The sequence below is a fragment of the Parasphingorhabdus sp. genome (assembly GCF_048269915.1).
In the GTDB taxonomy this organism is placed as follows: Bacteria; Pseudomonadota; Alphaproteobacteria; order Sphingomonadales; family Sphingomonadaceae; genus Parasphingorhabdus.
Genome location: NZ_JBLWTY010000002.1, coordinates 57,672 through 113,475 on the forward strand (window position 1 = coordinate 57,672; position 55,804 = coordinate 113,475).

Here is a 55,804-nt window from a genome sequence, read left to right on the forward strand (position 1 = left end):
ATCGTCGCGCTATTTGCCGCAAACCCGGGTGTCGGCACGATCGGCTACAAGGGCGGAATGCTGGACCGGCCCTATCTGTCCCGGGCGCAGCAGTTGCTGGCGCAGGTCGAAGGCGAATGAGCACAGGCATCACGCCCGAGCAGCTTGACCTGACGGGTCTGCTGAAGCCCGGCGATGCCATCGTCATGGGGCAGGCCTGTGGTGAACCGACCACGCTGCTGGAGGCGCTGATCGAGCAGGGCCGCCATATTGACGGGCTCAAACTGTTTATCGCGACCAGTTTTTCAGGCCTTTTCAACGCCGATACCGTCGACAGTTTCGCGCTTTCCAGCATGGGCGCGATCGGTGCGCTCAGGGCCATGACCAAAATCGGCAAGCTGCAGGTCATTCCGGTTCACGTCAGTCAGGTCGCGCCCCTGATTGCCGCCGGAATCATCCCCTGCGACGTCGCTATGGTCCAGCTGAGTCCGGCCGATGAAAAGGGCCATCACAGTTGTGGCCTGATCAGCGACTATGTTGGCGCAGCCGTGGACAAGGCGCGGCTGGTTGTTGCCGAGATCAATGCGCAGGTGCCGTTCACGCCCGGCGAAATGGTAGCGCGGTCGGACATTGACGTATCTGTTCAGGTGGACCGCTGTCCGGTCGAAGTACGACCAGCGACAATCAGCGAACTGGACGAGAAAATTGCCCGCCATTGCGCCGAATATATTGGCGACGGGTCCGTCATCCAGACCGGCGTTGGTGCCGTGCCGGATGCCATTTTGCGGCTCCTCCACGACCGCCGGGATATCGGTGTACACTCCGGGATGCTCGGCGATGGCCTGGTTGATCTTGCCGAAGCCGGGGTGTTGACCAACGCGCGCAAGGAAATTGACCAGGGTATTTCCATCAACGGTGCCCTGATCGGTACAAAGCGCCTCTACGATTGGGCGGACAGAAATCCTGCGATCCGTATGTGTGCCACCAGCTACACCCATGATGCCGCCGTTCTGGCCCAGCTTTCGCGGCTGGTGACAATCAATTCAGCGATCGAGGTCGATCTGACCGGGCAGGTCAATGCCGAGCAGAGTGGTGCGGCTTATCTTGGCGGTACCGGCGGGCAGGTCGATTTTGTCCGCGCCGGTGCCCGCTCGCCGGGTGGAGCGGCTATCACTGCGCTTTCGGCTACTGCCAAAGGCGGAACGCTGAGCAAGATCGTGAGCAATCTGTCGGGGCCGGTGACCACGGCGCGGACCGAGGTTGACGTGATTGTCACCGAATATGGGGCGGCCGAACTGAAAGGACAGCCTCTCGCGGAACGCGCCCGGCGGCTGGTCGCCATTGCCCATCCCGATTTTCGGGAAGAACTGGACCGCGTGGCCCACGAAATACACGCAAGGGGATATTGAATGACCGATGCAGTTCTGTTTGATGCACGAGAAGACGGCATCGCGATCATCACGATCAATCGACCGGAGCAGCGCAACTGTCTCAGCCGCGAAGTCCGGGAAGGTCTCTTTACCGCCTGGGAACGGTTCGAAAATGATGATGCAATGCGCATTGCCATATTGACCGGTAGCGGAGAAAAAGCCTTTTGCGCCGGCGGCGACCTGAAGGAGATGGTCGACAAGGGGCTGCAAATTCCGCCGCGTGACATGTTTCCCGTCCCCTATGACAATCTCCAACTGTCGAAGCCGACCATTGCTGCGGTCAACGGTGTTGCCTTTGCCGGCGGCTGGATGATTGCCCAGGCCTGTGATCTTTGCGTGGCCAGCAGTTCGGCCAAATTTGCGATCACCGAAGTGAAGGTCGGACGTGGATCACCCTGGGCGGCACCGCTGATCAGCATGATCCCGCAGCGGATCATGATGGAGATTATCCTGACAGGAAAACCGGTGTCTGCGCAGCGTGCTTATGAGATAGGGCTGGTCAATCGCATTGCCGAACCGGATACATTGATGGCAGCGGCGCTGGAACTGGCGAAGGAGGTGCTCGAAGGCGCGCCGCTCTCGGTAAAGGCCGGGCGCGAGACCGTGATGCTGGCGACCGAAATGGGCCGCAGCGCAGCACTGCAGGCGGCGCGGGCGGCGCATGAACTGACTTATACCAGCCATGATGCGCAGGAAGGACCGCGCGCTTTTTCGGAAAAACGCAAGCCGGAATGGAAAGGCGAATAGGCGCTTTTATTCGCCGGGAATGCTCGGCTCGCGCTTGTTGGTCAGCGGGCGGATGTAGGAAATGTCCGCCCTCGAACGTTCGCTTTTCCCGTTGAGATCGATCCCCGGCAGATCGTCAAAGGGAATAGGCATGGCATCGGGTGCGACCGACCATTCAATGGCGTTGGTGCGCAATGCGATTTTCCATTGATTGTCGCGGCGCTCCAGCCGGTCAACATAGCGGCCACCGGCAAGCCAGACCGTCTCGTCCTTGTTGCGCGCAACGAACATATAATAGGTTTCGCTGTGCGCCGTATCGCCGTCTATCTCGCATGTGTGGTTGAGCAGATTGTGCTGGGTGAGGATTTGCATGTCCTCGTGCATGGCGAAAGACCAGTCGCACAGGGCTGGCGGCGCGCCGACAAACGGGCCGGCCGCGATGGCGGCATCCTCGTGAAAGGCGGACAGGAATATCTCCCGGTCCAGCCGATCGATGCCGCGGCTGAAACGGGTCAGGCAGTCCAATATGTCCTGCCGGTCCAACAGCGTCTGGAGGCGTTGTTCGTCCATTCTCATTCCTCCCCCTTGAAGGCCCATTCAAAGCTCTTGCCGAGATGGTCGGCCATGCCGCTGGGGTAGGGCGGGAAGGTCCATTGTTCGGACGGGTCGCGGATCGCGTCAATGTCTGCGGCGACCTGCTCGATCGACCAGCTGGGATGGAACACGCCCTTGCTTTCGGTGGTAAAGGCGCGGGCCATCCGGCCGGCGGCAGCGATAAGATGCTCGCCGGACAGCGGGCAGCTTTCATGGGATAGCCATGCGACCATCGGGGCCACCAGTTCCGGCTCCATCGGCGGATAAGCGCTGGTATCGAGACCATCGGCCATGCGGGTGACGGCCGCTGGAACGATCGTGTTCGACCGGATGCCATGTTCGCCGCCTTCCAGCGCGATAACATTATTGAGCCCCATCAATCCGGCCTTGGACATGCCGTAATTGACCGTGGTCTGGCTGCCATAAAGGCCGCTGCAGGATGTGGTCAGCACCACCCGGCCATATTGGCGTTTGATCATATGCGGCATTGCCGCCTTTGCAAGATAGAAGCCGCCCTTGAAATGCACGTCGGTAACGGCGTTGAAATCGTCGATGCTCAGTTCGGCAATGGTCCCATAACGGACATTGCCGGCATTATGGATCAGGATATCGATACGGCCCCAGCTGTCGATCGCGCACTGGATGATTGCCTGTGCGCCTTCCGGCGTGGCGACGCTTTCCGTGCAGGCAATGGCTTCCCCGCCCGCTGCCACAATCTCGTCGACGACATCCTGTGCTGGATTGGCGATGATTTCATCGCCTCTCGCCGCGCTGCCGTTGTCATTGACGACCACTTTTGCTCCGCGCGAAGCCAGCAGCAAGGCATAGGACCGGCCCAGTCCCCGACCCGCTCCGGTTATTACGGCGACTCTGTCGTCATAACGCAATTCACTCATCTCTCTCTCCTTAAACCGGTTGCCAGATCGGCGAACCGCGTGTGGCGCGCAGGCTGGGGATGGTCCGGCCGTCGACATCCGTGATGCCATAGTCCTGTGCCAGTTCGGCCGTGATAAACGTGCCGCCGCTCCGCTTCATGATCTCCGGGTCGCTCGCCATCGCGGCAATCACTCTGCCCGGAAATTCCGGGCTGCAGGCCTCTTCCGGACGGGTTGCGGCGCGTCCTTCCAGCCCCGGAATATTGGCCAGATTGCGGATCGCGCGCTCGGTGAGGGTCAGGCCTTGCCAAAGCGATACCGAGGAAACGCCATGGGGTTTCAATTCCACCGCCATATCCCGGGCCATGCGATCGACGGCGGACTTGCAGGTGCCGAAAATCGTACCATAAGTATAGGTGACACCGACATAGCCGGAAATCGCCACGATCAAACCCGAACCCTGCGGTACCATGATCTTGGCGGCGTGCCAGGCAGCGACAAAGTTGGACCGGACACCGACATCGACCATCTGCCAGTTCGACAGCGGTTTTTCCCAGAATCCGCCGGGATCGGTCAGGTCATCGGGCAGGGCAAAGGCATTGTTGACGAGGATGTCGAGGCGGCCGTGATCGGCTTTCACCCGGTCAAACAGGGCTGCGACCTGCCCGTCGTCGCTGTGATCGACCGCAACGGCAATCCCTTTGCCCCCGCGCGCGGTGCATTCCGCGGCGGTCTGGCCTACCGTGCCGGGCAAGTCGTGATCACCATCATGGACGGTCCGGCCGGTAACATAGACACTGGCCCCTTCGGCGGCGAGCGCAATGGCAATGCCTTTGCCAATACCACGGCTTGCGCCGGTCACTATCGCGACCTTGCCTTCCAGAACGCCCATCTCGATCCCTCCGCATTTTCCGCAATCAGGCTAGGCCCTGCGTCCAGACTATTGCAAGGTTGCATTCTCTTATCCGACATACTTTCGCCGGGGCGATTATCTTGTGCCTGCTGCTTGTGAAGCAAAGCCCTTTGCCGCACATTGTCATCGGACGAATGAAGCGTCCGGCAGCAACGTGACATAGGTGTTTGATAATGGACCAGACGAGCGAAAAAATTGACAATGCTGACCAGCTGGAAAAGCCGGTCGTCATTCCTGCCGATGCCTATATTTCACCCGAATATGCCGCAGCGGAGCAGGAGCGCCTGTTCCGGAAAACCTGGTTGCAGGCAGGTCGCATGGAGGATCTGCAGGAGGTTGGCGACTTCATCACCTATGAAATCGGGCCGGATTCGGTAATCATCGTCAAGTCGGGCGAAACTGAACTCTCCGCCTATCATAATGTCTGTCCCCATCGCGGCCGGCGTCTTGTCGATACCCCGGCAGGGCAGCGCAATGCCCGCGGCACACGCAAGAATTTCATCTGCGGCTATCACGGCTGGACCTTCGGGCTAGACGGAGAGAATAGCTATATCGAGCATGAAGACGACTGGCAGGGATCACTCTGCGAGGGTCGCGCCGATCTCGGCAAGGTCAGCGTCGACACATGGGGTGGCTGGATCTGGATCAATCTCGATCCGGAATGTAGCTCCCTGGCCGACTATCTCGGCGTGGTGCCGGGGATGCTCGATCCCTACGGATTGCAAAATATGCGTCCCCGCTGGCGCAAATGGGTCGTCTTCGAATGCAACTGGAAGGTTGCCATGGAGGCCTTTGCCGAAACCTATCATGTTTCGACCACGCATCCGGAATTCAACGCTTTTGGCCAGTTTCGCGGCTGGGCGCGCAATCATGGGCTCCACACCAATATCGGCTATGAGGCACCAAAAGGGCTGGAGGAGGATTCGGGGAAATTGCGCCTTGGTAGCGGTGAAGATCCGCGTGTCTCGACCGCCGAGATGCAGAATTTCACTTGGGACAATGCCAATACCAATACCACCGAAACGCTGGTGGGAGTCGCCAACCGGCTGAAAGATGAATTGCCCGAGGGCACACCCGCCGCAGAGGTTTCTGCCTACTGGATCAAGACGGCTCGCGAGGAAGATGCGGCGCGCGGCGTGGCCTGGGCTAATGTAACCCCCGAACATACCGCCAAGGCTGGCACCGCCTGGCAGATATTTCCCAATTTCCAGATCGGCCACGCGGTCAACAACATGCTTTGCTACAATGCGCGGCCCTATGAGGGCGATCCGGACAAATGCTATTTCGAGGCAGCGGTATATGAATTATACCCCGAAGGCGAAGCGCCGGAAACGGAATGGGAATATACCGAACCGGACGACTGGCCGCCTGTTCTGCAGCAGGATTTCAACAATATGGCCGCAGTGCAGCAAGGCATGAAAAATGTCGGCTTCCGGGGCGCGCAGCCCAATCCCTATATGGAACGCTCCATTGCCAGTCTGCACTTCAATCTCTCGCGCTATGTCGGCATCGGCGCACCGCGTTCACACGAGTAGATGCCGTCACTGGCAGGCGTGGTTTGTTCCTGGCCTGATCGGCACCCGGGCTAATTGGTCCAGGGCTCTTCGCCTTCCAGCTTGGTGCGCAACATCATCCGGCCGCATTCCGGATCATAGGCTTCCGCCCGGTGCATGGTCCCGGTATTGTCCCAGATCACCAGATCGCCGACTTCCCATTCGTGGCTGTAGGTGAATTCGGGACCGGTCGCCCATTCGCGCAGCCCGTGAATGATCTCCGCGCTCTTCTGGTGATCGACGCCGATGACATGGTGGCTCGTGCAGCCGAGGACCAGGGATTTGCGGCCGGACGCATGTTCCCAGACCAGCGGCAATTCCTTTTCGCCAATGGCCTGCATGCCTTTCAGCATCGCTAGGGCGGGCTCGGGACTATAATAGAATAAAGAGGCCCATGGGGCGTGCATGACGTGGAGATCGTCAATCTCCGCCTTTGTCTCGTCCGGCAGCGCGTCATAAGCGCTATAGGTGTTGGAAAAGCCGGTATTGCCAGTACCCTTGGGCGACGGAACCTTGCAGCTCAGCAGCGAGGCGAGAATTGGAACCTCGTTGCGGGTGCCGTCAATATGCCAATAGAGCGAGCCCTTCAGATATTCGGCAGATTGCGGGTTTTCTTTCACATCAAGGGTGATTTTGGTCACCCCTTCATCATCGCCCTCGGGTGCGAAAGTGCCCAGCGTTTTGGTGAAGGCGACCTGCTCTTCGGGGGTGAAGTTGATCTGCGGAAACACCAGCACACCGCGCGCCTCTAACAGTTCACGGATTTCTCCGGCAATGGCGCCGGAAAGCAATTCCTCTTTCGTATTGAGAATTCGGCTGCCGATTGCAGGTTTGATCTCTTCCTGGTTCAGTTGGGTTGTCGTGGTCATGCTCAATTCTCCCATGCTTCTACACCCGGCAATATCGTGCGATGCATCATTCGTCCGGAAGCCGGATCATAAGGGGTCGCACGGTGCAGGGACGTTCGGTTATTCCAGATTACGGTATCGCCGACCGTCCACTTATGTGTGTAATTATAGGGCTCGCGCGTCGAAAATTCGCGGAGTCCGTGAAGAATGCGATAGCTTTCCTTGGGATCCACATCCTTCACATAATGCGCGGTATTGCCCAGCACCATCGACTTGCGGCCCGATTTGCTGGTGCAGACGAGCGGCAGCTCGGCCTCGCCCTTGGACTGCCAGTCTTCGAGCTGCTCCATGCTCGGTTCCGGTGTATGATAAAATTGCGAGCGCCACAGTGAATGGACCACGCGGAGGTCGGCAATTTTTTCCTTGGTCGCATCATCCAGGTCTTCATAGGAGGTCGCCGTATTGGCAAAGTCGGTATCACCACCTTCCGGCGACAGCACCTTGGCGGTCAGCATCGATGCACGAATCGGCACTTCATTCATGGTCCCGTCAATGTGCCAGTACAGGGAGCCCTTGAGATATTCGGCGACCTTGTCGTTGACCGTATCATCGAGTGATACCTTGAACACTTCCTCGCCGCGAATTTCCTTCGCAACGCCGCCAAGCAGACCGGTAAACTTGAGCTGTTCTTCATCCGTGAAATGGATTTCCGGGAAAATCAGCACGCCACGATGCTCGAGCAGGGCATTGATTTCATCAGACAGTTCGCCGGACAGCAATTCTTCCTTGGAATTGAGAATGCGGCTGCCAATTTTGGGCTTGATTTCCTCGCTTCTGAGCCGGTTTTTTTCCACTGCTGACATCGTTGGTCCAATCCTGTTGAATCAAAAACCTGATTAAGGGTTCAGGCAGAACCCATGTAGCGTCCGCCATTCACACTGATCGTCTGTCCAGTGATATAGCCGGCGTCATCAGAAGCCAGATAGGCACAGGCCGCTGCCATTTCCTGTACAGTGCCCGGACGTTTCATCGGCAGGGTCTGCGAATAGGCTTCGACATCGACCGGCGAAGCCCGCAACATGGGCGTGTCGATGAATCCTGGCGGCACCATGTTGAAGGTTACCCCGCTGGCAGCGAATTCCAGTGCAAGCGCTTTGGTCAGGCCCAGCAGGCCGCCCTTCGATGCTACATAATGGCCTTGAGCGAAAGAGCCCGTTTGAGTCGAGGATGAGGTAATGTTGATGACCCGCCCCCAGCCGGCTTCCAGCATTTCCGGCAGCATTTCGCGAGTGCAGAAATGCGGTCCTTTCAGATTGATGCGGATCACCCGGTCCCACAATTCCTCGTCGATATCGAGATAGGGAGTGAATGGTGCAATCCCGGCATTGTTGACCAATATATTGATGGGGCCAAATGCTGCTCTGGTTTTGTCGGCCGCTGCCTTGATCTCCGCTTCTACCGAGCAATCAGCGGTTACTGCCAGCGCCTCGCCGCCAGCCTCGGTAATCAGTTTGACGGTTTCCTCAGCGGCATCGCCATTCAAATCCCAGACGCCAACCGCAGCGCCTTCTTTTGCAAAACGCTCGGCAATACCGCGACCGATTCCCGACCCGGCGCCGGTGACGACCGCTGTTTTTCCGCTGAGTGACATGACCTGAGTTCCTTCTGTACAATTTCCTGTCCGGTCGATCGCCGGATTGCGGACATTTTCATGGCCTAATCCCGACATCCCGACGGGTCCAGTCCAACGCTCCACCACAGTCACGCTATCGCTCGGGCGATTGTCGATTGCCAGGGCGTTTCATTGCGCCAGAATAGGCTATCAGGCCCCGAGAGAAAAACTGGGAAGGTGACGAAAGTGAAGAGACGCCAGGCGGGACGCTGGTCCATCCGTTCGGACGAGACGTTGACGCGGGAAGCCTATCGCGACGGCCTGTGGATCAAAACCACGATCGCCGATTCGCTTGCGACTGCTGCCCGCGAGACACCGGAACGGATACTTCTCGTCGATGGCGATATTTCGCTCACCGCTGCACAGCTGTTTGCCCAGTCCCGCTCCCTTGCCGCGGCGATGCAAAGCCGAACGGCTCCGGGCAGCGTGATATCCTTCATGCTTCCCAACTGGCACGAGGCCGCAGTGATCTATTATGCCGCGACCATGGCGGGCATGGTCGCCAATCCGATCCTGCCTTCGCTGCGCGATCATGATCTCCGCTTCATTCTGGCTGACGCGGATACCCGGATGATTTTTATCCCGGAACAATTCCGTGGCTATGGTTATGCTGATATGTTGCGCCGGGTGGTCGCGGAAATGGATGCGCCTCCCGCGGTCGTGGTCGTGCGCGGATCGGCTGGCGAACTGATGGAATATGACGGTCTGCTCGGCGAAAAGGAAAGAGCCAGTTTGCCCGATGTCTCGCCCGACGACGTCCGGATGGTAATGTACACATCGGGCACAACGGGACGTCCCAAGGGCGTTCTCCACACCCATAATACGCTGCATGCCCTGCTGCGGCAGATTGGCGAGCACTGGCTGGTGGAGCCGGGCGACTCTTTTCTGGTCCCGTCACCGATCAGCCATATTGGCGGCTCCATCTACGCGTTCGAGGCACCGCTTCTGCTCGGGTCGCGGGCAGTGTTGATGGACAAATGGGACGCCACCGAAGCGGTGCCGGTCATGCTGGCGGAGCGGATCACCCATATGGCCGGTGCCACGCCCTTTCTCCAGCAATTGCTGGCTGCCGCGCGCGCCGCCGATACCCGGTTGCCCGATCTCAAGGTCTTTATCTGCGGCGGTGCATCCGTCCCGTCGTCGCTGATAAGCGAAGCCTGCAACTATTTCGAAAACGCGCGTGTGTCGCGAGTCTATGGTTCGACCGAAGTGCCGGTGACGACCGTCGGGTCGCTCGCCGTGCGCGGCATGGCCGAGGCGGCTGATACCGATGGCAGGCCGGGAATAGCCAAGGTCATATTGGGCGAAGGCAATGAAATTCGGGCCCATGGCCCGCAGATGATGGTCGGCTATCTGCACGTCGAAGATGAAGCGGCGGCTTTCGACGAACAGGGCTTTTATCGGACCGGTGATCAGGGCGAGTTCACCGAAACCGGCCATCTGGTGGTGACCGGCCGAATCAAGGACCTGATCATCCGCAACGGGGAGAATATCGCGCCCAAGGAGGTCGAGGACCTGTTGCTGGGCCACCCTGATATTTCAGAGATCGCGATTGTTGGTGTCGCCGATGCGCGGACCGGTGAAAAAGCATGCGCGGTTATCGTGCCGCGCGACGAACAGCAACCGACCGTGTCAGACCTGGCCAATTTTCTGTCCGGCTTCGGTGTCGCAAAATTCAAATATCCGGAGCAGGTGGAACTGCGCAAAGCCTTGCCGAAAAATGAAGCGGGCAAGGTGCTGAAACATCTGTTGCGCGACGAATTGTCGTCCGCCTGAACCCAGCATCGCCAGCGCGCTTTTCTCGTTAAGGGCTTTTTGATCGAGCCAGATAAGTTTAGCGCTAACCAAAGCAATTTTAGTCCCGAGAGGTTGTACCAATGGCAGATGCAGATTCAGCAGGCTTGCACCCGATTCCCTTCGCAGTGACCGATCCCGAACGGATTCCGGCAAAACGCTATTATGACGAGGATTTCTACAAGCTCGAAAATGAAAAACTCTGGCCGCATGTCTGGCAGATGGCAGCGCGGCTCGAGCAGCTCGAGAATATTGGCGACTGGGTCGAATATTCGAACCTCGGCAAGTCGGTCATCGTGGTGCGCGCGAAGGAGGGCATCAAGGCCTATCACAATGCCTGCCGCCACCGCGGTGTCCCCATTGCTGCACCCGGCGGAGCGGGCAATTGCAAGTCGGCCGGTTTCATCTGTCCCTTCCACGGCTGGCGCTGGAATCTCGAGGGCGAGAATACTTTCGTTTACGGCAAGCATTTCTTCAGCGAGGAACAGCTGGAGCAGGGCGATCTGGCGCTGCGCTCGTGCCGCGTGGAAACCGCAATCGGCTGCGCCTTCATCAATTTCGACGATGATGCGCCGTCGCTCCGGGACAGTATCGGCCCGCTGCTCGAAAAGCTCGAAATGCGGGGCATGGACAAACAGCGCGCCGAATGGTGGTATGCCACGAAACTGCCCGCCAACTGGAAGACCGCGATGGAGGCCTTCATGGAAGGCTATCATGTGATGCGCACGCATCCGCAGCTCCAGCGGATGCTGCCGCAACTGTACAACACGCTATACGGCATGGATACCGGCGGGATTGGATTGCCGATCAACCCCAATCTTTCGGTGCGCGAAAATGTTCATGCCCAGTATGAGCATATGAAATTGCTCAACGAGGGCATGGCCGGCATGCTCCACCAGAAAGAAGTGGATATCGCCGGGCAGCTGCTGGAAGTCGAATTGCCGGAAGATCCGGCTGTCGCCATTCCGATGTGGTACGGCATCGTGCAGCATCAGGTGGTCGAGCAGCTGCGCGCGCGCGGCGAGGATATTCCTGATCTCAACGCGGTTGCCCAATCGCATCCGGTGCAGGCCGTCGAGTTCATCTTCCCCCATTATTTCGTGCTGCCGACCATGAGCAGCGCTTCGGCTTACCGGATTCGTCCGCTGGGGCCGGAGGAATGCCTGTTCGAGCTCTGGTCGCTGACCAATTTTGCCGAAAGCGACAATCACCAGACGGTGACCGAGCCCACCATATTGCCCTATGACAGCGAGGAATTCCCGACCATCCCGAAGCAGGATTATTCGAACATTCCGATCCAGCAGCAGGGACTGCACGCGGAAGGATTTGATTTCATGCGGCTCGGCCAGGGCATTGAAGGGATGATCAGCAATTACAACCGGATCATCGATGGCCATTTGCGTGGTACGGACCCTGACAAGCTAGCCGAAGCAACGCGGACTTTGGCGCATAATTTCGACGGCCAGATCATGGAATATGATCTCTGATGTCGGGGCAGACAGCAAAGGTAGCCATCATCACCGGTGCGGGCAGCGGCATTGGTCTGGCCACAGCAAAAATGCTGCATGATGCCGGCATGGCGATTGTCGGGGTCGGGCGCGACGAAGGCAAGCTGGCGACACTGGCCCGGGAGCTCGGTGGCATCGAACGGCTGCTAACGCTTTCGGTCGATGTGACGGCAGACGACGGGCCTTCCCGGATCGTACAAGCCGCGCTGGATCGTTTCGGACGGATCGATTTTCTGATCAACAACGCCGGCCTTGGCAGCCCGACACCGCTTCATGAAACGGATGATGAGAAGCTGGACCTGTTTCTCGACGTCATGTTGCGCGCGCCGTTTCGTCTGTGCCGGGAAGCGATCGGTCACATGCAGCCGGGCTCCGGAATCGTGAATGTCACATCGACCTATGCAATGATTGGCGGCAGACGCGGCGGTCCCTATTCTGCAGCCAAGGGGGGGCTGAAGTCGCTCACCGAACATATGGCAGTGGAATATGGCCCGCAGGGCATTCGCTCAAACTGTGTCGCACCGGGTGTGACGATGACCGAAATGGTTCGCCATCGCTTCGAGGATGAAGCCTTCAAGCGCGTCAATGTCGAGACCACACCCTATCCCCGGCTTGCCGAGGCAGCGGATATTGCCAGTTCTATAGCCTTTCTATGCTCACCGGGCGGCGAGATGATCAATGGTCAGTCGATCGTCGTCGATGGCGGCTGGACCCGGACAAAATATCTGAGCCCGCGCGCGATGACATCGGTCTGGAGTGATCCGGAATAGGAACGGCAGCTTCGCTAGGCGGCGCCTGGCGTATATTGGGGAGCGCATTACATGAGCAGAATTCTTGGTCCGGCCATTCATCAGGCCTATGTCTATCCGGATTTCGACGCCGCATTGAAGCGATTTCAGGCTGGCGGGATCGGCCCCTTTTTCGTCATGGAAAGCGCCGGCAATGCAGGCATCTATCGGGGTGAAGAGCATCCGCTCAGCATGTCGGTGGCTTTTTTCTATTCGGGTGACAGCTGTTTCGAGCTTATCTCTCCCCATGGTGAGCAGCAATCGGCCTACGGCGAATTTCTGGACCGCAATCCGATGGGGGGACTGCACCATATTGCTTATGTATCGGAAGATTTCGATCAGACGCTGGCGACGATGGAAGCAGAGGGCAAGCCCCTGCAAATTGTGCAGGAATTCCGCAATCCGGCAACCGGTGAAACCATCGAAATTTATTGCGAGCCGGTCGGCGTGGACAATCCGATATTGTTCCAGTTTGTCAGACCCGGCATGTTCGATTCCTGGTTTGATGCGATGCACGCGGCGGCGGCCGATTGGGATGGCACCGATCCGATCCGCGATGCCCGGCCGCTGCTGGCCGCTGCCATGGCAGGCAAGCCGGCCTAGCAGAAATATGATCCGGATCTAATCCAGATGCTTGCGAAAATGTTTCACGGTCGCCGCATAAGCATCCCGGGATTCGGGCAAGGCCGGATTATACTGATAGCAATGGCCCATCGCTTCACCGACGATCAATGTTGATTCCACATCGGCCTTCAACAACTGGCTATTGGTATAGATTGCCGGGCTCATGTCCATTGCCCGGGTTCCGGTGGTGATCAGCGTGGGCGGGAACATCTTGATCACATCGGCATGAAGCGCCGGAGACAGGACCGGGTCATCAAGGTCGGAACCGTCGAAATAGCCGCGCGTCATGTCGATCTCCAGGGTTCCGTCTTCCGCGGGACCGGGGAAACTGCCATCGGTTTTGGCGGTGACATAAGCGGAATCACCGGACTGGAAGCGCACGCCGCCAGCCCCGAAAATACCCGCAGCCCCCATTTGCGGCAGTCCGTTGGCCGGAAGCCAGGCCGCGAGTTGCGCGGTCAATGCGCCGCCGGCTGAACAGCCGAATACGCCGATATGCTCGGCTTTGTAGCTGTTGAGCAATTGGCGGTACACAGCAGCCGCATCCTCGACTCCTGCGGGATGCCGGTTCTCCGGCGCCATCCGGTAATCGACGCTTACGATTTTATATTTGCCGAGCGAAGCAATCGGCAGGGATTCAACCAGTGAGCAACTGTCCCAGCACACGGTGAATGCCCCGCCATGAAGGTTGACAAGGATGCGCTCCGGATCAAAATCGCCGTCTTTGGGCGTGATGATCCGCACTCGGATGCCGGCTATCGTGCCGTCTTTGATGTCGACCGGGTAAAGCGCCTTCATTTGTGCCACGCGGGGGCTCATCATCCGGTCAAGCTGGGCGCGACGGCTGTTGATATCCGGGGTTTCATTGGAGGTCATTTCCCCAACCGGAATCCGTCCCCGCATCGCTTGGGCCTGGCGCGCTTCCTGACTGCTGAGCGCCGAAGGGGGGAGACGGAAGGCCGGGACATTGACGGTGCCATCCCCGTCGAACGTCGGTCCGTCGTGGTCAGTGGGTTGGGCCAGAGCCGTGGAAGCCAGAATCGTTGTGAGCATGAATAGCGTGATTTTTGTGCTTCGCACTTTGGTTCTCCCGGATGGCGTTCCATGATCATAGTGGCCGCGAGCGGTGTTTCGGAAGCGGCTGGGCCATTATATCGCCGGGGCGGATTGCAAAAGGCGGGTAAACATGATCGGTTGCCCGGATGAAAAAACTTACTGTTCTCAAGGCCGCTGTCCTGGGCAGCATCACGACCTTGCCCGCCCAGGCAAGCGAACAGGAAATGGTCCCGCCACCGTCCGAAGCGGTGCAGTCAGGCACGATTGAGAGCGATGGAACGGTGATGGTCCAGCCATTCGCCTTGCCACCATCGGATTATCTCAGCGAAGCGGCAAAGGCCGCCCTGCCGCGCAAGGCGATTGATGCCGAGGCGCCGTTGAAAGCCGCGCTGGCTGCTGGCAAGGCGAGTCAAATGCGGGCGCTGATCCCGCAATATATGAAGCCCCGGATCGATGAATTGAAAAGCCTATATGGGGTGAAGACCGAGGTGGGTTCAATCGCCGGGATCGATTCAGTCACTTTTGAACCCGAAAGCGGTATCCCCGAAGCAAATCGGGACAAGATCCTGCTCAACCTGCCGGGCGGCGGTTTTGTCATGGGCCATGCCGGAGGCACGGGGTCGCTGGAATCGATTCCGCTGGCGAAGCTCGCCGGCATCAAAATTGTCAGCATTACCTATCGTCAGGCGCCCGAGTACAGTTTTCCGGCAGCAAGCGAAGATGTCGCGGTCGTATATCGCGAGCTGCTGAAAACCTATCGGCCGGAGAATATCGGCATATTCGGTTGCTCGGCCGGCGGCATGCTGGCAGCGCAATCCATGGCCTGGTTTTTACAGGAGAACCTGCCACTGCCGAAGGCAATCGGTATTTTTTGTGCCAGCGCCGATGCGCGCTGGGCCGGTGACAGCAGGCATTTCGGGCGGCCATTTGCCGGATTGCCTCCGGAAAATTCCGAACGGCGGTATATTGCCCGATCGGATATGATTTCGCCGCTCGCTTCTCCGATATTATCGAGCGAAATATTGGCGCGCTTTCCGCCGACATTATTCCTTACCGGCACCCGCGCTTTCGAGATGAGCGCCGCAACCAACAGCCACAAGGAATTGGTCAAGGCTGGGGTCGACGCGCGTCTTCACATCTGGGACGGTCTCGGCCATGCCTTTTTCTACGATCCGAAACTGCCGGAATCGCGAGAGGCTTTCGATGTGATGGCCGATTTCTTTGGCGACCGGTTGGGCCTGGTCCGCTGACGGGTTCTATGTAGCCGGTTCCGCTGCCTTTTCATTTTTGCTGCGGCGCGTCGTGATGCGTTCGAAATCGGCATCGAATTTGGGGCGGACGGTGCCGCAAATATGGTCCCAGATGGTAGTGTATCCACCAAAGTTATACCGGAAATAGCGGTGGTGATGATCGTGGAAGGTCGCGGTGATAAACCATTTGGTTGCCCAGTTCTTGTTCCACCAGCGCGGAAAGAATTCATAGCCCGTATGAACATATATGCCCATGATGATGTTGGTCGGAGTGATCAGCATCATGGTCTGCTCATGGACCGTGATCGCAGCCAGGAACAAGGGAACAAAGCCGCCGTTGATAAGCGACTCGATTGGACTGACAGACAAGGTGGTCAACGGATTTGGCGAGGTGGAATAATGGTGAATCTTGTGGATATATTTATACATGGGTTCCTTGTGCATCCAGCGATGCAACCAGTAGAACCAGGTGTCGAAGGCAAAGAAATAGAGCGCATATTCCAGCGCCATCATCCACCATGTGATCGGACCGGAACGCGTTTCGATAAAGCCGCTGCTGACCAGGTAAGTCGTTAGTCCGCCCAGCACGAACCCTGAAACGATCAGATTCAGTACCGCAAAGAAACCTTCGTTCCGGAATGTTTTCCATTTGAAGCCTTTGGGCTGGATCTTGCGCACCGTGAAAAAACCTTGCCAGATGGCAACACCGAATCCGGTGACCAGGAACAACGCCAGCCACAGCGAAACACTGTTGTTTCCGCCCGTAAGATCGACAAAATTATACCAGATTTCCATGAGATTATAGCCCTTTGATCAGCAAGTTGATGATCGGTTTCGTGATCGTGAACTGGTAGTTCCATCTGCCAGGGAAACAGATTTTCTACCCAACGACCTATTATCACCAGAAGGCGATAATGTTAGGCTCTGGTCGAAAATTCGCCCCGGCGTTGTATGGGGCGAGCATGTTGATGGGCAAGATCGTCTGCTATTACTAGATCACCGGTCGGCTGGGCGCCCGGTTGAGAGGAATAGCCATGACCGAAACCAATTTTCTTCCCGAGGAAAGGGGGCTGCGGCGCAATCTCGCAGCGGCTTATCGCCTGATTGCCCTGTTCGGCTGGGACGACCATGTCGCAACGCATCTTTCTGCACGGTTGCCGGACGGTAGCTATTTGCTCAATCCCTTTGGGTTGATGTTCGAGGAAATTACGGCATCCAGTCTGATCCGGGTGGATATGGAAGGCAATGTAATTTCGCCGCCGGATGTTTCGCTCAATGTCGCTGGCTATACCGTGCATAGCGGGGTGCTTGGCGCCCGCGATGACATCCATTGCGCGATCCATCTGCACACCCATGACGGCGTGGCGGTCTCGGCCTTGGAAGAAGGGTTTCTGCCACTCAGCCAGACCGCACTGCTGATTCATTCCGACATTGCCTATCATGAATTCGAAGGGGTGGTGGCGCAAAAGGATGAGCGCGAACGGCTCGGACGCGATCTGGGCGCCAAAAATTTGATGATCCTGCGCAACCACGGGACGCTCGCGGTCGGCGAGACCATCGCCGATGCCTTCTACCGGATCTATACACTGGAATGGTGCTGCACGACGCAAATGCGGGCCCTGGCCAGCGGTCATGCTCTGCGGCTGCCGGATATCGAGGCTGCCAAACAGGTCGGAAGCGCCATGGACTGGACAAGTCCACAGCGCTTCTCGCTCAGAGTTTTCTGGCCTGCCATGCTGCGTAAAGCCGAACGCTGCTGCCCCGGCTTTGACGACTAGCTGGCGGTAGCTGTCAGCCCTTGCTGGGGAGCTCTGCGACTGCGGTTCCCAGGGCGCTCAATTCGCCGCGATGGGTTTCTGCCCGCTGCTGGATTTCGACATATTTCTTGCCGTTTTCTTCAAATTTGCGGATCACATTACCGCTGATGAAGATAACGTCGCCGTCGGGATTGTGTCGCCGGATCTGGCACTTGTGCTTGTGCAGAAAGCCATCGTCGCCGATCCAGTTGGTGACATGGTGCGTCAGCCAGCTGTTGCGCTCCGGTCCATAGTCATAGGCACCCGGTGTACCGACTTCGCGGGCGAAATCATCGTCCCAGTGGACCCGCTCGGGCACGTCGCGGACGCCGAACTTGTTCGGAATGCCCAGGCCCGGATGGGCATCAAGCAGTTGGAAATGCAGCTTGTTGGTACGGATATAGAGCCCGCCCCAGCCTTGCGCATAACCAATGAAACCGGTGACCGTCATCGGACCTTTCATCATCCGCGGCAATTCGTCGTCCTCGCTGACATCTTCCCAATAGCGCGGCGTAGCGCCCCGGATTTCCTCATTGCGGTACAGGTCGAACCATTCCTGCATCTGCTCGTCGGTAAGCTGTTCGACCTTGCCCTTGACGTCGGTATATTTGGTGCCGCGTTCGCGCGCTTCGTCGCGGTCGGTCCGGAACACATAGCTGTCGCATTCGGCAACCATTTCACCATGCTGGTTGTAGAAATCCACATGATAGATTTGCTGGTAGGCGCGACCGGCAAAGCGGGTCTGATGCTCGATCAGGTCTTTCAGATGGGCTTCCGTGGTGATCGTGTCGTTGCGGAACACCGGCTTGTGCCAGGTCCAGTCGGCACCGGCCCACATGGCGTGTACGCCGGGCAGTCCGCCACAATAGCCCGAAACGATACGGTCGGTCGAAAAAAGAAAGCTGGGGAGGGCGACAATCTTGCCATATTTGGTTTTTGCCGCATATTCCGGATCGCACCACAAGGGGTTGTCGTCGCCGATACCATGGGCATAGTGACGGATGCCGTCGCGCGTGGCTTCATGGTTCCACGGTTCCACCGTATTCTCGATCTTCACGCCGATACGCTTGCGCAGATCGGCAAGCCCTTCTTCGGTAATCTTCGGAAAACGCTGTTCCGGTTCGGGTTGGGTAGCCATTATTCTTCTCCTAACATATTAATGGACGGCTGCGGCTTCGCGGTCGCGCAAGACTTTGCGGTTGACCTTGCCTGCCGGGGTTTTGGGAAGTTCATCGACAAATTCGATGATGCGGGGAAATTCATGTTGCGCCAGACGTTCGCGCGTGAAGCTCTGCAATTCTTTGACGAAGTCATCCGAGCTTTCGCGCGGAGAGATGACAAAGGCTTTGACGATCAGGCCGCGCTTTTCATCGGGCGCGCCGATGACGGCACATTCGTTGACGTCCGGATGCTTGAGCATGCTGTTTTCGATCTCGACCGCGCTCATCGTCCAGCCGGCTGAGATGATGACATCATCGGCCCGTCCGCAATGATAGAAATAGCCGTCTTCGTCGATTTTGGCGCGATCTTTGGTGGAGAGCCAGCCATCGCGTTTCTTGAGCATCAGCTCGCCGATTTCGCCAGGATCGGTTGGCGTCCCGTCACTGCGCTGCACTTCCAGACGCAGCCCGGGCACCGGCTTGCCCAGCGAACCCGGCTTGACCGCAAAATCATCCGCGCCCGGATAGTTGACCAGAACGACTCCGATTTCGGTCGTGCCATACATGGAACAGGCGGGAACGTGGAAGGTCTCGTCAATCCATCCCAGAGTCGCGTCATCGATTGGTTCGCCGGTGTAGGACAGTTTCCGGATCGCGAAAGCATAGTCTTTTGACTGCCCGCTGTTCATCATCATCCGGTAATGGGTGGCGGCGGCCGACATATTGGTAATGCCGAAATCCTGCATCGCTTTCATCAGGCGCACAGCATCAAACTTGCCCCGCCCCATCGTGCCGGTGGTGACGCCAAGGGCCAGGGGAGCGAGAGTGCCGTGCCAAAGCCCGTGCCCCCAGGCTGGACTGGACGGGCAAAAAAATTCGTCACCGGGCCGAATTCCGCTGCCGTAAAGTGCCGCGAACATCAGCGTCGCCACGGCCTTGTGCGTATGCTTGACCGCTTCCGGCAGCTCGCGCGTGGTGCCGCTGGTATATTGGAAGCAGGCCAGGTCGTCTGCGGAGGTCTGCGGCTCGTAGGATGCATCAAATTGCTCGATTTCCGCGAGCAGGCCGTCGTCACCGACGATGACGCGCAGGCCGTCAATGTCGCTGGCCATCGGGAATTTTTCATCATTGGTGATGAGCAGGCTGGGATTGCAGTCGCCGATCCGCAGGCGCAGCGCATCCGGCCCGAACAAAGTGAATAATGGCACCGAGATCGCACCCTGCAGCATCGCACCGAACATGCAGATATAAAAGGGCAGGGAAGGCTCCAGCATGAAGGCGATCCGGTCGCCCTTTTCTATGCCATTGGCGTCCAGCCAATGGGCGAACCGGGCGGCACCGGACGCAATGACATCGAAGCTGAGAAGCTCGTCCGTACCGTCACCATGGGCAATACGCACGGCGGGACGTCCCGAGCCATCGGCATGACGCATGATACATTCATGGGCGATGTTGAACCGGTCCCGGGTCCCGTCAAAAAGCTCCCACAGCGCTGCGGAGGACGCAAGGCGCTGGGCATCTTCGAATCGGATATGGTCGGTTAGTTTCGACATGAGGGGCAGATGCCACGATTTTTCTTGCATTGCAAATATAGAATGCTATTCAATATATCGAATGAAAAATGATCTCGCAGATAATGTAAAAGCCAGCAAGGCGCCCGCAATTGCACGCGCAACGGCAATTTTGCGCTTGCTGGGGAAAAGTAACGCACCTTTGAGCCTGCAGGCGATCGCGAGCGGACTCGGGCTTGTTCCCAGTACCTGCCTCTATGTCTTGCGGGCGCTGGTGGCAGAAGAGCTGGTGGCGTTTGATCCCGCGACCAAGCGCTACAGTCTCGACGCCGGAATATTGACCCTGGCGCGGCAATTTCTGCACCGCGACCAGTTTCATCAGCTGGCCCAGGAACCGCTTGATGCGCTGGCCGCCGAATATGATGTGACCACCCTGGGTGTACAAATCGTCGGACTGGATCATATCGTCGCGCTGGCTGTATCTGAGGGCGAAGGGAATTTTCGCCTCAGCACCAGAGTGGGCAGCCGCTTTCCCGCCCTGATCAGCGCGACGGGGCGCTGCATTGCGGCCTTTGGCAATCATTCATCGGCCCAGCTGGAACGAAGGTTTTCGAAGTTGCGCTGGGATCATCCTCCCAGTTTCGAAGTCTGGATGGAACAGGTCGAGCAGACTCGCGAGGCTGGCTTTGCGGTCGACGAAGGCCATTATATGGCCGGCGTCGTGGTAATCGCTGCACCGGTATTTGCAGCGACCCCGGTGCCAAGCCACGCATTGGTCGCTATCGGAACGGAAAGCGCCATTCGCGGTGCCGGAATGGTTCGACTGGGAAAAGCGCTGAAGCGCGAAGCGGCCAATCTCTCCGCGATGCTGGGTTGAAGGCGGATAGACCGCTCGGGATCGGAACTGAGGAGATGGACATGGATGAATTTACGGTGGCAGCGGTCGGAGTGGGCCAGTTGCACGCCCGCTTTGTCGACGCGGTATTCCGTCAGGATATCGATGAATTTGCGCAATGTTTCGCCAGCAATGGTGTCTGGAAAATCGCCGGCATGCAATTGTCCGGGCGCGAGACAATCCATGAAGCGGCGACGCGGCTCCTGGGCCTGTGCGAGAAAATTCAGCTGATTGCGCAAACGCCGATACTCGAGGTCGAGGGATCAACCGCACAGGGGCGCCAGCAGATCATCGAATTTGCCAAAATGCCGGACGGTACATCGGCGATGACCTTTGGTGTCTATCATGACCGCTATGTGCTGGAGGACGGACGCTGGCGCTTTGCCAAACGCCACTGGTCGTTCAAATATCGCGGACCAGCCGACTTGTCGGCGGCCTTTGTCGACACGCCGGACTATGGTGCATTTCCTGATGGCCCGTCAGAAGACGAAACGACCTATGTCCGCACCAGCTAGGATTTTTTCGCAATCCAATTGATTCTCGCGGGAGCAGGATATGAAATTATCGAATAAACTTGTTTTGATCACCGGCGCGGGCAGTGGCATTGGCCGGGAGATGGCCTTGCAACTGGTACGCAGCGGTAGCCGGGTCATCGGTGTCGATATCCGGGGCGAGGCACTGGAGGAAACACGGGCGCTGCTCGACAGCGGCGTTGCGGAGAATTTCATTCCGCATGCGCTCGATGTAACCGACCGCGACGCCGTGAAGGCACTGCCCGAACTGTTGATTGCCAAATATGGCGAATTGGATTGCCTGATAAATTGTGCAGGCATGATCCAGCCCTTCGTGCGGTTCGCGGAGCTGGATGAAGCGGCGATGGAACGGGTATTCAACGTCAACTGGTTTGGCACATTGTACATGACCCGCGCATTCCTGCCGCATTTGCTTGCGCGCCCCGAAGCGCAGCTGGTCAATTTCGGCAGCATGAGCTCGATTGCACCGCTGCCCGGACAGGCCATTTATGGCGCATCCAAAGCAGCGGTGAAGTTGCTGACGGAATCGCTCTATGCCGAGAATATGGGTAGTCACCTGCACGTGACGCTGATTTTGCCCGGTGCTGTTTCAACCGATATCAGCAAAAATTCCGGTCTCAAACTGGCCGGTGGATCGTCCGGGAACAAGCGCCCGACGGATGTCGCGACGGCTGAGGATGCGGCCCGGACGATAATCGAGGGAATTGAATCCAATGCCTACCGGGTGCTGGTCGACAAGATGGTGATCGACGTCGATGCGCTCTACCGCCAGGATCCTCGGCAAGCGACGGAAACGATTGCCAGCCGGTTCAGCGGTCTTCTGGACGGATAGCCAGCAGAACCCGGTATACAAGTCCGCCGATTAATATTGCGCCTGGATTGTCGGCGTCACGGCCAACACGCTGCCTTCGGCATCGCCGGAAATATATATTGTGCCATCCGCTCCGCAAGCAAGGCCGGTAAACGCATCCATCGGACCGGACAAAGTGCCGACCGCGCCGACCCGGTTCGGGATCATGCCTTTCGGAGCCTTCAGCGGCAGATCTGTTGCCAATATCGTGCGGAGCCCCTTTTCCAGATCGAATGCGACCAGTTCCTTGGTACCGCAATCGGCGATGTAGAGAATCTTTTGGTGGACCGCGATACCCTGCGGTTCGCCCAGCCCGTCGATGACGGTCTCGCTGCCACTGTCGGTCACCCGCGAGATGCGGCCCGCTGCGGATTCCGCGACCAGGCAGGCTCCGGCGTCATCATGCGCGACGCCCATCGGTCGGCTCAAGCCGGTTGCCAGTTTCCGGGTCTCACCATTCTCGACAGCCAGCAACCGGCCCCCGTCGATCTCTGCAACATGGATCACTCCATCCGAACGACAGGCGATACCGCAGGGATTGTTCAATCCCTCGCACAGGAAATCGCTTTCGCCATCCGCTGTTCGCCAGCGCGCGACATGGCCGTTGGAAGTGGTCACGATCCAGTTGCCGTCTTTTCCCTGACACACGCCCCGTACCCAGCCGGGAAAGCCGGGCGTAAACAGAAAGCCGAGCAATTCGAGCTGGCCTTGCGGGGCGAGCAGATAGGTAAAGCCGCCATCGGCAACAAACAGCGAGCCATCTGCGCCCATCGCCAGGCCCGTGGGCCATTGCAGCCCGCGTTCAACCAAAGGCCTTGTCTTGCCGCCGCCGAGTATCTCGGTGACTTCGCCGGGAATGGAAGAGACGAACAGCCGTTCGCCGACGAATGTGCAATTGTCGAGTCCGGGACCAAGCTGCGCGAGCAACGTGCCGGAACCATTTTGCGGATCGATGCGGAGCACCTGGCCGCTCGCCACCTGGGTGGATATGATATAGCCCTTGCTGTCGAACTTGACCGAATCCGGTACGCCCAGATCGCCAGCCACTACCTCCGGTTCGCCGCCCTCGAGCGGAACCCGCCAGATTTCATTGGTGCCCATGATCGGCATATAGAGCAATCCGTCGGGGCCGATCGAAAAGGCATTGGGCATCGGCACGCCTTCCAGGATCATCCGCGCTTCGCCGCTGCTGCGGTCGATCTCCATCACCCGGCCGTCCGGACGGCATTCGCCGGCGATCAGCCGGCCCTGATGATAGGTGACCGGATTGGCCACTGGCATGTCGCCTTTCAGAATATGGTGACTGCCATCGGGAGCGAGGACCGTCAGCCGGCCTTCGGTAATCTCGGTGATATAGATATTGCCATCTTCGTCGAAAGCCAGGTCATCCGGTGCAATTACCGGTCCGTCCCGTCCGCTGATGGTATCGATCCGACCGCTGTCGGGATCGATCGCGCTGATTTGGCTTCCCGCCACCTGGGCGACATAAATCCGGCCATCAGCCCCGGTGCGCAGCCCGTTGGCACCCATCAGCCGGCTGGGCGGTGTCAGTCGCTTGACCGTCCATCCCGCGTCGGTCGCGATCGGTGAAGGGCCCTCATATCGTCCGGAATTGGCTGTCATAGGGACTGCATCCTTGTTGGTTCTGTCCCGGGCCATTCCCGGTAGTGTTCAGCCGACAATTGCCTTGGTTTCGAGATATTCGGCAAAGCCGTGTTCACCCCATTCGCGGCCATTACCGCTGCGCTTGTAACCACCGAAGGGCGCGTTGAAATCGAAGCCGCCATTCACGTAAATGGCTCCCGCCCGGATCTTGCGCGCGATTTCGTGGCATTTGTCCTGATCATTGCCATCGACATAGCCGGCCAGCCCGAAATCGGTGTCGTTGGCGATGGCCACCGCGTCTTCGAGATCATTATATCCGATCATCACCAGCACCGGCCCGAATATTTCCTCGCGCGCGACGACCTTGTCGTTGGTGGTCGCGAAAACGGTTGGTTTGACATAATAGCCCTTGTCGAGCCCCTCGGGGAGACCCGGGCCGCCGGCAACCAGTTCGGCGCCTTCATCGATCCCTTGTTTGATATAGGCCTGAACAGTATCGAACTGGTCCTCTGACACCACCGGTCCCATCGCGGCATTCCCTGCGGGATTGCCAACCGTGACCGCTTCCGCCGCTTGCGCTGCTGCGGCCTTGGCTTCTGCCATGCGGGCCTGCGGGACGATCAGCCGCGAGCCCGCGCTACAGGTCTGTCCCGAATTCACCATCATGCCGCTGGTCGCCGCAGCAACCCGTTCGGTCAGGCCGTCGTCGTCGAGCAGGATATAGGGGCTTTTCCCGCCCAGTTCGAGACAGACACGCTTGACGGTATCTGCCGCATCTTTGCTGATCTGGACGCCGACGCTTTCCGATCCGGTGAAGCTGATCATGTCGACGTCGGGATGCGTGGACAGCGCGCTGCCGATTACCGACCCTTTGCCCTGGACCATGTTGAACACGCCCTTGGGGACACCGGCGGCATCCAGGATTTCGGCAAGAATCTGCGCGCTATAGGCCGCAAGCTGTGGCGGTTTCAGCACGACCGTGCAACCCGCTGCCAGCGCCGGGAAGACCTTCACCGTCACCTGGTTGATCGGCCAGTTCCACGGCGTGATCAGACCGCAAACGCCAATAGGCTCCTTGACGATCAACGTGTCGCCTTGCCGTTCCTCGAAGACAAATTTTTCCAGCACGGCAATCGCGGTATCCAGATGCCCGGTGCCCAGAAATGTGTGAAAACCGGAAGCCAGGGATGCCGGCGCGCCCATTTCCTCGGTAATGGCCTCGGCCAGTTCGGGGAGACGCTTTTCATATTCGGACTTGATGGCTTTCAGCAGCGCGAGCCGCTCTTCGCGTGACGTCTGCGAATAGCTGGCAAAGGCGGCGCGCGCCGCCTTGACTGCCTTGTCGACATCCGCCTCGGACCCCAGCGCGATTTTGCCGGAAATTTCCTCGGTCGCCGGATTGACCAGATCGACCGTGCCGGAACCAATGGGGTCGACCCATTGGCCATCAATGTAGAATTTCAGATATTCGCGCATATTCTCTCCCTCGCGTCGATCATGCCTGCGGCGTTATTGCGTACCTTCGGCATACCATGTGCGGAACTTGTCATATTTCGGCATCTCTTCCGAATTGGCCTTCGGATCGATCGGCACGTGGATTACGGCAGGGCCGCCGCGGGCATAGGCGCGTTTGATGGCAGGACCGATCTCGTCGGCTGTTTCGACATATTCGCCATAGGCACCAAGTCCCTCGGCAATCTTGTCAAAGCGGACCTTGTCGCTCCAGTGGGTGCCGGTTTCTGCGGTGCCCTGACCGAAAGTGCGCTTGTAGACGCCGACTTCGAGACCCCATTGGAAATCGACCGCGACGACGCAGACCAGCGGCAAATTCCGGCGGACCGCAATTTCCAGTTCGGCAATATGGAACAGGAAGGAGGAGTCGGATGTTACCAGCATTCCCGGTCGCGTCTTGCCGGTTTCCGCGATGTCGGCCAGCATGGCGCCGGTCGCATAAGGCAGGCCGGTGCCAATATGGCCGTAATTCTGGTTCCAGATCACGTCATTCGGCTTGCACTGGTTGTAGGTCCAGCCGAACACCACAGAGGCACCTCCGTCGCGGATCATGATGCCGCCTTCCGGGAAGGCCTTGGTTGCCTCGACGATGAAGCGCGCCGTGTGCACCTGGCTATTGCCGGTGCCATCGCTCTTGGTCAGGGCTTCCTGACCCAGTTCATCGAGTTCGGCCTGACCATCTTTCATGAATTTTTCGAGGCCGGCTGCGGGAGGGAGCCCGTCACCCAGCGCGCGGCTCAATTGTGGCACCACCGCGCGCAAATCGCCGACGAGGGGAACGTCAATCGGTCGATTGACCCCGATTGCGGTCGGGTCCTGCTGGACATAAATCCATTTGCGATTGGCTTCGCCCTCGTGCCAGTGCCGCCAGCGCCCGAAATGCACCGGCTCGCCCAGCTCGGTCCCCAGCGCGACAACTACATCACAGGCTTCGACCGCCTCGATCGACGCATCGGAAAACACATATTGGAACGTGCGGTCTTCGAGGCCCTTGATATAGCTCGTGCCACCGGAGGTCTGGATCACCGGGCAATTCATCTTCAGCGCCAGTTCCCTGACCGCGTCGCCCGATTTGGTCGTATGCACCGCATGGCCGACCAGCAGGATCGGGTTTTTCGCAGCCTTGATCAGCTCCGCGGCTTCGGCAAGACGGTCGCCGTCGGCCCCCTGATTGGTCAGCCGGTAGCGATGGGGCGGCAAGACTTCGGGCACGTCGAGCTCTTCCAGAATGACATTGCTGGGATATTCCACATAGGTCGGCCCCGGGGTTCCCGACATGGCGATGCGAATGGCTTCGCGGATCACTTCGTCGGTCTGGTCGGCATATTCGATGGCGCCGGAATATTTGACCGAATCCTCGATCATCGGTTCCTGCTGGACAAACTGGATCCGGCCGCGCCGAACGCGCCGCTCGGTCACCCGCGCGCGTTGGCCGCCGAGGAAGATTACCGGTGAATTCTCGACTTTGCAGCACTGGATGGCGGGCATCATGTTGGCGAGGCCGGGGCCCAGCGTACCGAAGCACAAAGCCGGTTTGCCGGTGATCCGGCTGGCCGCCTCGGCCATGAAGCCGGCAGCCGCTTCGTGGTGTGGCGAGACCACGGTCCAGCCGCGCGATTCCGCTTCCAGGCAAAGATGCACGAAATTGGGATCGGGAATACCGAACAGCGTCTTGATGCCTTCCGCTTCAAACAGATCGAGTATCCGCTTGTAGACGGGCGTTCCGCCTGCCTTGACCGTCAGTTCCGAAGTTGCGGTTACCGGTTTGGGATCGTCATAGCTCATATCATTTTCCTCACTTCGCCACGCCCCATGAAATTCGCCAGATTGCGATGCAGGTTGATGACTTTCTGTTCTTGATGTGGATTGGGCAGGGGGCCTCTGAACCCGCTGGATTTCATGCCCTTCTGGACAAATTCCATATTGGCAAAATCCTGGGCCAATACGGAGCCCCAGTTTTCGGCGATGGGATCGGCATAGACCCATTCGGTTTCGGGTTCTTCTCCCTCGGGGAAACGCTCCAGTGCGTAGCTTTCAAACACGCATTTATTCGGATCATCGCCGTAGGGCCGCACGCGATAGCATAAGGCAAAGGTTACCCCGTGCAGGATGTTCTGATTGGGCCACAAGCCCCAGGCGAGGCCGGCCTCGGCCATGATTTCCGGTGGGATTTCCGGCCAGATCACGCCGCGCGCCGCATCGTCCTTCTTGGCGGAAGCCATCCAGTGCGCGATGACATCCGCTGGCGGGGTATCCTCGGGCAGCTCGTCAACCAGCCGGCTCGCCGCCTTGACCAACGTCTCGGTGGAGGCGGAAAAATTGACCGTCTCGTAATTTTCCTTGATCAGTTCATAGGTAGAAACGCGCGGGTCCAGACCCTTGCCGGCGCGGGTCGTGCCCGAACTTTCGGCCATTTTCAGGTCCTCGTCACGCGTGTCATAACTGCTGACCGAATGCAGGCCATATTGTTTGGAAAGCGCGTAATAATTGCCATAGGCGAGCAGCTGCGTGTGAGTTCCGGCGACATGATAAGGCTCCAGAAAAGCCTCAATCGCGGTCTTCCAGTTGCAGTCGTAAATCGCCCATTGCCGCCACTTGTACCGCATTTTGGACAGTTCGAAATGATCGAGAATCTCGCCGGCCCGTCCCATCCATTCGCGCAACGGGATACAGTCGGGATCCATGTTGATGTAAATATAGCCGCCCCAGCAATCGACCTTCACTTCGCTAAGGCAGGTCATCTCGGGGGTAAGCTTGTTATCCCAGTCCTGCGGATCCAGAATGAAGATATTGTTGCCGTCGGTGTCGTAGGTCCAGCCATGGAAGCCGCAGATGAAATTCTTGCGATTGCTGCCGCGCACATCGTGGACCTTGCCGGGCAGCATGTCGGGTACACTCACCAGCTGGCGGCCACGATGCGGGCAGACATTGTGAAAGGCCTTCAGCGAGCCATCATCCTTGCGCAGGACAATGATCGACTCTTCGGCGACATTATAGGTCATCCAGTCACCGGGATTGGGCAGGTCGGTTTCCCGCTCGACCATCTGCCAGATTTTCGGCCACAGCTTGGACTTTTCTTCTTCCAGATAGTCCCGCGACAGGAACGCCTCGGTCGGGTAGGTCACCAGCTCTTCCCGATCCATCACGTCGGGGCCAATGTTCTGCGGATTGGTCGGGTTAGATTTGGTCATTGAACTTGTCCTCCCGCATCATTCCGTTTCCTGTTTTCCACGGATATCAAGACCTGCCAGATGGCCCTCGTCGCGCCATGCCTTCAGCGTCTGCATGAAGTCGTTCCAGCCAGCGCCCCATTGACGGAACAGGCCCCATTCATGGCTGTTCGCACCCTCGTTGCTGAAATAGCTCGGCGGGCAGATATTCAGGAACTCGCTATTGTCGATCTGGGTGGCCTTGAAATGATCAGTATAGGCATCCATCGATTCCTGGCTCGGCTCGAGAGCCGTTACGCCGCGTTTCAAGCCTTCGGCTATGATATAGGCGATATGCTCGCCCTGGCGGCCGAATTGTTCGGTGACCGAGGCGTTCAGGCCGCCCTGAATATATCCGATATAAAACTGGTTGGGGAAGCCATGGGTCATGGTTCCGTGGAGAGTTTGCGGCCCATCGCGCCAATGATCATAGAGCGACAGCCCGTCGCGCCCCTCGATCTTGTCGATGCCCCACCGCCGCTCCAGCGCGCTGGTCACTTCGAAGCCGCTGGCAAATATGATGCAATCCGCTTCATATTCCTTGCCATTCGCGATGAAGCCTTTTTCTGTTAGTTGCTGCAGCCCGCGTGTTTCCGACACATCGATCAGCTCGACATTATCCTGATTGAATGCGGGGTAGAAGACATCGCTGGAAAGCGGCCTTTTGCACATGAAATTATAATAGGGTTTGAGCTTTTCGGCGAGCTCGGGGTTTTCGATCAGCTCGTCTACCCGGCGGCGCATCCGTTCCATCACGCGATAGTCCATTACGTCCCGCCGGGCGAGCATTTCCTCCATGCTTAGCTCCGGCCAGCCCTCCGCATCCAGTTCTTCCTTCAGATTGCGGCTGATTTCGGTCCAGAAATCACACACGAGATCGGTATCGCCCGGTCCATAGGATTCCATCGCACCGCGATGGAAGTTGGCCATCCGTTCTGTCTGCCATCCGGGCTGCAGCGATGCCAGCCATTCCTCATTTGTCGGCGGATTGGGCCGCGCATCCACGGTCGACGGGGTGCGTTGTACAACATAAAGCTGCTCGCAATATTGGGCGAGGAACGGCACCGCCTGAACGGCCGTAGCACCTGTTCCGACAAGCGCGACCTTCTTGTCCTTCAGCTTGTCCAGTACCGGATTGCTGTAGCTGCCGCCGGTATAGTCATAATCCCAGCGCGCGGTGTGGAACAGCTTGCCCTTGAATTTTTCCATACCCTCGATCGAGGGCAATTTGGGCATGTTCAGGACGCCGTTTGCCATGACCACAAAGCGCGCCTTGATATCATCGCCGCGATTGGTGCCGACATGCCAGCGCTGGATGGCTTCATCCCAGGTTAGAGAAGTGATCTGGGTGTGGAAGAGTGCCTTGTCGGCAAAGTCGTATTTTTCCGCAATCTTCCGCGTATAGCCCTGAATTTCTTCGCCATCCGCGAATCTCTTTGACGGCATGAAACCGGTTTCTTCGAGCAACGGAAGATAGCAGTAGGATTCATTGTCACACTGAATGCCGGGATAGCGGTTCCAGTACCACACGCCGCCAAAGTCGCCGGCCGTATCAATATTGCAAAAATCGGAGACACCCTGTTGAGTCAGATAATAGGAGGCCAGAACCCCGCCCCAGCCTGCGCCCAGAACGACGACATCAATCTCGTCGTTGATCGGTTCGCGCGGTTTCATTTCGATATTGGGGTCAATTGAATAATCGGCCACCGCTCCGCCTTGCGGCCGGACATATTGTTTTTGCCCGTCCCGGAACAGACGCTTTTCCCGCTCAGCCTTGTATCTTTCCCGTAAGGCCGGAATATCTAGATCTTCGGCAGGCGGGACATTACTTTTTTTACAGGACATTCACTTCCCCGAGACTCTGGTTACAGCTTTGTCATAATCGAGAGGTCGGCTGTTTCCACCCGGAATGACACCGACCCGGCGCCTTATCGCCCCAGCGGTGCGAAAGGAGATGCAAAGCATGCTATTCCCGTCGGGCGACCGATGGAATGACAGAGGTCGCATCACTGCAAAGGAATGAGCATGAACAATCTTGAAGGCAAGATTGCCTTGGTAACAGGAGCAAGCCGCGGAATGGGGCGCGGTATCGCACTCGCGCTGGCCGAACAGGGCGCAACGGTTTACGTCACTGGCCGAACGGTTACCGAGGGCAAGCATTTGCTGCCCGGTACGATCGCCGCAACGGCGCAGGAATGCGACATGCGTGGCGGTCGGGGTATTGCGGTGCAGGTTGACCATTCCAACGATGAAGAGATTGCCGGACTTTTTGCGCGAATTGCCGAGGAGCAAGGGCGCCTCGATATTCTGGTCAACAACGCCATCATGATTCCCGACGAACTCACCCAGCCAGGTGGTTTTTGGCAGAAACCCATTTCCAACTGGTCGATGCTCGATATCGGGCTTCGCGCCGCTTTCGTTGCATCCTGGCACGCGGCCCAGATCATGGTCCCCCAGCGCTCCGGACTGATTGTCGGCATTTCCGGTTATGTCGGGGTGACCTACACCTACAGCGCGCTGTTCGGGACCTGCAAAACGGCGCTCGACCGGATGGCGCGGGATATGGCTGTTGAGCTAAAGCCCAGCGGCGTCGCCTCCCTTTCCCTGTGGCAGGGTTTCACTTATACGGAACGTGCCACAGAAAATCTCAAATCTGTTCCCGGCATGGCGTCCCAGCTGAATAGCGCAGTAGGCAGTTCGGTTGAATTCCCCGGACGTGTCATCGCCAGTCTTGCCGCCGACGAGCGGATCATGGAGAAAAGCGGTGGTACGTTCATTGCACCCGAACTGGCTGCCGAATATGGCCTGACCGATATTGACGGGCGGATCATCCCCACGCTGCGCGAAGAGCGCGGGGCACCGATTTGGCATCCGGTCTAGGGCCGGATCTCGGCAAAAAAGCCATGGCTCCAGTCGCCATGGGCGCGACCGGAAAAACGGGAATCGCTAAACTGCTGGCCCATCACGCCTTTTGACCAGTCGATCGAGTCTCCCCAGTCCTGATACCAGTCGTAAAGCATCTTGCGCGATGCGATGCGCCACTCATTGTCACGCTTTGCGAAAATATCGAGATAGCGGCCACCGATGACGGTGTCGCGTTCGCCTTCTCCCATGTCCAGGCGGTGATAGGAAATGACTTGCGTTTCCGCCTTGGCGCCATCGCCATCCAGCGCGATATGACTTTGCGCGACAACATGTTGGGTGTTGGTAATTGCCTCTGCGCCCGGGACAACCCATGCGAGATATTCGTCAAAACTGCCTTGAAACACGCCATAATCTACGACAGCATCTGGCCAGAAAGCGGACCGGATGAGATCGGCATCGCGCCGGTCCTCTCCCCGTGCGAGCCGTGCAATGCAGCGGCGAATATATTCGTGATCAAGAAGGTCTTCGAGCGCTTGTTCCATAATTTTCTCTGCCTCTGGATTTTGACACCATTAGTAGGCCGGAAATAGGCCGCTGCAATAGCCGGCACCGAACATCGCCACCGGGATGCAGGGACTGAGCCGGCAGAAAAAGGGCTGGCTTCGCGGGAGCGATAAGCAAAGTTGGCGGATAGATTGCTCCGGTGAGCGTGATATGGCGGAAACTTCAAAACATACAGGGGAACGACTGGCGTCGTTCTGCTTCCACGGAGCGCAGGAGATATAAATGGGTATGATCGCAACACAGGACTTGCTGAACCGGGCAAGCGCCGAGACAGGGCTTGATGACTATGGTGACCTTCCGTTTCGCGATGCCCTCGATCGCCTGGTGAATTCTGCCGATAGTGAAGCGAAATTGAGCGAAGGTGGCAGAGAGCGGTTTGCGGGTTCGATTATCGGCTATCTGGTCAATCGCCTGAAGATCGTGGATTACCTTAAAAAACACCCTGATCTTCTTGATAAGCCTATTGAAAAACCGATGTTTGTTTTCGGATTGCCACGCACGGGCACGACCCTAACCATCAACATGCTGGCCTCCGATCCTGCTCGTCGGCACTATATGCGATGGGAAGCGCTCAACTCCGTGCCACCGTCGAAACCGGGCGGATATAAGGATGACGAACGCTATCTCGCGGAGCAACAGCGAATCGATATGTCGCAAAAATATATGCCGCATCTCTCCGCCATTCATCACGAGGATGCGGACAGCCCTTCCGAAGACCAGTTCGCAATGGCCATGTCATTCTGTTCGCAGCTGTTCGATTCCGTTCTCGACGTTCCAGCCTATCATAAGTGGTTCCTGCACGAAGCGGACTATGAGCCGGCTTTCCGTTTCCAGAAAATGCAGCTCCAGGTCATGCAAGCCGAAAATGGGGGTCGCTGGACCCTTAAAAATCCGTGGCACCCGCTCTATCTCGATGCCTTGACGACCGTCTATCCGGACGCTCAGCTGGTCATGACGCATCGCGACCCGCTGCAGGTCGTCGGTTCGGCCTGTTCACTGGTGAATGCTGTCCGGCCGATCTACAGCGATGCAGTCGATCGCCGCCGGATCGCGGACGCACTGATGGAAACCTTCGATCTTATGATCGAACGGCAGCGGGCTTACCGGGCCCGGCACGGAGAAGATGCGATTTTCGATATCGACTATGCCGAACAGGTTAGCGACCCTGTCGGGATGATGCGAAAAATATATGACCATTTCGACGAACCCTTCACGCCGGAAGCGGAAGCCGCAATGCGGGCCTGTATCGCGGAAAATCCAAAGGGCAAGCACGGCAAGCATAAATATACACTGGAAGAATTTGGTGTCAGCGAAGACGAGGTGCGCGAACGCTATAAGGATTATCGGGAACTTTATGGGTTCGCCTGATCAAGGCCGCCGAATCAGATGGAAAGGACCGATTCCGTGCCTTTGAGAGTCAGGCGGTGCATTATCCGCCCGGCATTGGCTGCATAGGGGTAGGACCGGTGGAGCAGGCCCGGATTATTGAACATCACAAGATCACCCTCTGACCATTTGTGGCGATAGGTGAAGCGTTGCTGCGTTGACCATTCGAGCAGTTCGGAAAGCAGCGCTTCCCCCTCTTCGCGCGGCATGCCGACAATGCGGTCTGCCGTCGAACCGATCATCATGGATGTTCGGCCATCGCGCTGGCGCCAGACCAGCGGGTGCACTTTGTCGGGGAAAATTGCATCCCAGCGGGCAAAATCATCATCACTGGGCGTTTCATGGATTTTCTTGCCGACAGCGGCCAGGCAGTGGACGACTTTCAGTTTGGCGAGCTGCGCTTTACGGTCTTCCGGCAGGGCTTCCCATGCAGCAAACAGATCCGCAAACCCGGTGTCACCACCCGAGCTGGGCTGTTGTTCACATTTGAGCATCGTGCTCTTGCCGGGCATGTCATAGACCGTACCGTCCATGTGCCACCAGTCATTGCCCTGGACCAGTTCGAGCTGGGTCTGGTCATCCTTGTCGAGCGCGATGCGGTAAACGCCGCTATCACTCGCTTTCGAATTGTCGGCAGTCACCCCCGGATCATGCTGCTCGCCCAACGCGCTGCATAATTGGACGAAAAGCGCGTCGCTCAGCTTGATCTTGGGAAAGACCAGGACATTATATCGGTTCAACCCGTCGAGGATTTGTTCCGGCACGCCCGGCGCGACAATTTTCTCCGGCGCAACATGCACATAGCCGCCGATCAAGGGGGTTATGGGTTCGAACGTGACGTCCACCATGACACTCTCCATCGGCGACCAATAAGACGCAACCTCATTCGGGCCGTTTGAACAGCTCGATCTCGGCCGTGGCCGTCGCCATCACCGCGCCCAGTTGATTCTGCATGCGGCAATCGACGGCAACCATGTGGCGACCGTCTTCGTCGACATATTTGTCGAGGATATTGCCGGTCATGATCGTGATATCGCCGGTCAGCGCGGGGCTGCGATAATTGCACTTGCTGTGCCGGACCATGCCCCATTCGCTGGCCCAGCCGGCGAAATAATCGGTGATCCACGCTCCCATGGACGCGCCATAGCCATAGCCCCGCGGCATGCCGATATAACGTGCCCAGCGGGGGAAGAGATGCCCGCGCGAGGGGCCGATATAGGCGCCGTCGGTATTTTCCGGATTAATCGCCTCCTCGGTCGGATCCTGCTCCGGTCCGGCCATTGGACCGACAAAACCGAGTTCCGCCATGTTGAGATCGGTGCGGCGGTGCATGCTGCCCCATTGGGTGAACGTATAGCTGCGCCATTCGGTGGTGAAGCTGACGATCGAATGGATGCCGAAGACGCGCTCGGGCAGGGCGGTGCCTTTTTTGACATCGTCCCAGTATCGCGGGCTGTGGCCCAGGTCGTGGAGCATCTTGATCCACTCGAACTTGCGGTGTTCCAGCTGCTCCAGTTCGTCATCGGTCCAGACCGGTTCTTCATGGCCTTCGGTCGTGCCGGACTGGCTCGCTTCGCCGGCTTCCTGGCCGTAACGGATGGAGGTGGAACGCTGCTTGGCGACGAGATCACCATGCTGGTTATAGTAAAAATTGTCGCCGCGCTGGAAACAGGTTGGGCCGGCGAAGCTCGTTTCCTTGATCGTATAGTCAAACGGAATGCGTTCGTTCCAGATCCGGTCTCCGCCTTTGACTACCGGGCCGTAGAACCACCATTCGTCGCCACCGAACAGCATGTGGGAATTGGGAATCTTGCCGATGCAGGACGGGGCGGAGCCATGCCCGTCATCCATGGTTACGGGGAAGCTCTGCGGCGCGATCAGTTCGCCGTGACGGCTCTGCATGGCATAGTTGGTGTCATAGTGAAGCCGGTTCGGATAGTGCATCGCCTGCACCCAGCGACGGATGTCGCAATTGGCAAAAGGTTCCACCATCCGGGCGGGCTGCATGGATTTGCCCATATAATTATCGAGATCAGAGCAATCGAGCTTGGGAGTTGACACCGTTTTTGTCTCCTTGTTTATGTTCAGCCGCACTGCGGACCATTTGACAGGCTGAATGCGCGACATTGGCAGAGAGGCCAAGTCACCGAGCGTTTTAGTCGCATCATATCGCTGCAGCGACGTATTGCGGCAAATGCCACGCAATATTGGATTAACTTTCGCGCGGGCGATAGATGAAAAGGCACAGTTGCAAGCACGGTAGCGCGCGTCCATGCAGATACTGTCGGCAGGGGAATTGGATAAATGGCAAATAACATCAGGCGCAGGGCCCGTGACCCCGAAGCGACGCGAGCCGATATTCTCGAAGCCGCCCTGACCTTGCTGTCCAAGGACGGGCCGGATGCGGTAAGCCTGTCGGCCGTGGCGGCGCTTGCCGGAGTCAACCGGGGTACCGCCTACCAGCATTTTGAAACGCGTGAAAAGCTCGTCGCCGCGACGCTCGAGCTGGTTTCCGAGCGGATGTTCCTGACAGTTTTCGGTGATCCCGAACTGCTCGGCGAACGCGATGTCGAAAAGGTCGACATGGTCGAGACCACAGACCGTCTTGCCGTTTTTGCTATGGAAAATCCCGATCTCTGTCGCATCTGGCTGTTGCAACTTCTGTCCCTTCCCGATCCGTCCAAGGATCCGTTCTGGCGTGAATATGCCGGTTCCATCGCCCGCTTCGCACAGACCGATATGGCGAAGCCGGGTATCGATGTTGACGTATTCTCGGTGATCACGCTGGCTGGAAATTTTCTATGGCCGGTGTGGGCACGGTCGCATTCGCATGACGACAAGGAACGTACCGCGCTGGCGCATCGCTTCGCCCGGGAAATGCTGCGGCTTTCGCTATATGGCACGCTCGTTGAAGACCGGAACCAGACCGTTGTGGAACGGCTGGCGGACGAGGATTTCGGGCAATCGCCAAAGTCACTGAAACTAGTAAATGATGAATCAGAAAAAGGAACAAATTCATAATGTTCAACGCAATTGTTATTGACAAAAATGATGATGGTCAATCGGTCGAACTGACTCAGGTTGATGAAGCAAGCCTGCCCGAAGGCGATGTGCTGATCGACGTCGCTTATTCGACGCTGAACTTCAAGGACGGGCTGGCGATCACCGGCAGTTCACCGGTGGTACGCAGCTTTCCCATGATCCCCGGCATCGACCTTGCCGGTACGGTGCGGGAATCTTCCCACGTCGACTATAAGGCAGGTGACAAGGTCGTGCTCAATGGCTGGGGCGTGGGCGAAGCCCATTGGGGCGGACTGGCGCAGGTTGCCCGGCTCAAGGGTGACTGGCTGGTTGGCCTCCCCAAGGCGTTCGATGAAAAACAGGCGATGGCCATTGGCACAGCCGGATATACCGCAGCATTGTGCGTCGATGCGCTTGTCGATCACGGCGTGACACCGGATCAGGGCGAAGTCCTGGTTACCGGTGCCACGGGTGGAGTCGGTTCGGTTGCGATCGCGCTGCTCAAGGCGGCGGGTTTCACCGTTGCTGCGCTCACCGGCAAGCCCGATGAAGCGGACTATCTCAAGGGCCTCGGTGCCGACCGGATCATTGATCGTGCGGAAATGGGCGAGAAAGGCAAGCCGTTGCAGCGGGAAACCTGGGCCGGTGTGGTCGATACGGCGGGCAGTTTCACGCTTGCCAATGCTTGCGCGCAAACGAAATATGGCGGGGCGGTCGCGGCCTGTGGCCTGGCGCAGGGCTTTGACCTGCCGGCAACGGTGATGCCGTTCATCCTGCGCGGCGTTTCGCTGCTCGGCGTGGACAGCGTGATGGCGCCCAAGGCCAAGCGGCTGAAGGCGTGGGATCGCCTCGCACGGGATCTCGATACCGCTGCGCTGGAATCCATCGGTCAGGACATTTCACTGTCGGAAGCCGTTGATACTGCGAAAAAATTCATGTCGGGTGAAGTGCGCGGGCGCTACATCGTCGATGTGAACGCCTGACCCGCGGGCGATTATCCATGTCGGCAAACGCTCTCTCCATCGTCGCAGGCCCTCCTCTTGCAGAAGAGGAAGGCCTCGGCGAGCTGACGCTTTCGGGCTGGTTTTTGCATGTTACCGCACAATTTGCCGAGCGTGAGGCCCTGGTGTTCTATGACGAGGGAAAGCGCGTCAGCTGGACCTATGCGGATATGCGCCAGCGGGCCTTCGAGGTAGCGCGTGCGCTGATAGCAGCAGGAGTCGGCAAGGGCACGCGTGTCGGCATATTGATGACCAATCGTCCCGAATTTCTGGCCGCTACATTCGGAACGGCGCTGGCGGGCGGCGTGGCGACGACGATCTCGACCTTTTCGACGCAGAACGAGCTGGAGCATCTGGTGAATCTGTCCTGCTGCTCGGTGCTGCTGCTCGAACGCCAGATACTCAAGAAGGATTTTTCCGCCCTGATCGAAGCGATCGCGCCGGAGATCAGCAACTGCTCTCCCGGCCAGATCGTCTCCGGGACATTTCCTTTCCTTACCCATGTTGCTGCCATCGGCGAAGCTGGCGGTGCGATCGAGACATGGGATGATTTTCTCGCTCGCGGACAAAATGTTGGTGACGACCGCGTTCTTGCCAGGGCCGAGCGAAACCGGCCTTCCGATCCCGGGGTCCTGTTTTTCTCGTCCGGTTCGACCGCCATGCCGAAAGGCGTGTTGTCTGCGCATCGCGGGGTAACCCTGCAATTATGGCGTTTTCCGAAATATTACGGCGTCGAGCGCACGCCTCGGGTCTGGTCGGCCAACGGATTTTTCTGGTCGGGCAATTTCGCCATGGCCTTTGGCGGCGGGTTGACAAGGGGCGGCGTACTGGTGCTGCAGTCGACCTTCCAGCCCGAGCAGGCACTGGCGCTGATGGAGACAGAAAAGGTGAACCAGGTTCATGCCTGGCCGCACCAGTGGGAGCAGCTTGTCGCGGCCCCGAACTGGCCCACTGTGGATCTGTCGGCAATGTATTATGTGGATCGCACCTCGCCGCTGGCCGAGCACCCGACGATCACTACCGACTGGCGCGAACCTTATGCCACTTATGGCAACACCGAGACCTTCACCTTCAGCTCGACCTTCCCCTCGAACACGCCGGAAGAGGTGATCGGGGGGTCCCATGGCAAGCCCTGTCCGGGCAATATATTCAAGATCGTGGCACCGCTGACGGGCGAAACGGTACCGATGGGCGAGCGTGGCGAAATCTGCGTCAAGGGGCCGACGATGATGCTCGGCTATATCGGCATCCCGCTCGACGAGACACTTGATGACGAAGGTTATTTGCGCACCGGTGACGGCGGCTGGTTCGACGACCAGGGGCGGCTGCACTGGGAAGGGCGGCTCAACGATATTATCAAGACGGGTGGGGCCAACGTATCCCCGCTCGAGATTGATGCGGTGCTGAAGAAAAATTCCGGCATCAAGGCGGTGCAGACGGTAGGCATTCCGCACGATACGCTCGGCGAGATCGTTGTCACCTGCATTGTGCCCCATGAAGGTGCGAAACTGGACCAGAGCGCGGTTCAGTCTTTCGCCAAGGAAAAACTGGCCAGCTACAAGGTGCCGCGTCGGGTGCTCTTTTTCGCCGAAGAGGATCTGCAACTCACCGGCAGTGCCAAGATCAAGGCAGCAGATGTGAAGAAACTGGCTGCCGAGCGTTTAGCAGGAGAAATATGATGAGTCAGGACGCTTTGGCGATCGCCAATCTGAAGGCGCGCTATTGTCTGGCGGCTGATACCTCGACCAGCGACGAAACGGGCGCGCGGGAGATGTTCGCCGATTTGTTTACGGAAGATTTTGTCGGCGACTATGGCTTCAGCATGCTCGAAGGGCCGAAAGCCATTGCCGACTTCATGGTCACGGCGATTGGCGGCGGCAGCGAGTGGATGATCCACGCGCTCGGTTCGCCAATAATTGAAATCGATGGAGACAGCGCAACAGGAGACTGGACCATCCAGGTAGAATCGCGTCGGCGCGAAGGCGCGGGGCTGATGACCGTGGTGGGGCGTTACTCGGATATTTTCAGGCGAACGGACAAGGGTTGGCGGATAGCGGGCATCAAATTCACTCGCTTTGAATGACGGTCGCATACGACCAGACATACTTGAAATCCGCCGCTTCCCTGAAGCTGCCGTCGCCGACTGGCAAACGAACCAGATAGCAATTGAGGGTGATATTCCGGAAGGTTTGATCCCTTTTCAAGGTTGGGAGAGAAATGCATGAACAAGAGATTTTCCGGTAAAACAGTCGTTGTCACGGGCGGAGCCGCCGGGCTGGGCCGCGCCCATGCGCTCACTTTCGCAGCTGAGGGCGCGCATCTGGTCCTCCTTGACATCAACGAAGCCGGTCTGGCGGAAACCAAAGCGCTGATCGATGATCTGGGATCAACGGCATCAACCCACCGGGTTGATATGTCGGACGAACAGCAGATCATCGACTTTGGCAAGACAATACTCGCCGTTCATGACAGTATCGACGTGCTGATCAACAATGCCGGGCTGCACATGGGCGAAATCGCCCGCGGCTTCAGCGGAATGGGGCTGGCGAAATGGCAACATTTCTTCACCGTAAACAGCTTCGCTCCGCTGCTGCTCGCCGAGGCGATCCAGCCGGCGCTGGCAAAGGCCAAAGGAATCATCATCAACAAATCCTCGATGGCCAGCTATAATCCCGCAACTGCCTATGGGATTACCAAGGCGACACTCAACATCTTCACCCATGCCATGGCGACCCAGTTTGCCGCCGACGAGATCCGTTGTGTGGCGATCGCCCCCGGCCTGATGGCGACGGAAGCCGCGCAGCAGGGCGTGGATCCGGAAAATTGGGAGAAACTGAAGGCGATGCAGTTCGTCAAGCGTCAGGGCACGGCAGAGGATATCGCCAATCTCGCGATATTCCTGGCATCGGACGAAGGCAGCTTCATCAACAATCAGGTGCTCCTGTGCGATGGCGGCAACATGATGCGCGGCTGGCGGGGATGATCCTCATGCGCAATCCGATTGGCCGCTTCGCTGTTTCCCTGATGCTGGCCGGTCTGGTTGCATGCACCCCGGTTTCGGAAAATGTTCAATCTGCCAGCGGCGAGAATATCGAACAGCCGCCTGTGCTGCGCATCGCCATTATCGGGGACCGGACAGGGGGACACCGACCGGACGTTTTTGAAGACGCCCTGCACAAGATTCACAATATGCAGCCCGATCTGGTTCTGTCGGTCGGCGATCTCGTCGAAGGTTATATCAAAGACGAGAAAGAACTGGCCCGCCAGTGGAATGAAGTGGAGGCGGAGCTGCAAAAATTCGGCTCCCGTTTTCATGCAGTGCCGGGAAATCACGACTATTCCAACGCGGTCATGGCCCGTATCTGGCGCGAACGGCGCGGGCCGGCTTATTGGAGTCTGGTGAAAGATGATGTCCTGATTCTCGGTCTTTCGACTGAAGATCCGCCGATCCCGCTGCCGCAAAGCGCGATGGAAGGGCATGTCCGGTTGCAGCAGGCGATGGCACGCGATCCGGTCGGAACGCAGAAGCGCATTCTCGAGGCGACGCGGGGCACGGAAAAAGGGGCAAAGCCCGGCGAGGTTTCGATCAGCTCCGAGCAGGTCAGCTATTTTCGCAAAGTCTTGGCCGACAACGCTTCACCGCGCTGGACATTCATTCTCATGCACAAACCTGCATGGGCCTATGAAAGCGCCGAATTCCAGGAACTGGAGGCGTTGCTGGCTGATCGGCCCTATACCGTCATTGCCGGTCATGAACATTATTATGACTATGCCGCCCGGAACGGACGCGACTATCTTACGCTCGGAACGACAGGCGGTGTCTGGCTCAAGGACGGGCCCGGCAAGGTTGACCATTTCTTATGGGTCGCGGTCGGGGAGGGCGAGCCGACGTTTTCCAATATCGAGATTGACGGGATTTTCGACAGGAAAGGGGGCTAGGCTGAACGGAAATCCGGCTCCGGAGCGATCAGTTCATCGCTGAAGGCGGTTTTTCGCTGTCCCATTCCGGGCGACGTTCGGCGATGGTGCCGACCGCCTTGCTCCACCAGTTCGGATTATTGGCGAGCAGCTTGATATCGAAAGCATTGGATGAACGATATTCAAGCAGTTCCACGCCCTGCTCACCGGGTGTATAGACATAGGGCACTTCGGCGCCCACGAAAAACCCGTCACCGATACCCAGTTCCTCCGTACCGATTCGCAGCGATCCGGCCAGGATATAATAAAGGCAGTCGGTATCATGGCTGTGGCGGGGCAGGGGAAAGCCGCTCTTGAACCAGACATGGGTCAGGCTCATTCCCGGCATCTGGAACAGCACGCGCAATGTGGCACCTTCCAGCATTCCTGCCTCATGCGCCGCGATCGATCCTTCGGTTTCGACCTCGGTAAGGGGCCGTTGTGTCATCATGTCGCATTCGGCAAAGTCCGGGGCATCCTTCGCCCGGATGATGGAAAAGCGTATCGGTTGATTTTCGGTTTTGGCCATGACCGATCAATGATAGTCCGACCGACAGAAAAAGGGAATATGCATGAGCCTCTACACTACGATCCACCTGCACAATGTTCCGGAAAATCGGGAGGGTGAATATGCCGACTGGTTTGACGGCAAGCACCGCGCGGATCTCTCGCGTTTGCGAGGCTTCGTGCAGGCTGACCGCTATGAATTGACCCCCGAACAGATCATGCCGGACATTCCCCAGCCGTGGCGCTTCATGAGCGTCTACGAATTTGACTATCCTGCGCCGGAAATCGATTTGCCAGCGCTCGCACCGCTGCTTGCCGAAGCGCGGGATGCCGGGATGATTGACGATAGCGATGAAAGCGAACGCATCCACAGCTATGCCATGTATTCCGACTGGAAATTCAGTCCTAATTACAAATCCGGGCAGCCGTTTTCCGGCGTTTCGATCATACTCGCCAACTTTGTCGCTGGCCGCGAACCGGAATATCACCAATGGTACGACGATGTGCATATGCCGGAAGTGTCCCGTGTCCCCGGAAAAGTCGGGATGAAACGCGGGCGGCTTTCCGATTTGCAGGTCGAGCCGCGCCGCTATTGTCCCGGCAGCGACCTGGTATTCTGTGCCCAGCAGACCGACGACCTGCTGTTCACCGTCCGCGATTTCAGCGCGCGGGCCCGCGGTGTCAGTCCCTCGGGCGTCGCTTTTCAGCCGCGCAGTTCGGCCGGTTCCGTGGCCCGCACGGTTCACTATTTCCGCAAGGTGAGCGGGGATCAGTTCTGGAGCGGGGGAATCGCCTATGACGGCGATTTTTCAGTCTATCCCGAGGATTTTGCCCGTCCGGCGAATTCCTGATTTTGCTTATCGCGGACGCGATGAAAGCCGGTCTCCACTGGTCTGAAATCCAAATTTTGCGATAGGTTTGTGAAAGAGGTGAAAATGTCCAAAACAATAGTGATTACAGGTGCCGGAGAGGGGCTGGGCCGTGCGCTCGCCCGGCGTTTCGTGGCAGATGGTGACCGGGTCGTGCTGCTCGGCCGTACATTGGCAAAGGTTGCGAAAGTTGCAGATGAACTGGGCGGCGAGAATTTCGCCCTGCAATGCGATGTCGGAAATCCCGCCTCGGTGCGCGACACTTTCGCCAACATCGGGAAAAAATGCGACAAAATCGATGTCCTGATCAACAGCGCTGCATCCTACGAACCGTTCACTCTCGCCGAAGCATTGGACGACAAGGTCGTCAATATGGTGAACACCAATTTGACCGGCCCCGTATTGTGCGCGCGTGAAGCGCTGCCGCTGTTCCGGAACAGCGGCAAAATTATCAACGTCAGCAGCGAGAGTGTTGCTCTCAAATTTGCAATGCAGTGGATGTACACGGCAACCAAGGCCGGTCTCGAAGCCATGTCCGGCATGCTGGATCGCGAATTGGCCCCGGACGGGGTCCGGGTCGCTTCGGTGCGCTGCGGACAGATGTATGATGAAAGCAAGACCGGCTCCAACTGGCCGATCGAACTGACCATGCGTTTTGCCGCAGAAAATGTGAAAGTCGGGATCGATATACGCAACCGTCCCCTGTCGCATTATAAATCCGTCGCAGATGTGTTTAGGAACGTCATCGATACACCGCATGACATGCATGTCGGTCATGTCGAGATCACGGGCGATCGTCCCTATGTTTCCGCTCAAGAGAAGAAAGAATCAGAATGACCATGCTCCCCGAAGCCAAGCTATATGTCGACGGAACCTTGCGTGATGCCGCCGGCGGCAGGACATTTGATGTTATCGGACCGTGGACGGGAGAAGTCGTGGGCAAGGCTGCCGACGCCTCTGCCGCTGACGTCGAACAAGCGATAACGGCTGCCCGGCGGGCATTTGACGAAAGCGACTGGTCAACCGATGTCGATCTGCGAGTTGGTCTGGTCAAAAAACTGCGGCAATTGTTCGAGGAGCATAAACCGAGGCTTGTCGAACTCGCCCGGATTGAAGCCGGTGCAGCTCTGGGCGCGGTCGGCCGGGCGCATGTCGATATGGCGCTGGATGGCTGGGACGACTATCTGCGCGTTTTCCCCGAAGTGGAGTGGGAAACCGACTATGGAACACGCGAAGGCTATGGTTTTACCAGCCATCGCCGTGCATTCCACGAGCCCGTTGGCGTGGTGGGGGCGATTTCTCCCTGGAATGTGCCGCTTTATGTCAATGTCGGGAAAGTTGTAGCTGCATTGCTGGCCGGCTGCACTGTTATCCTCAAGCCTGCTCCCAATACGCCCGGCATGGGCGCCATTTTTGGTGAACTGGCTGACAAGGCCGGATTTCCCGCAGGCGTGCTCAATGTGGTATTTGGAAGCGATCCGGCCGAGGCGGGAGAGATGCTGGTTACGGACCCCCGCGTCGATCTGATCAGCTTTACCGGATCGACGGGCGTCGGAAAGCGCATCATGGAAAAAGGGGCGCAGACCCTGAAGCGGGTGTTCCTCGAACTGGGAGGAAAGTCAGCGAAGATCATTCTCGACGACGCACCGAATTTCGCCATGGAAGTCGCGCAAACGATGCTGGTATTCCATGCCGGACAGGGCTGTGCGGTACAGTCCCGGTTGCTGGTTCCGGCAAGCCGTTACGAGGAAACAAAGGCGATTCTGGCTCAAGCCTATGCCGGCTTTGGTGACAATTGGGGCGATTTCGACAATCCGCAACAGATTATGGGACCGGTGATATCGCAGAGACAAATGGATCGCGTGCTGTCCTATATCAAACTTGGACAGGAAGAAGGCGCTACGTTGCTTGCTGGCGGCAAGGCGCGCCCTGACAAGGGGTCCGGCTATTTTATCGAACCAACCGTGTTCGTCGATGTCACCAATGACATGCGGATTGCACAGGAAGAAATTTTCGGGCCGGTTCTGGTCGTCATCCCGTTCGATGATGACGATGATGCCGTGCGTATTGCGAACGATAGCGAATATGGGCTATCGGGTGGCGTGTCTTCGGGAGACTTCGAGCGGGCCATGTCCGTTGCGCGGCGGATCAGAACGGGTTCGATCAGCGTCAACGGTGGCATGTGTATCGCCGGGGATATCCCGTTTGGCGGATATAAGGCCAGCGGCGTCGGTCGGGAATGGGGTCGCGAAGGGATCGAGGAACATCTCGAAACCAAATTGATTGCATGGAAAGAGTAATTTGCAAAGTTCAACAGACTTACAGATTTCGGAAGAAAATAACGAGCGACCAGATAGTGGGCGAGTGGTTCGCAACCTGAACGGGCAAAAATTAGGGCGCAAGGGCATAATCACCCGCCAAAGAATTTTGACGGCAGCCAGCAAATTGATTGTCGAGAAAGACGACCTCCAGATTTCTCTGGGGGCGATTGCTGCCGAAGCAGATTTGGGCATGACCTCTGTCTATAATTATTTCAGTGACCTTACAGACGTGATCCTTGCGGTGCTTGAAAACATAATGGTCGATGCCGAAGAGGCCTATCTGGCTCATCTGCGTATCCGCTGGGAAGATGATGATCTTGCCGAAGAATGCAGCAAATTCATCGACGCCTTTTTTACCTTCTGGACAAAAAATGCGAATGTATTTCACTTACGCAATAATTTTGCGGACAAACGTGACCGGAAGATGATCGCTCACCGTGCTTCCGTTGCCCAGGAAATCCTTGGCCTGATTATTGCGCAAATGGAGAAAAAATCCGAAAGTTCCGAATATCCACACAATTCCATGGCATCCGCGGTTTATATGGGCATTGAGCGCGCGGTATCAGTGCTGAACAACAAGCTTTTGATGAACGACCTTCCGCCGGCATATCGCCCAGACAAGATTGGGCTATTGGCCGCCGAAGCGCGATTGTTTGAATTTGGTATTCGCAGTGGTCGTGGCGTGGAATGGTAGCGTTGAACAGCCGTGCTTAGAGCCTCGCAAGGCTATTTGCCGTCACTACCGATCTTCTTGATATAATCATCAATCCGTTGCCGATAGGCGGGATTTAGCATCAGGGCGCTATTGGCCATCCGTTCGACCTGTCGCCCCTGGTCGCGACTAAGGTCTGCGGCAAGTTCGATCGCTATTTTCGCTGCGCCCATTTGCTCGGGATCGCTCTTGGTCAGATGATGGCAGAATTCTAGCGCCGCCGCGTCAAAGTCCTGGTCGGGCAGGACATCGTGAACCAATCCCATGATCAGCGCACGATCCGCATCGACTTTCTGGTTGCCCATGATCAGCCAGCGGGCCCAGTGCGAACCGCAAATGCGCGTCAGACGGCTCACGCCATTTGATGCCGGCAGCACACCAAACAGACCCTCGGGAAACGAAAATTCTGCGGCTTTTGCCGCAAGTCTGAAATCGCACGACAGGGCCAGTTCAAGCCCGCCACCGACGCAATTTGCATGCACGGCGCATACAATCGGTTTCTCGATATGCTCCATTTCGTCATAGATTCGGTGCATGCCGTGCAGGCCGATGCGATGATTTTCCCGAATTTCAGTTGCGGTTTCGGGGCGCTTGCGTCCCGATCCACTCTTCATATCCGCTCCCGCACTGAAAAAGCGGCCATTGGCCCTCACGAGCATCACGCGAAGTGCGGGATCGTCGCGAAACCGTAGCAGCGCCTCGTCGAAGAGTTGCATGGTCTCGCCCGAAAGCGCGTTGAGCTTGTCGGGGCGATTGAGCGACACGATTAGAATTGAGCCGCGTTCTTCCGTCAGCAGATGTGGTTCGTCCGTCATGACATTATCCTTAGGCGCGAGTTCGGGGAAGGCCAAGTGCGCGTTCGGCAATCATTGAACGGTGCACCTCGCTGGTGCCCCCATATATGCGAGTCCCGTGCGCGTGGCGATAAGACTGGTTGAGCAACGCAGCCGCGCCTTGGCGCTTGGTCAGCGAAAGCGGCGCGGTCAGGTTGAGCAGATCGCGCGCATCGTCCAGAAAACATTCGGACGAGAACATTTTTGCCATCGGCCCGTAGCCGGGATTGGGTTTCTTTTCTGCACCGGCCCAGGTCGCGCGGTGTTCAAGCAGCAAGCCAGCCGCCGCATTGGCGCGTGCGCGCATCAACCGCCGCTGGGCATCAACACCCTCGATCAGCTTGCCTCCTTCCGGCGCATCAATCTCGCGGCATAATTCTTCGGCGGCCTCGATTGTCGCGAACATCGGATTGGCAAAGCTGCCACCATGTTCGAGCTCCAGAGCGAGCGACATGGTGCGTACCCCGCCATCCACTTCTCCCAGACGCCAGCTGTCCGGAATTTTCACATTGTCGTAGAACGTGATATTGGTTCGTTCATCCTGAAACGTATGAACGGGCTGTATCGTCACGCCTTCTGCTTTCAGCGGCACGATGAACATCGTCAGGCCTTTATGCTTGGGAACTTCGGTGTTGGTCCGCGTGAGCATGAGCACATAGTCGGCCAGATTTGCTCCGCTGGTGAACATCTTGGTACCGTCAATCCGCCATCCGTTCCCGTCCGGAACCGCGCGAGTCTGCGCGGCGAAGACATCCGATCCGGAACCGGGTTCGGAATAGCCAAGGCTGGCGATGGCTTCACCCGAGGTGATTTTCGAAAGAACTTCCCGCTTCAATTCATCGGATCCCGCGCGCGAGATCATCAGGCCCACCATCTCCGCTACACCAGCGGCCGGATTATTATAGCCATGCTTGTCAAATGTCCGCCGCGCTGCAGCCTTGGCATAGGGGCCTATACCCCGACCGCCAAGTTCGGGGCTGGACAGGAAGTGAAGCCGCGCCTCGATGAGTTTCTTGTGCAGTTCGGGGACGAAGCCCTCCCAGCTATAGTGAAATTTTTCCCGCATCTTGGGCGTAACATTTGCTGCCATGAAGGCATCGATTTCCGCCATCATGGCGCGTGCTTCTTCACCGATATCGAATTCGATAGGCAGGTCACCGACATCCGGTAGCGCTATTTTCTCATCGCCATAATGCCGTCTTCCGGCTTCGGTAAGCCAATGCTCCGGATCGCCTGCGATCAGCGGCCATGAGCGTGCGCGCTGCACATAGAGATAGATGTCATATTCGGTCGTCAGGCCGTAACCCCCGAAAGTCTGCAGCGCCTGGCTTGTCGCTTCGCCCGCGGCGCGTGCGGCCCACCATGCCGCTATTGAAATTTGCGCGGCTGCATCCTGATCGCCATCTGCTGTGGCGCGCATGGCTTTCCATGCATGCAGCTTGCCGGAGTCGACGAGGCACAGGCAATCGGCGAGTGGATGGCTGATCGCCTGGAATTTCCCGATCTCCTGACCGAATTGCTTGCGCTCGCACGCATATTCCGAGGCCATTTTGAGCGCCTGTCTGCCGAGCCCGGCCAAGGCTACCGAGACCAGGATTTTCCATTCCTCGACCGTTGCCTCGAACAAGGCCGTGGCTTCCGATCCCGAGGTCAGCATCATTTCTTCAGCCAGACTGAAATCTATTTCCGCCAATCCGTCGGAGGAAAGGCTGGGTTCGGTGGTGCGCTCTTGCTTCGACAGGTCGAACAACAGGATCTGGTCGCCCCTGCGTCCGACCACGATATCGGCTTCGGCTCCACCCGCTACAAACTGTTTCGGCTGGTCCTGGATATCATGCAGTACCAGCGATGCGACTTTTTCGCCGCTGACCACAGCGCCGAGATGCTCCGCAAAGCTGTCCCCGCCGAGTATCGCGAGAAGACGTGCAGCCAGTACTGTTTCCACAATGGGGCCAAAAGGCAGCTTGCGGCCGACTTCTTCCATCAGTACCGCAGCGTCAAACGTGCCGAGCCCGAGGCCATCATGTTCTTCCGGGACCCGCAGCAGGAAGGCGCCAAGTTCGGCGAGACCGTTCCAGACCGCTCGATCCAGACCCTCTTTTTCAGCCTTGCGAAGACGTTCTGATGTGCAACTGTCGTCCAGCAACCGCGCGAAGCTTTCGCGCATCATTTCCTGTTCTTCGGTAAGGTCGAAATTCATTGTGGGTCTACTCCCGTTTTGCGTTCGACATCATGGCAGTCAGATCAACCTGGCCGGTCGCTAGACCACCCATGAAGCCGCCATCAACGGGGAATACCACGCCGTTTACCACCGAGGCCAGATTGCTGTTGAGCAGGACGAGCCCACCGGCCTGCTCTTCCGCAGTGGTATAGCGGCCGAGCGGTTCCGCGGCTGCGTCCACAACGCTTTTGCCGGAGACCTTGAGAAAGCTTTCCATCATAGGCGTTTCCGTCGGCGAGGGCAGTGTGCAATTGATGCGGATGCCTTTTTTGATCAGCTGCGCGCCCATGAACTGGGTCCACACGATGACGTTTTCCTTGGAGAAAGAATAACCTTCCGCCACGGTTTCCATATTGGCCTCGCACCATGCAACGGCAGCGTCCCATCCATCGGTCGTCACGAACTCCATATTGGTTGGAATGCGTCTGCTCCAGCCCAGTCCGCCGACCGAGGCAATATTCGCGATCGCACCGCCTTCGCCCATTAGCGGCAAAACCTGCTGTGTCAGGTGGCGCAGGCCGATGAAGTTGACTTTCATCACGTCCATCGGGGGCAATCCGTTGGGCAATCCTGCACAGTTGAACAGTGCATCCACCTTTCCGCCCAGCGCCGCCACGGCGTCCTCAATCGAAGCGGGGTCGCGCAGATCAACATTGGTGAAGGACGCCAGCGGGAGGTCGGAATCCTTGAAATCCATGCCATGGACTTCGGCTCCTAGATCCAGCAGCAATTTCGCCGTGGCCGCGCCCATTCCGGAATAGCATCCGCTCACAATGACGCGCTTGCCAGCATAGCCTAATATATCGGACATAGTTTTTCTCTCATTATTCTGGGCAATGCTGCCCGATCTGGTTCGCGCTTGTTCGCAGTGAAGCGGGGTCCAATCAATGGGCGGCTGCGTAAATCGCTGCCGCGATAATTGGCCGTGAGCCAAGGCAATCCGGTAGCGGAAATAACGGGATTACCAGACCAGCGGCAAATGATGCGGCCCGATGACCCCACCCGGACGGTAAACAATTTCTGTCCCCGGTTTGAGCTTGAACTCCGGTATCCGCTTCAGCCATTCCTGCAGTGCGATTTTAATCTCCAGCCGGGCCAGATGCGCACCCATGCAACTGTGGACGCCGACGGTAAAAGCCAGAATGATCTTTTTCGGCCGGTTAAAATCCACTTCCGTCGGATTTGGGAACACATCGGGGTCATAATTGCAGGCTGGCAGGATGCTGGTCACCTTGTCGCCCTTCTTCATCTGCACGCCGCGCATTTCAATATCCTGTGCGACAGTGCGGCCCGAGAATGTCACCGAGAAAACCCTCAGCAATTCTTCCACCTGCGCGTTGATATTGTCCGGATTGTCAATGATTTCCTGAACACGGTCAGGATTGCGGGCGAGCCACAGCCAGATATTGTTGAGCGTCGCGAAAACTGTATCGAGACCGGCAATGAACAGGAAAATCACGAAGCCGAATTTCTCTTTTTCCGAGATCGGGCGGCCATCAAACTCCGCCTGTACAATCCTGCTGATCAGCCCGTTATCCGGATTGGCTTCCTTCTCGGCGATTGCCCCTTTGAGATAGTCGCTGATCTTGATCATGGTCTGGCCCATGATTTCACGATCATTCGAATGGAGCAGGGCAATGGCCCACTCGACAAAATTGTCGCACATGTCGCGCGGCAATCCCATCAGATCGAGGAAAACGAGCACCGGCAGGGGACGGCCAAATGCCTCATCAAATTCGCAACCGCCTTTGTCGATAACATCATCGATCAACTCGTTGGCGAGCGTCCGGATGCTGTCTTCCAGTTCCAGTACGCCTTTGGGAGATACCAGCGGGTCGACGATATTGCGATATTTGCGATGATCAGGTGGATCGATTTCGATCGGGATGAAGTTGAAATAATCTTCCGGATCACGCGGAAAGGGAGTCGCATCCTCGGTCGAGAAATATTCCGCATGGCGAAGGGCAAAGAGTGCATCTTCATGTTTGGTCATGACCCAGGCATTGCCAAACGGGCCTACGTCATAGAAAATCGGAGGGAAATTCTCGTGCATCGCCGGGAAAAATTTATAGGGATCAGCAAGAAATTCCGGCCCGTATATAATGCCTGCGGAGCGCACGAGCTCTGGCGGCACATGATCGGGAATATCGTCGGGGCCAACGCGGCGGGTCACCTTTGGCGGTACTGGATTGACGGGATCGATCTTCATGGCTTCTGTCTCCTGAACGTTCAGTACTGGTCTTCGGGAAGGTGTACGACCAACCCGTCAAGCTCTTCGGATATTTCGATCTGGCAAGAAAGCCGACTGGTATCGCGAATTTCCGAAGCCGTCATTTCCAGCATGTCTCGTTCATCCTGTGAAGTCGGCGTTCCGACCTTGTCGGCCCATGCAGCATCAACGTAGCAATGACAGGTGGCGCACGCGAGGCCGCCTCCGCATTCGGCCACGATGCCATCGACATCATTGTCCAGCGCCCCGCGCATTACGGTTTCGCCAACTGCGACATCAAGCGTCCGGCTTTCGCCATTGCTGGAAATATAGGTTACTTTCGGCATTATGCTCCTTTCGGTCCTCGAGTAGAATTTTTGCAACATGCCAGGAAGAATTGCCCGAGGGCTTGACCATCCGGAAGACTATTGCGGGTTGTCCGTTATTCAAACTCGATCATGACCTTTGCTGATTGCGGGGTGGCAGCGATGCTCAGCCCTTCGATTACCTGATCAAAAGGCAATTTGTGGCTGATCAAAGTGGCAATTGTATCTTTCAGTCGCGGCATTGCTGCGACGACTTCCGGAAATTCGTCGGGATAGCCCACTGCGGTGGTGATTGTCATTTCGCTCGTCAGCATCGCTCCGGCAGGCAGTTCAATCGGTTTCATATAGGCGGCCGTTATGACATGGCGGGCATGTTTTTTGGCGATACCAACAACATCGGCCAGAATCGAGGGGGCGCCTGCGGCATCAATATAGGCATCCGTGTTGGCGCGTTCTCGATTGAAATAATGGTGTGAACCATGGATTTCCTTGATCCGGGCCTGCACGTCTTCGTTGGCCGGATTGATGGTGTGTGCTCCCAGGGCGCGTGCGCGTTCCAGCCTTTCTTCTGAAAGATCGAGCGCAATCACATCCCGGCATCCGCGGTCGATTGCCCACATGACCATTCCGAGGCCAATCGGCCCACAGCCAAAGATAGCTACCCGGTCGCCACTTTTGGCTTCTGCCCGATTGATGCCGTGCAATGCGACCGCGAGCGGTTCGCACATCGCGGCGACGTCATAGGGAATGCCTTCGGGAATGGGCAGGATGCTGTCATTCAATCGTGCCTCGCGCACAAGCAACTCCTCGGTAAAGGCACCCTCGGGGCCACCGCTGCCGATAAAGCTGGGCGTGTTCATCGGATTGACGATGACGCGCTGGCCAATGGCGAGGCCTTCGACCTTGTCACCAACCAGCATAACCTCTCCCGAGCCTTCGTGGCCAAGCGGCGTCGGCTTGCCGGGACCGGGTATTCCACCATTCTTGATATAGGAAAGGTCACTCCCGCAAATGCCGCAGGCTTTCATTTTGACCACAACATCTTCGGGCCCCGGTTCGGGCCGCGTATAGGGATCGAGGCTGACTTCGCCGACGTCATGGATATTGAGCAGTTTCATTTCATGGTTCCTTGTCAGAAGTTCAGCCGCTCACCATATCGCCGCCATCAATGGTGATGGTCTGACCCGTCAGATAGGCTGAAGCGTCCGAGCAAAGAAAGGCACCAATGCCTTCAAAGTCATCCGGATAGCCGACTCTTTGCATGGGAACTTTCGGACCGAACATTTCTGCCAAGGCCTTTTCGTTCGCCTCTCCGCCCATCATCGGCGTCATGACCAGTCCCGGTGCGACGACGTTGGAACGAATACCGAATTTGCCAAATTCAACTGCCATGCAGCGGCTTATGGCGGCCACGCCGGATTTCGCCGCAGCGTAATTTTGCTTCCCCGGCAAGCCGCGGAACATCGACAGGCTTCCACAGGCTACTAAACTGCCGCCCGGCTCACCGGCTTCTGCCCTGGCAACCATATGCCGCGCACCTTCGCGCAGGGTAATAAACGCCCCATGGAGCGCAACGTCGAGAAACTTGTGCCAGGCTTCGGTCGGCATGTCGAAAACCGAATTGAATCCTGGAGGTCCTCCCGAATTGGCGAACACGCAGTCGAGCCGTCCAAAATCGGCCATCAGCTTCGCATAGCCATCAATTATCTGCTGTTCCGACGACACGTCTACCTGGTAGGTTTCGACCCGCGCGGCTCCGGCTTCGAGCAACTCCTGTTTTGCCGCGGTGTTTTTTTCCTCATTGCGGGCCCAAATCGCGATCGCGCCGCCCATTTTCGCTATACCCTTCGCGAAACCGAGACCAATGCCGCCATTGCCACCGGTCACAAGCGTGACCTTCCCTGAACAATCGAACAATGTGTTTGCCATCATGCACTCCTTTTTCTTGAATCTGTTCATGGCGCAATCGCCCCGGACTGGCCAGTGTCAGGAGCATCGCGTTAGCGATTAGTCGTGCGAAGTTCGCCCGATGCGCGACAGAGACAATCGAGTGATGCTAGCTTTACTTCACTAATCCAACCGAGTTTCAAGAGAGGAAGAGATTGCATGGCCATCGGGCAACATTACCAGAACGCTTATGTCACGCGGGATGTCGATAAGGCTGTTGCGGGATTTCGCCAATGGGCGGACACGCGCCTGATCCTTGAAACAGAAGTCGAAGTGAAGCTCTGGACGCCGGAAGGCGAGGGGACCGGAGTCCAGAAACTGGCTTTTGTCTGGGTCGAGGATTTGAATTACGAACTGATCGAACCCAAAAGTGGCGATGTCCTGAAAATCTATCAGGAAGGGCTGCCCGAAGGCGATGGATTGGCTTTTCATCATGTTTGCCACCGCGTCGATGACTGGGACGAAACCATGGCGCATATCGAGAAGAATCCGTTTCCGGTGGTGCTGAAAGGCGGGACGCCCGACATGCTGCAATTCTGCTATGTCGATACGCGCGAGTGGCTGGGTCACTTCACGGAATATATCTGGGCCAATCCGGAACGCTGGCAGCAATTGGGCGGACGATGATTAGCAAGGAATTGCACGGGCCCTGGGCCCTTATCGCCGGCGGTTCGGAAGGGCTCGGAGAATCTTTCGCCCACCGTCTGGCTGCCGCCGATATCAACCTTCTGCTGCTCGCGCGAAATGCGGAAAAGATGGAAGCACTGGCTGCCCAAATCCGGGCGCAATATCCGGTTGAAGTGCGGATTTGCGCTGCGGACCTGACCGCGCCGGATATGCTCGCCACGGTCACAGAGGCGACTGACGGGCTGGAAATAGGAACCCTGCTCTACATTGCGGGTGCGGGCGGCAAGCCCTATCCCCTGATCGACCAGCCGTGGGACGAGGCGCTCTCCACCATCCAGCTCAATGTCGTGGGCCAGACCGCACTGGCGCGTCATTTTGGCAAGGCCATGGCCGACCGGCAACGGGGTGCGATCATGCTGGTCGGCTCGCTCGGCTGTGTGGCCGGTTCGAAGCGGCTGGCGGTCTATACCGCGGCCAAGGCCTATACGCAGATACTGGCGGAAGGGCTGTGGGCAGAACTGACCCCGCTGGGCGTGGATGTTGCCGCGTTGCTGATCGGGCGCACCCGAACGCCCGCGCTGGAACGTTCCGAAATTGGCAATAATGGCGAGATGGCGGTTGCCGAGACCGATGACGTGGCCGACTTCGCGCTGGAAAATCTTCAGAACGGCCCGGTCATCGTTCCTGCCGAATTGCAACAGGCGTTTGACGGGTTGCGCTCCATGCCGCGGCGCAAGGCGGTGGAGATCATGACCCGTTCGCTTGAACCGCAAACGACCAACGAAAAGTGACTTTGGCCGCGCATCGCTGGATAACCGGGAAATAGAATGATTGATCAACGACGTCACGGACCATGGGCAATAATCGCCGGGGCATCGGAAGGCACCGGAAAGGCTTTCGCCAAGGCACTGGCCCGTGCGGGCATCGCTTCGATCCTGATTGCCCGGCGCCAAAAGCCATTGGCTGACCTTGCTGCCGAGATCGCGGAGGAGACCGGAATTGAATGCGTCTGCGCTGCGATCGATCTCTATGCGCCAGACGCTGCCGATCGTGTGATAGAGGCTGCCGGTGATCGGGAAATCGGTTTGTTCATCGTCAATGCGGGCGGGGATCCCGAAGGTCAGCATTTTCTTGATCTTCCGGTCGAGAACTGGATTGACCAAGTCAACCGCGGGGTGCTGGCACCACTGCAATGCTGCCATCATTTCGGCACGCAAATGGCTGCCCGCGGGCAAGGGGGCATTTTGTTTGTCGGGTCCGGAGCCTGCTGGGGCGGCGCCGCAAACATGGCCGCCTATTCAGGAATCAAATCCTTCATGCTGAATTTTGCCGAAGGCCTTTGGGCCGAACTGCAGCCGAAGGGAGTGGACGTGCTTTACGCCGCTTTGGGTACAACGGATACGCCAGAACTTCGCCGCTTCATGGCAGCAAAGAACCTTCCGTTGCCTGACGATCTGGCTGATCCGGAAGCGGTTGCTCTCCGGCTATTCGACGAAATCGGTAATGGCCCCGTTCTCATCTGGGGACAGGCTGATGACGAAGCGGGCCATTTGCCAATGTCGGCAGCCGGGAGGCGCACCAGAACACTGGCGATTGGTCAGGCAACCAAAAGGATTTTTGGGAAATGAGTGGCGAGGAACTGGGAGCCTTGCTGGCCAAGGAAGAAATCAGCCGGCAGATTTACAACTATTGTCGCGCCGTGGACCGGCTCGATGCCGCGCTCGGCTATGCTGTCTGGCACGAGGACGGAACGGCTG

At 57.7% G+C, this 55,804-nt stretch carries 55 protein-coding genes (2 of these 55 only partly in view); 29 read left to right on the forward strand and 26 right to left on the reverse strand.

What is annotated here, in order from left to right; all coding sequences use genetic code 11:
* The 3 genes in view from ACN0WX_RS05265 to ACN0WX_RS05275 are tightly spaced (each overlapping or abutting the next) and all read left to right on the forward strand, a layout consistent with a single transcriptional unit that may run on beyond the window.
* Nucleotides 1-120 carry the final stretch of an HpcH/HpaI aldolase/citrate lyase family protein gene (locus tag ACN0WX_RS05265; RefSeq protein ID WP_417621255.1) on the forward strand. The gene continues 750 nt to the left of window position 1, outside the view, so 120 of the gene's 870 nt are visible here — the last part of the coding sequence; the start codon falls outside the window, past its left edge; it ends in the stop codon at nt 118-120.
* Entirely contained in the window at nt 117-1,388 is a 1,272-nt protein-coding gene (locus ACN0WX_RS05270) for an acetyl-CoA hydrolase/transferase family protein (RefSeq protein ID WP_417621256.1), read from the forward strand. Before ACN0WX_RS05265 ends, ACN0WX_RS05270 begins: the two co-directional genes overlap by 4 nt.
* Nucleotides 1,389-2,156, forward strand: a complete 768-nt coding sequence (locus ACN0WX_RS05275; protein WP_417621257.1) for an enoyl-CoA hydratase/isomerase family protein — start codon at nt 1,389-1,391, stop codon at nt 2,154-2,156.
* A gap of 6 nt (nt 2,157-2,162) precedes the next feature.
* Here the strand turns inward: ACN0WX_RS05275 and ACN0WX_RS05280 are convergent, their stop codons facing one another.
* The 3 genes from ACN0WX_RS05280 to ACN0WX_RS05290 are packed head-to-tail and all read right to left on the reverse strand — an operon-like array spanning nt 2,163 to nt 4,496.
* Nucleotides 2,163-2,705, reverse strand: coding sequence for a nuclear transport factor 2 family protein (locus tag ACN0WX_RS05280; RefSeq protein WP_417621258.1), 543 nt, complete (start codon nt 2,703-2,705; stop codon nt 2,163-2,165).
* A 2-nt stretch (nt 2,706-2,707) separates the two neighbouring features.
* Nucleotides 2,708-3,625, reverse strand: coding sequence for an SDR family NAD(P)-dependent oxidoreductase (locus ACN0WX_RS05285; protein WP_417621259.1), 918 nt, complete (start codon nt 3,623-3,625; stop codon nt 2,708-2,710).
* Nucleotides 3,626-3,635: 10 nt separating this feature from the next.
* A complete protein-coding gene (locus tag ACN0WX_RS05290) occupies nt 3,636-4,496 on the reverse strand; it encodes an SDR family NAD(P)-dependent oxidoreductase (RefSeq protein WP_417621260.1) in 861 nt (286 codons plus the stop codon).
* Between the two features lie 194 nt (nt 4,497-4,690).
* On the opposite strand from ACN0WX_RS05290, the gene ACN0WX_RS05295 reads away from it, so the two are divergent.
* Complete coding sequence (locus ACN0WX_RS05295) at nt 4,691-6,052, forward strand: aromatic ring-hydroxylating oxygenase subunit alpha (protein ID WP_417621261.1); 1,362 nt, start codon at nt 4,691-4,693, stop codon at nt 6,050-6,052.
* 50 nt (nt 6,053-6,102) lie between these two features.
* Here ACN0WX_RS05295 and ACN0WX_RS05300 read toward each other — a convergent pair whose 3' ends face one another.
* From ACN0WX_RS05300 to ACN0WX_RS05310, 3 genes are read right to left on the reverse strand one after another with little or no spacing between them, the layout of a single operon-like run.
* Nucleotides 6,103-6,939 carry a TauD/TfdA dioxygenase family protein gene (locus ACN0WX_RS05300; RefSeq protein WP_417621262.1) on the reverse strand — a complete coding sequence of 279 codons (837 nt, stop codon included), beginning with the start codon at nt 6,937-6,939 and terminating at the stop codon, nt 6,103-6,105.
* 2 nt (nt 6,940-6,941) lie between these two features.
* The gene (locus ACN0WX_RS05305) at nt 6,942-7,781 is read right to left on the reverse strand and encodes a TauD/TfdA dioxygenase family protein (protein WP_417621263.1); all 840 of its coding nucleotides are present in this window, start codon (nt 7,779-7,781) and stop codon (nt 6,942-6,944) included.
* A gap of 41 nt (nt 7,782-7,822) precedes the next feature.
* The gene (locus tag ACN0WX_RS05310; protein ID WP_417621264.1) at nt 7,823-8,647 is read right to left on the reverse strand and encodes an SDR family NAD(P)-dependent oxidoreductase; all 825 of its coding nucleotides are present in this window, start codon (nt 8,645-8,647) and stop codon (nt 7,823-7,825) included.
* Between the two features lie 129 nt (nt 8,648-8,776).
* Between ACN0WX_RS05310 and ACN0WX_RS05315 the strand changes: the two genes are divergently transcribed.
* From ACN0WX_RS05315 to ACN0WX_RS05330, 4 genes are all read left to right on the forward strand, one after another.
* Nucleotides 8,777-10,366 (forward strand): AMP-binding protein, encoded by a 1,590-nt coding sequence (locus ACN0WX_RS05315; RefSeq protein WP_417621265.1) that lies wholly within the window; start codon nt 8,777-8,779, stop codon nt 10,364-10,366.
* A 101-nt stretch (nt 10,367-10,467) separates the two neighbouring features.
* Nucleotides 10,468-11,871: an aromatic ring-hydroxylating oxygenase subunit alpha gene (locus ACN0WX_RS05320; protein WP_417621266.1), complete on the forward strand. Its 1,404-nt coding sequence runs from the start codon at nt 10,468-10,470 to the stop codon at nt 11,869-11,871.
* The gene (locus ACN0WX_RS05325; RefSeq protein ID WP_417621267.1) at nt 11,871-12,662 is read left to right on the forward strand and encodes an SDR family NAD(P)-dependent oxidoreductase; all 792 of its coding nucleotides are present in this window, start codon (nt 11,871-11,873) and stop codon (nt 12,660-12,662) included. Before ACN0WX_RS05320 ends, ACN0WX_RS05325 begins: the two co-directional genes overlap by 1 nt.
* Nucleotides 12,663-12,713: 51 nt before the next feature.
* Nucleotides 12,714-13,283: a VOC family protein gene (locus tag ACN0WX_RS05330; protein ID WP_417621268.1), complete on the forward strand. Its 570-nt coding sequence runs from the start codon at nt 12,714-12,716 to the stop codon at nt 13,281-13,283.
* An 18-nt stretch (nt 13,284-13,301) separates the two neighbouring features.
* On the opposite strand, the gene ACN0WX_RS05335 is transcribed toward ACN0WX_RS05330, so the two are convergent.
* Nucleotides 13,302-14,384 (reverse strand): alpha/beta hydrolase fold domain-containing protein, encoded by a 1,083-nt coding sequence (locus ACN0WX_RS05335; protein ID WP_417621269.1) that lies wholly within the window; start codon nt 14,382-14,384, stop codon nt 13,302-13,304.
* A 122-nt stretch (nt 14,385-14,506) separates the two neighbouring features.
* Between ACN0WX_RS05335 and ACN0WX_RS05340 the strand changes: the two genes are divergently transcribed.
* Complete coding sequence (locus ACN0WX_RS05340; RefSeq protein WP_417621270.1) at nt 14,507-15,610, forward strand: alpha/beta hydrolase fold domain-containing protein; 1,104 nt, start codon at nt 14,507-14,509, stop codon at nt 15,608-15,610.
* A gap of 6 nt (nt 15,611-15,616) precedes the next feature.
* Here ACN0WX_RS05340 and ACN0WX_RS05345 read toward each other — a convergent pair whose 3' ends face one another.
* Entirely contained in the window at nt 15,617-16,405 is a 789-nt protein-coding gene (locus ACN0WX_RS05345) for a sterol desaturase family protein (protein ID WP_417621271.1), read from the reverse strand.
* Nucleotides 16,406-16,644: 239 nt separating this feature from the next.
* Here ACN0WX_RS05345 and ACN0WX_RS05350 point away from each other — a divergent pair, with 239 nt between their 5' ends.
* Entirely contained in the window at nt 16,645-17,388 is a 744-nt protein-coding gene (locus tag ACN0WX_RS05350) for a class II aldolase/adducin family protein (RefSeq protein WP_417621272.1), read from the forward strand.
* A gap of 13 nt (nt 17,389-17,401) precedes the next feature.
* Here ACN0WX_RS05350 and ACN0WX_RS05355 read toward each other — a convergent pair whose 3' ends face one another.
* Both ACN0WX_RS05355 and ACN0WX_RS05360 read right to left on the reverse strand, forming a co-directional pair.
* A complete protein-coding gene (locus tag ACN0WX_RS05355; RefSeq protein WP_417621273.1) occupies nt 17,402-18,544 on the reverse strand; it encodes an FAS1-like dehydratase domain-containing protein in 1,143 nt (380 codons plus the stop codon).
* A gap of 18 nt (nt 18,545-18,562) precedes the next feature.
* Nucleotides 18,563-20,119, reverse strand: a complete 1,557-nt coding sequence (locus tag ACN0WX_RS05360; RefSeq protein ID WP_417621274.1) for an acyl-CoA synthetase — start codon at nt 20,117-20,119, stop codon at nt 18,563-18,565.
* A gap of 61 nt (nt 20,120-20,180) precedes the next feature.
* On the opposite strand from ACN0WX_RS05360, the gene ACN0WX_RS05365 reads away from it, so the two are divergent.
* Genes ACN0WX_RS05365 through ACN0WX_RS05375 form a run of 3 tightly spaced genes read left to right on the forward strand, consistent with a single transcriptional unit; the run spans nt 20,181 to nt 22,337 of the window.
* A complete protein-coding gene (locus ACN0WX_RS05365; protein ID WP_417621275.1) occupies nt 20,181-20,954 on the forward strand; it encodes an IclR family transcriptional regulator in 774 nt (257 codons plus the stop codon).
* A 41-nt stretch (nt 20,955-20,995) separates the two neighbouring features.
* Nucleotides 20,996-21,487, forward strand: coding sequence for a nuclear transport factor 2 family protein (locus tag ACN0WX_RS05370; RefSeq protein ID WP_417621276.1), 492 nt, complete (start codon nt 20,996-20,998; stop codon nt 21,485-21,487).
* A gap of 40 nt (nt 21,488-21,527) precedes the next feature.
* Nucleotides 21,528-22,337: an SDR family NAD(P)-dependent oxidoreductase gene (locus tag ACN0WX_RS05375; protein ID WP_417621277.1), complete on the forward strand. Its 810-nt coding sequence runs from the start codon at nt 21,528-21,530 to the stop codon at nt 22,335-22,337.
* A 30-nt stretch (nt 22,338-22,367) separates the two neighbouring features.
* Here the strand turns inward: ACN0WX_RS05375 and ACN0WX_RS05380 are convergent, their stop codons facing one another.
* The 5 genes from ACN0WX_RS05380 to ACN0WX_RS05400 are packed head-to-tail and all read right to left on the reverse strand — an operon-like array spanning nt 22,368 to nt 30,526.
* On the reverse strand, nt 22,368-23,978 hold the full coding sequence (locus tag ACN0WX_RS05380; RefSeq protein ID WP_417621278.1) for an SMP-30/gluconolactonase/LRE family protein: 1,611 nt from the start codon (nt 23,976-23,978) through the stop codon (nt 22,368-22,370).
* A 48-nt stretch (nt 23,979-24,026) separates the two neighbouring features.
* Entirely contained in the window at nt 24,027-25,436 is a 1,410-nt protein-coding gene (locus tag ACN0WX_RS05385; protein ID WP_417621279.1) for an aldehyde dehydrogenase family protein, read from the reverse strand.
* Between the two features lie 33 nt (nt 25,437-25,469).
* Nucleotides 25,470-27,257, reverse strand: a complete 1,788-nt coding sequence (locus ACN0WX_RS05390; protein ID WP_417621280.1) for a thiamine pyrophosphate-binding protein — start codon at nt 27,255-27,257, stop codon at nt 25,470-25,472.
* Nucleotides 27,254-28,663: an aromatic ring-hydroxylating oxygenase subunit alpha gene (locus ACN0WX_RS05395; RefSeq protein ID WP_417621282.1), complete on the reverse strand. Its 1,410-nt coding sequence runs from the start codon at nt 28,661-28,663 to the stop codon at nt 27,254-27,256. Before ACN0WX_RS05395 ends, ACN0WX_RS05390 begins: the two co-directional genes overlap by 4 nt.
* An 18-nt stretch (nt 28,664-28,681) precedes the next feature.
* A complete protein-coding gene (locus ACN0WX_RS05400; RefSeq protein WP_417621283.1) occupies nt 28,682-30,526 on the reverse strand; it encodes a flavin-containing monooxygenase in 1,845 nt (614 codons plus the stop codon).
* Between the two features lie 180 nt (nt 30,527-30,706).
* Between ACN0WX_RS05400 and ACN0WX_RS05405 the strand changes: the two genes are divergently transcribed.
* On the forward strand, nt 30,707-31,561 hold the full coding sequence (locus ACN0WX_RS05405) for an SDR family NAD(P)-dependent oxidoreductase (protein ID WP_417621284.1): 855 nt from the start codon (nt 30,707-30,709) through the stop codon (nt 31,559-31,561).
* On the opposite strand, the gene ACN0WX_RS05410 is transcribed toward ACN0WX_RS05405, so the two are convergent.
* On the reverse strand, nt 31,558-32,088 hold the full coding sequence (locus ACN0WX_RS05410) for a nuclear transport factor 2 family protein (protein ID WP_417621285.1): 531 nt from the start codon (nt 32,086-32,088) through the stop codon (nt 31,558-31,560). The two genes, ACN0WX_RS05405 and ACN0WX_RS05410, sit on opposite strands and share 4 nt — an antisense overlap.
* Before the next feature lie 244 nt (nt 32,089-32,332).
* On the opposite strand from ACN0WX_RS05410, the gene ACN0WX_RS05415 reads away from it, so the two are divergent.
* Nucleotides 32,333-33,478 carry a sulfotransferase family protein gene (locus ACN0WX_RS05415; RefSeq protein ID WP_417621286.1) on the forward strand — a complete coding sequence of 382 codons (1,146 nt, stop codon included), beginning with the start codon at nt 32,333-32,335 and terminating at the stop codon, nt 33,476-33,478.
* Between the two features lie 14 nt (nt 33,479-33,492).
* Here the strand turns inward: ACN0WX_RS05415 and ACN0WX_RS05420 are convergent, their stop codons facing one another.
* Complete coding sequence (locus ACN0WX_RS05420) at nt 33,493-34,344, reverse strand: TauD/TfdA dioxygenase family protein (protein WP_417621287.1); 852 nt, start codon at nt 34,342-34,344, stop codon at nt 33,493-33,495.
* A 34-nt stretch (nt 34,345-34,378) separates the two neighbouring features.
* Nucleotides 34,379-35,557: an FAS1-like dehydratase domain-containing protein gene (locus ACN0WX_RS05425; protein ID WP_417621288.1), complete on the reverse strand. Its 1,179-nt coding sequence runs from the start codon at nt 35,555-35,557 to the stop codon at nt 34,379-34,381.
* 243 nt (nt 35,558-35,800) lie between these two features.
* Between ACN0WX_RS05425 and ACN0WX_RS05430 the strand changes: the two genes are divergently transcribed.
* From ACN0WX_RS05430 to ACN0WX_RS05455, 6 genes are all read left to right on the forward strand, one after another.
* The gene (locus ACN0WX_RS05430) at nt 35,801-36,517 is read left to right on the forward strand and encodes a TetR/AcrR family transcriptional regulator (RefSeq protein ID WP_417621289.1); all 717 of its coding nucleotides are present in this window, start codon (nt 35,801-35,803) and stop codon (nt 36,515-36,517) included.
* Entirely contained in the window at nt 36,517-37,500 is a 984-nt protein-coding gene (locus tag ACN0WX_RS05435) for an MDR family oxidoreductase (RefSeq protein WP_417621290.1), read from the forward strand. Before ACN0WX_RS05430 ends, ACN0WX_RS05435 begins: the two co-directional genes overlap by 1 nt.
* Nucleotides 37,501-37,517: 17 nt before the next feature.
* Nucleotides 37,518-39,197 carry a class I adenylate-forming enzyme family protein gene (locus tag ACN0WX_RS05440; protein WP_417621291.1) on the forward strand — a complete coding sequence of 560 codons (1,680 nt, stop codon included), beginning with the start codon at nt 37,518-37,520 and terminating at the stop codon, nt 39,195-39,197.
* Nucleotides 39,194-39,601 (forward strand): nuclear transport factor 2 family protein, encoded by a 408-nt coding sequence (locus ACN0WX_RS05445; protein ID WP_417621292.1) that lies wholly within the window; start codon nt 39,194-39,196, stop codon nt 39,599-39,601. Before ACN0WX_RS05440 ends, ACN0WX_RS05445 begins: the two co-directional genes overlap by 4 nt.
* Nucleotides 39,602-39,739: 138 nt before the next feature.
* Nucleotides 39,740-40,501 (forward strand): SDR family NAD(P)-dependent oxidoreductase, encoded by a 762-nt coding sequence (locus ACN0WX_RS05450; protein ID WP_417621293.1) that lies wholly within the window; start codon nt 39,740-39,742, stop codon nt 40,499-40,501.
* A gap of 5 nt (nt 40,502-40,506) precedes the next feature.
* Nucleotides 40,507-41,457 (forward strand): metallophosphoesterase family protein, encoded by a 951-nt coding sequence (locus ACN0WX_RS05455; protein ID WP_417621294.1) that lies wholly within the window; start codon nt 40,507-40,509, stop codon nt 41,455-41,457.
* Between the two features lie 28 nt (nt 41,458-41,485).
* On the opposite strand, the gene ACN0WX_RS05460 is transcribed toward ACN0WX_RS05455, so the two are convergent.
* Nucleotides 41,486-42,004 carry a cupin domain-containing protein gene (locus ACN0WX_RS05460; protein ID WP_417621295.1) on the reverse strand — a complete coding sequence of 173 codons (519 nt, stop codon included), beginning with the start codon at nt 42,002-42,004 and terminating at the stop codon, nt 41,486-41,488.
* A gap of 43 nt (nt 42,005-42,047) precedes the next feature.
* Here ACN0WX_RS05460 and ACN0WX_RS05465 point away from each other — a divergent pair, with 43 nt between their 5' ends.
* The 4 genes from ACN0WX_RS05465 (at nt 42,048) to ACN0WX_RS05480 (ending at nt 45,866) form a co-directional block, all read left to right on the forward strand.
* On the forward strand, nt 42,048-42,833 hold the full coding sequence (locus tag ACN0WX_RS05465) for a hypothetical protein (protein ID WP_417621296.1): 786 nt from the start codon (nt 42,048-42,050) through the stop codon (nt 42,831-42,833).
* An 84-nt stretch (nt 42,834-42,917) separates the two neighbouring features.
* Nucleotides 42,918-43,688: an SDR family oxidoreductase gene (locus ACN0WX_RS05470; RefSeq protein WP_417621297.1), complete on the forward strand. Its 771-nt coding sequence runs from the start codon at nt 42,918-42,920 to the stop codon at nt 43,686-43,688.
* Nucleotides 43,685-45,151, forward strand: coding sequence for an aldehyde dehydrogenase family protein (locus tag ACN0WX_RS05475; protein ID WP_417621298.1), 1,467 nt, complete (start codon nt 43,685-43,687; stop codon nt 45,149-45,151). The genes ACN0WX_RS05470 and ACN0WX_RS05475 overlap by 4 nt, the downstream gene beginning before the upstream one ends.
* On the forward strand, nt 45,135-45,866 hold the full coding sequence (locus ACN0WX_RS05480) for a TetR/AcrR family transcriptional regulator (protein WP_417621299.1): 732 nt from the start codon (nt 45,135-45,137) through the stop codon (nt 45,864-45,866). The genes ACN0WX_RS05475 and ACN0WX_RS05480 overlap by 17 nt, the downstream gene beginning before the upstream one ends.
* Before the next feature lie 32 nt (nt 45,867-45,898).
* Here ACN0WX_RS05480 and ACN0WX_RS05485 read toward each other — a convergent pair whose 3' ends face one another.
* The 7 genes from ACN0WX_RS05485 to ACN0WX_RS05515 all read right to left on the reverse strand — a co-directional run bounded on the left by ACN0WX_RS05485 (nt 45,899) and on the right by ACN0WX_RS05515 (nt 53,402).
* The gene (locus ACN0WX_RS05485; RefSeq protein WP_417621300.1) at nt 45,899-46,699 is read right to left on the reverse strand and encodes an enoyl-CoA hydratase/isomerase family protein; all 801 of its coding nucleotides are present in this window, start codon (nt 46,697-46,699) and stop codon (nt 45,899-45,901) included.
* A 10-nt stretch (nt 46,700-46,709) separates the two neighbouring features.
* Nucleotides 46,710-48,917 carry an acyl-CoA dehydrogenase gene (locus tag ACN0WX_RS05490; protein ID WP_417621301.1) on the reverse strand — a complete coding sequence of 736 codons (2,208 nt, stop codon included), beginning with the start codon at nt 48,915-48,917 and terminating at the stop codon, nt 46,710-46,712.
* Nucleotides 48,918-48,924: 7 nt separating this feature from the next.
* Nucleotides 48,925-49,749, reverse strand: coding sequence for a coniferyl-alcohol dehydrogenase (locus ACN0WX_RS05495; protein ID WP_417621302.1), 825 nt, complete (start codon nt 49,747-49,749; stop codon nt 48,925-48,927).
* A 150-nt stretch (nt 49,750-49,899) separates the two neighbouring features.
* Nucleotides 49,900-51,147 carry a cytochrome P450 gene (locus ACN0WX_RS05500; RefSeq protein WP_417621303.1) on the reverse strand — a complete coding sequence of 416 codons (1,248 nt, stop codon included), beginning with the start codon at nt 51,145-51,147 and terminating at the stop codon, nt 49,900-49,902.
* 20 nt (nt 51,148-51,167) lie between these two features.
* Nucleotides 51,168-51,494, reverse strand: a complete 327-nt coding sequence (locus tag ACN0WX_RS05505) for a 2Fe-2S iron-sulfur cluster-binding protein (protein WP_417621304.1) — start codon at nt 51,492-51,494, stop codon at nt 51,168-51,170.
* 95 nt (nt 51,495-51,589) lie between these two features.
* Entirely contained in the window at nt 51,590-52,591 is a 1,002-nt protein-coding gene (locus tag ACN0WX_RS05510) for a zinc-dependent alcohol dehydrogenase (protein ID WP_417621305.1), read from the reverse strand.
* A 22-nt stretch (nt 52,592-52,613) separates the two neighbouring features.
* A complete protein-coding gene (locus ACN0WX_RS05515; RefSeq protein WP_417621306.1) occupies nt 52,614-53,402 on the reverse strand; it encodes an SDR family NAD(P)-dependent oxidoreductase in 789 nt (262 codons plus the stop codon).
* A 177-nt stretch (nt 53,403-53,579) separates the two neighbouring features.
* Here ACN0WX_RS05515 and ACN0WX_RS05520 point away from each other — a divergent pair, with 177 nt between their 5' ends.
* The 4 genes in view from ACN0WX_RS05520 to ACN0WX_RS05535 are tightly spaced (at most 36 nt apart) and all read left to right on the forward strand, a layout consistent with a single transcriptional unit that may run on beyond the window.
* Complete coding sequence (locus ACN0WX_RS05520; protein ID WP_417621307.1) at nt 53,580-54,047, forward strand: VOC family protein; 468 nt, start codon at nt 53,580-53,582, stop codon at nt 54,045-54,047.
* Nucleotides 54,044-54,838 carry an SDR family NAD(P)-dependent oxidoreductase gene (locus ACN0WX_RS05525; protein WP_417621308.1) on the forward strand — a complete coding sequence of 265 codons (795 nt, stop codon included), beginning with the start codon at nt 54,044-54,046 and terminating at the stop codon, nt 54,836-54,838. The genes ACN0WX_RS05520 and ACN0WX_RS05525 overlap by 4 nt, the downstream gene beginning before the upstream one ends.
* A gap of 36 nt (nt 54,839-54,874) precedes the next feature.
* Complete coding sequence (locus tag ACN0WX_RS05530) at nt 54,875-55,675, forward strand: SDR family NAD(P)-dependent oxidoreductase (RefSeq protein ID WP_417621309.1); 801 nt, start codon at nt 54,875-54,877, stop codon at nt 55,673-55,675.
* A protein-coding gene (locus tag ACN0WX_RS05535; protein WP_417621310.1) for a nuclear transport factor 2 family protein crosses the window boundary here: on the forward strand, nt 55,672-55,804 show its start. Its footprint extends 374 nt past the window's final position; 133 of the gene's 507 nt are visible here — the first part of the coding sequence; its start codon is at nt 55,672-55,674; its stop codon lies off the right edge, out of view. The genes ACN0WX_RS05530 and ACN0WX_RS05535 overlap by 4 nt, the downstream gene beginning before the upstream one ends.

Excerpts from the sequence above, each read along its gene's own strand:
- ACN0WX_RS05455 (WP_417621294.1), top strand. The coding sequence starts at position 40,507 with ATGCGCAATCCGATTGGCCGCTTCGCTGTTTCCCTGATGCTGGCCGGT.
- ACN0WX_RS05355 (WP_417621273.1), bottom strand. The coding sequence starts at position 18,544 with ATGGCTACCCAACCCGAACCGGAACAGCGTTTTCCGAAGATTACCGAA.
- ACN0WX_RS05380 (WP_417621278.1), bottom strand. The coding sequence starts at position 23,978 with ATGACAGCCAATTCCGGACGATATGAGGGCCCTTCACCGATCGCGACC.
- ACN0WX_RS05395 (WP_417621282.1), bottom strand. The coding sequence starts at position 28,663 with ATGACCAAATCTAACCCGACCAATCCGCAGAACATTGGCCCCGACGTG.
- ACN0WX_RS05305 (WP_417621263.1), bottom strand. The coding sequence starts at position 7,781 with ATGTCAGCAGTGGAAAAAAACCGGCTCAGAAGCGAGGAAATCAAGCCC.
- ACN0WX_RS05475 (WP_417621298.1), top strand. The coding sequence starts at position 43,685 with ATGACCATGCTCCCCGAAGCCAAGCTATATGTCGACGGAACCTTGCGT.
- ACN0WX_RS05290 (WP_417621260.1), bottom strand. The coding sequence starts at position 4,496 with ATGGGCGTTCTGGAAGGCAAGGTCGCGATAGTGACCGGCGCAAGCCGT.
- ACN0WX_RS05300 (WP_417621262.1), bottom strand. The coding sequence starts at position 6,939 with ATGACCACGACAACCCAACTGAACCAGGAAGAGATCAAACCTGCAATC.
- ACN0WX_RS05360 (WP_417621274.1), bottom strand. The coding sequence starts at position 20,119 with ATGTCGAAACTAACCGACCATATCCGATTCGAAGATGCCCAGCGCCTT.
- ACN0WX_RS05345 (WP_417621271.1), bottom strand. The coding sequence starts at position 16,405 with ATGGAAATCTGGTATAATTTTGTCGATCTTACGGGCGGAAACAACAGT.
- ACN0WX_RS05285 (WP_417621259.1), bottom strand. The coding sequence starts at position 3,625 with ATGAGTGAATTGCGTTATGACGACAGAGTCGCCGTAATAACCGGAGCG.
- ACN0WX_RS05440 (WP_417621291.1), top strand. The coding sequence starts at position 37,518 with ATGTCGGCAAACGCTCTCTCCATCGTCGCAGGCCCTCCTCTTGCAGAA.
- ACN0WX_RS05400 (WP_417621283.1), bottom strand. The coding sequence starts at position 30,526 with ATGTCCTGTAAAAAAAGTAATGTCCCGCCTGCCGAAGATCTAGATATT.
- ACN0WX_RS05340 (WP_417621270.1), top strand. The coding sequence starts at position 14,507 with ATGAAAAAACTTACTGTTCTCAAGGCCGCTGTCCTGGGCAGCATCACG.
- ACN0WX_RS05510 (WP_417621305.1), bottom strand. The coding sequence starts at position 52,591 with ATGAAACTGCTCAATATCCATGACGTCGGCGAAGTCAGCCTCGATCCC.
- ACN0WX_RS05280 (WP_417621258.1), bottom strand. The coding sequence starts at position 2,705 with ATGGACGAACAACGCCTCCAGACGCTGTTGGACCGGCAGGACATATTG.
- ACN0WX_RS05430 (WP_417621289.1), top strand. The coding sequence starts at position 35,801 with ATGGCAAATAACATCAGGCGCAGGGCCCGTGACCCCGAAGCGACGCGA.
- ACN0WX_RS05485 (WP_417621300.1), bottom strand. The coding sequence starts at position 46,699 with ATGACGGACGAACCACATCTGCTGACGGAAGAACGCGGCTCAATTCTA.
- ACN0WX_RS05450 (WP_417621293.1), top strand. The coding sequence starts at position 39,740 with ATGAACAAGAGATTTTCCGGTAAAACAGTCGTTGTCACGGGCGGAGCC.
- ACN0WX_RS05310 (WP_417621264.1), bottom strand. The coding sequence starts at position 8,647 with ATGTCGGGATTAGGCCATGAAAATGTCCGCAATCCGGCGATCGACCGG.
- ACN0WX_RS05275 (WP_417621257.1), top strand. The coding sequence starts at position 1,389 with ATGACCGATGCAGTTCTGTTTGATGCACGAGAAGACGGCATCGCGATC.
- ACN0WX_RS05365 (WP_417621275.1), top strand. The coding sequence starts at position 20,181 with ATGAAAAATGATCTCGCAGATAATGTAAAAGCCAGCAAGGCGCCCGCA.
- ACN0WX_RS05370 (WP_417621276.1), top strand. The coding sequence starts at position 20,996 with ATGGATGAATTTACGGTGGCAGCGGTCGGAGTGGGCCAGTTGCACGCC.
- ACN0WX_RS05445 (WP_417621292.1), top strand. The coding sequence starts at position 39,194 with ATGATGAGTCAGGACGCTTTGGCGATCGCCAATCTGAAGGCGCGCTAT.
- ACN0WX_RS05385 (WP_417621279.1), bottom strand. The coding sequence starts at position 25,436 with ATGCGCGAATATCTGAAATTCTACATTGATGGCCAATGGGTCGACCCC.
- ACN0WX_RS05375 (WP_417621277.1), top strand. The coding sequence starts at position 21,528 with ATGAAATTATCGAATAAACTTGTTTTGATCACCGGCGCGGGCAGTGGC.
- ACN0WX_RS05420 (WP_417621287.1), bottom strand. The coding sequence starts at position 34,344 with ATGGTGGACGTCACGTTCGAACCCATAACCCCCTTGATCGGCGGCTAT.
- ACN0WX_RS05505 (WP_417621304.1), bottom strand. The coding sequence starts at position 51,494 with ATGCCGAAAGTAACCTATATTTCCAGCAATGGCGAAAGCCGGACGCTT.
- ACN0WX_RS05490 (WP_417621301.1), bottom strand. The coding sequence starts at position 48,917 with ATGAATTTCGACCTTACCGAAGAACAGGAAATGATGCGCGAAAGCTTC.
- ACN0WX_RS05405 (WP_417621284.1), top strand. The coding sequence starts at position 30,707 with ATGAACAATCTTGAAGGCAAGATTGCCTTGGTAACAGGAGCAAGCCGC.
- ACN0WX_RS05520 (WP_417621307.1), top strand. The coding sequence starts at position 53,580 with ATGGCCATCGGGCAACATTACCAGAACGCTTATGTCACGCGGGATGTC.
- ACN0WX_RS05330 (WP_417621268.1), top strand. The coding sequence starts at position 12,714 with ATGAGCAGAATTCTTGGTCCGGCCATTCATCAGGCCTATGTCTATCCG.
- ACN0WX_RS05350 (WP_417621272.1), top strand. The coding sequence starts at position 16,645 with ATGACCGAAACCAATTTTCTTCCCGAGGAAAGGGGGCTGCGGCGCAAT.
- ACN0WX_RS05470 (WP_417621297.1), top strand. The coding sequence starts at position 42,918 with ATGTCCAAAACAATAGTGATTACAGGTGCCGGAGAGGGGCTGGGCCGT.
- ACN0WX_RS05325 (WP_417621267.1), top strand. The coding sequence starts at position 11,871 with ATGTCGGGGCAGACAGCAAAGGTAGCCATCATCACCGGTGCGGGCAGC.
- ACN0WX_RS05515 (WP_417621306.1), bottom strand. The coding sequence starts at position 53,402 with ATGGCAAACACATTGTTCGATTGTTCAGGGAAGGTCACGCTTGTGACC.
- ACN0WX_RS05415 (WP_417621286.1), top strand. The coding sequence starts at position 32,333 with ATGGGTATGATCGCAACACAGGACTTGCTGAACCGGGCAAGCGCCGAG.
- ACN0WX_RS05390 (WP_417621280.1), bottom strand. The coding sequence starts at position 27,257 with ATGAGCTATGACGATCCCAAACCGGTAACCGCAACTTCGGAACTGACG.
- ACN0WX_RS05500 (WP_417621303.1), bottom strand. The coding sequence starts at position 51,147 with ATGAAGATCGATCCCGTCAATCCAGTACCGCCAAAGGTGACCCGCCGC.
- ACN0WX_RS05460 (WP_417621295.1), bottom strand. The coding sequence starts at position 42,004 with ATGGCCAAAACCGAAAATCAACCGATACGCTTTTCCATCATCCGGGCG.
- ACN0WX_RS05270 (WP_417621256.1), top strand. The coding sequence starts at position 117 with ATGAGCACAGGCATCACGCCCGAGCAGCTTGACCTGACGGGTCTGCTG.
- ACN0WX_RS05530 (WP_417621309.1), top strand. The coding sequence starts at position 54,875 with ATGATTGATCAACGACGTCACGGACCATGGGCAATAATCGCCGGGGCA.
- ACN0WX_RS05525 (WP_417621308.1), top strand. The coding sequence starts at position 54,044 with ATGATTAGCAAGGAATTGCACGGGCCCTGGGCCCTTATCGCCGGCGGT.
- ACN0WX_RS05410 (WP_417621285.1), bottom strand. The coding sequence starts at position 32,088 with ATGGAACAAGCGCTCGAAGACCTTCTTGATCACGAATATATTCGCCGC.
- ACN0WX_RS05295 (WP_417621261.1), top strand. The coding sequence starts at position 4,691 with ATGGACCAGACGAGCGAAAAAATTGACAATGCTGACCAGCTGGAAAAG.
- ACN0WX_RS05435 (WP_417621290.1), top strand. The coding sequence starts at position 36,517 with ATGTTCAACGCAATTGTTATTGACAAAAATGATGATGGTCAATCGGTC.
- ACN0WX_RS05495 (WP_417621302.1), bottom strand. The coding sequence starts at position 49,749 with ATGTCCGATATATTAGGCTATGCTGGCAAGCGCGTCATTGTGAGCGGA.
- ACN0WX_RS05465 (WP_417621296.1), top strand. The coding sequence starts at position 42,048 with ATGAGCCTCTACACTACGATCCACCTGCACAATGTTCCGGAAAATCGG.
- ACN0WX_RS05320 (WP_417621266.1), top strand. The coding sequence starts at position 10,468 with ATGGCAGATGCAGATTCAGCAGGCTTGCACCCGATTCCCTTCGCAGTG.